Below are 56,144 nucleotides of genomic sequence, written 5' to 3'. Positions count from 1 at the left end.
CGCTCCCCGGCCCCCTACGGCAGCTCGATCCCCGTCTCGATCCCGTCCAGCGCATGCGCGCACAGACAGTCCCGGTCCGCCTCCGCGGGCAGCGCGGCCACCGCGTCGAAGAGGACCGAACGCAGCCGGTCGACATTGGCCGCGAACACCTTGAGCACCTCCTCGTGGGAGACGCCCTCGCCGGCCTCCGCGCCCGCGTCCAGGTCCGTCACCAGCGTCATGGTCGTGTAGCAGAGGCCCAGCTCACGGGCGAGCACGGCCTCGGGGTGCCCGGTCATCCCGACCACCGACCAGCCCATCGCCGCGTGCCAGCGCGATTCCGCCCGCGTGGAGAAGCGCGGCCCCTCGACGACCACGAGCGTCCCGCCGTCCACCGCTTCCCAGTCCCGTCCGCGGGCCGCCGTGAGGGCGACCTTGCGCCCCTCGGGGCAGTAGGGGTCCGCGAAACCCAGATGCACCACGTTCGGTGCCGCTCCGTCCGCCCGGGTCTCCCCGTCGTAGAACGTCTGGACACGCGTCTTCGTGCGGTCCACCATCTGGTCCGGTACGAGCAGCGTCCCCGGCCCGTACTCCGGCCGCAGCCCGCCCACCGCGCAGGGGCCGAGCACCTGACGTACGCCGACCGAGCGCAGCGCCCACAGGTTGGCGCGGTAGTTGATGCGGTGCGGCGGCACATGGTGGCCGCGTCCGTGACGGGGGAGGAAGGCGACCTTGCGGCCGCCGATCTCGCCGAGGAACACGGAGTCGCTCGGTGCTCCGTAAGGGGTCTCCACGCGCACCTCGGTGACGTCCTCCAGGAAGGAGTACAGCCCCGAACCGCCGATCACACCGATCTCTGCGTTCACCATGCGGTCACAGTAGGCGTTCACCTCACGGCCCGAGCCGCCGGGCGGGAAAAGCCCGGAGGCGCGGCCGGGCGGAGAACGCCGAGGACCCCGCCGAGCGGATCGGCGGGGTCCCGGTGAAGCCAGGTGAAACGGTCGGGCGGCTCAGGCGGCCGACGAACCGCTCGACGAGGACGACGAAGAAGAAGGTGACGACGAAGAAGACGCCGTGGAGGAGCTGGACGAACCGGAGGAGGACGTCGACGAAGAGGACGACGGCTTCGCGTCCGATCCCGTCGAGGACGAGGATCCGGAGGCCTTCGCAGCGGCCGGGGCCGGCGTGCTGCTCGACGAGGAACCGCGGCTGTCGTTCCGGTAGAAACCGGAGCCCTTGAAGACGATGCCGACCGCCGAGAACACCTTCTTCAGGCGTCCGTCGCAGCTCGGGCACACCGTGAGGGCGTCATCGGTGAACTTCTGCACCGCTTCGAGGCCCTCGCCACACTCGGTGCACTGGTACTGGTAAGTCGGCACTTGTTCCTCCTGGCACTCTGACTCGATGAGTGCTAACGACGCTCCATAGTGACTTATTCCGCTGGATCAGTCCACCGTGACCGGCTCGCGGTGACCGATCCCACGTGCCACGGTCCGTCCCGAGACCCTCGGGAGAAGCCGTGAACGCAGCGATACCAACGTCACCAGGGCCAGCACCGTGCCCACCAGAGGCACCAGGAATCCGGTGCTCGCGCCATGGGCGTCCGCGAGCCGCCCGGCCACTGTCACCGCGCCGGCCTGGCCGAGCGCGACCGCGCCCGTCAGCCAGGTGAAGGCCTCGGTCCGTGCCGATCCCGGGACCAGTGCCTCGACCAGGGTGTAGCCGCTGATCAGGGCAGGCGCGATGGAGAGTCCGACCAGCAGCCCGAGCCCGGCCAGCAGCGGCACGGAGTGCACTGCCCAGAGGCCCGACGCGGTGAGTGTCAGGGCCGCGTATCCGGCGATCAGCCGGCGCCGCGGCCCGGTCTTCCAGGCGATGGCGCCGCAGGCGATGCCGGCCAGCATGTTGCCGGCCGCGAAGATCCCGTACAGCAGGCCGTTCGCACCGGGGCTGCCGATCTCCTCGGCGAACGCGGTCAGCGAGACCTGCATCCCGCCGAAGACCGCGCCGATCCCGAGGAAGGCCACCGCGAGCACGCGTACGCCGGGTACGGACAGTGCGGAGGCGTGCCGCTGGGACCCCGCGGACCCGGTGCCGCGCACCGCCGGCTGGGTGGCGCTCCGGGCGGCGAAGAGCAGGCCGCCGAACAGGGTCAGGGCGGCTTCGGCGATCAGCCCCGCCGCCGGGTGCACACCGGTGCACAGCGCGGTGGCGAGGACCGGACCGATGACGAACGTGAACTCGTCCGTCACCGATTCGAAGGCCGCCGCCGTCGACATGAGCGGCGAGGCCTCCCGGCCCGGAGCCGCCCCGAGCACCGCCGCCCAGCGGGCGCGCACCATCGGGCCGATCTGCGGGATGGAGGCGCCCGTGGGAACGGCCGCGGCGAACAGCGCCCACATCGGGGCGTCCGCCAGCGCGAGCGCGGTCAGGGCCGAGACGGACGCGGCGTGCACGAGGACGCCCGGGAGCAGCACGGCACGCTGGCCGAAGCGGTCGGCGAGCTTGCCGGTCTGCGGTGCGAACAGGGCCATGGAGACGCCGGTCACGGCGGCGACGGCGCCCGCGCTGCCGTAGGAGCCGGTGGTGTGCTGGACCAGCAGGACGATGCCGATGGTCAGCATCGCGAAGGGTTGCCGTGCGGCGAAGCCCGGCAGGAGGAAGGTCCACGCACCGGGGGTGCGCAGCAACTGCCCGTATCCGGGGCGGTCGGAGACCGTGGACACCACGGTCCATGCCTTTCTGCCGCCTGGTGGCCGTGCTCCTGCGAGGCGGGCCGGCACGTGGGTGCGGACCCGGCCAGGAGCTGCCGAGAGCTGTCCTCTTCGCGCGGAACTGCGGTAGATGCCGGGCGCTCGCAGCAGGGCGGAGGACGCCACGACCGCCATACGGTCGCGCCAGCTCTGCATCAGGCAGAGTTGGTGGATCAAATAGGTCGATCTAGGTTTCCTTCATGCTACAGGCAAGGGTCCTGGTCCACCTCTGACTGTGCGCAAGGCAACCTCTCCGACCTGCGGACACGGGGTGCGTCCGCACGTCCTCAGCGGTGTGCCCTGGTGTCCCGGGCGGTCCGGTCCTCGTGTTTCCCGACGCCGACGTCTTCCGTTCTGCCCAGCTTCTTCACTGCCTTGAGCGCGTTGGCCACGTGCGGTCCGGTGAGGGGCTCGTCGCCGGCGTTCCCGCCGGTGCCCAGCCAGCCGGCCAGCTTGCCGCCCTCGCCGATCGCGCGCAGCCGGGCCTCGGTGGCGTCGCGCACCGGGTCGGTCGTCACGACCAGCAGTTCGTCGCCGCGGCGCAGCACGGTCGAGGGTGCGGGCACGAAGCTCTTGCCGTCCCGGACGACCAGCGTCACCGCCGCTCCCGCGGGCAGGCGCAGTTCGCCGACCTCGACGCCGTGCATCTTCGACTTGGCGGGGATGGCCACCGAGAGCAGATGTCCGCGCAGCCGCTCCAGCGGCGCCGACTCGATGCCCAGGTCGGCCGTCTCGGACGGGTCGTCGGCGATCTTGAGGGCCCTCGCGAGCCAGGGCAGGGTCGGCCCCTGGATGAGGGTGTAGACGACGACGAGCACGAACACGATGTTGAAGACCCGGGTGGAGCCCTCGATCCCGGACACCATGGGAATGGTCGCCAGGATGATGGGCACGGCGCCGCGCAGTCCGGCCCAGGACATGAGGGCCTTCTCCTGCCAGGGCAACCGGAAGGGTGCCAGCGAGATGAAGACCTCCAGCGGCCGGGCCACCACGGTCAGCACCAGTCCCACGACGACGGCGGGCCAGAAGTCGTCGATCAGGTCGTGCGGGGTGACCAGCAGTCCGAGCAGGACGAACATGCCGATCTGGGCCAGCCAGCCGAGTCCGTCGGCGAAGCCGCGGGTGGCGGGCCAGTGCGGCAGCTTGGCGTTGCCGAGGATCATCGCGGCGAGGTAGACGGCGAGGAATCCGCTTCCGTGCAGCATCGCGCCGGCCGCGTACGCGGACACCGCGATCGCCATCACCGCGATCGGGTAGAGGCCCGATGCGGGCAGGGCCACATGACGCAGACCGTACGAGCCGAGCCAGCCGACGGCGATGCCCACTGCGGCGCCGATGGCCAGTTCCAGGGCTATCTCGCCGACCAGTACGTACCAGCTGTCGACCGGACCCACGGTCGAGAAGGCCACCACCAGGATCACCACAGGGGCGTCGTTGAAGCCGGACTCGGCCTCCAGGACGCCGGTGATCCGGGCGGGCAGTGGCACCTTGCGCAGCACGGAGAAGACCGCGGCGGCGTCCGTGGAGGAGACGACCGCACCGATGATCAGCGCCTGCCGCCATTCCAGACCGACGAGGTAATGCGCTCCGGCCGCGGTCACGCCCACGCTCACGCCGACGCCGACGAGGGAGAGGACGACGGCTGCGGGCAGCGCGGGTTTGATCTCTTTCCACTTCGTGCCGAGGCCGCCCTCGGCGAGGATCACGACCAGGGCGGCGTAGCCGATCACCTGCGTCAGTTCCGCATTGTCGAACTTGACGTCGAAGAGCCCGTCCTGACCCATGGCGATCCCGATGCCGAGGTACAGGAGCAGGCTGGGGAGCCCGCTGCGGGACGAGATGCGTACCGCCGCCACCGCGACGAGCAGGACGAGTGAACAGACGAGCAGGAGTTCGTTGAGCGCGTGGACAGTCAGTGGCCGGTCCTTCCCTGCGTACGCCTGCCGGATCGTCTTCCGGTGGCCGGTTACTTCGTTACCTTACCTAATCTTTAACGTTTTCTTGATGCGTTCGAGCATTCGTGCGATCGCTACGCAATTCGAACCATCCCGATACCGCGTCGGACCTGCCGCGACGCTGCGCCTATGGTTGCTCCTGCACTCCCAGGACCACCCTGCCCCTCGAAGGACAGCGATGCCCGCCAACACAACCGCCTCTTCCGGCTCCACCGGTACCGCCGGCGGTGGGCCGCGCAAGAAGAAGAAGGGGCGACGCGCCCGCCTGATCTTGATCGTCCTGGTGCTGGCGCTTGTCGCGGGTGTCGGTTACGGAACGTACTGGTCCGTATCCACTGTGCGCGCCTCGTACCCCCAGACCACCGGGACGGCCCGGCTCGCCGGACTCGACAGCAACGTCGAGGTGAAACGCGACAGCTACGGGATCCCCCAGATCTACGCGGACTCCGACGCCGACCTGTTCCGCGCCCAGGGCTTCGTCCAGGCGCAGGACCGCTTCTGGGAGATGGACGTCCGCCGTCACATGACGGCCGGCCGGCTCTCCGAGATGTTCGGCTCCGGCCAGGTCGAGACCGACTCCTTCCTGCGCACGCTGGGCTGGCGCAAGGTCGCACAGGAGGAGTACGACACCGTCCTGTCGGACGAGACCAAGAAGAACCTCCAGTCGTACGCGGACGGCGTGAACGCCTACCTCAAGGACCGCGACGGCGCGGACATCTCCGTCGAGTACGCGGCCCTCGGCTTCACCAACGACTACAAGCCCACCGAGTGGACCCCGGTCGACTCGGTCGCCTGGCTGAAGGCCATGGCCTGGGACCTGCGCGGCAACATGCAGGACGAGATCGACCGTTCGCTGATGACCAGCCGGCTCGACGCGGACCAGATCGAGGACCTGTACCCGGCGTACCCGTACGACAAGCACAAGCCGATCGTCAGCGAGGGCGGCATCTCCCCGGCCACCGGGAAGTTCGACCCGCAGGCCACGCCGTCCGACGGCATCGGCTCGTCGACCGCCGAGGGTGCCACCCAGGGCCTCACCGCCCAGCTCGGCGCGCTCTCCGACACCCTCGACGAGATCCCCGCGCTGCTGGGCCCCAACGGCACCGGCATCGGGTCGAACTCCTGGGTCGTCGCGGGCAAGTACACGACCACCGGCAAGCCGCTGCTCGCCAACGACCCGCACCTGGCGCCGCAGCTGCCCTCGCTCTGGTACCAGATGGGGCTGCACTGCCGCGCCGTCTCGGCGACCTGCAAGTACGACACCGCCGGCTACACCTTCTCCGGCATGCCCGGTGTGATCATCGGCCACAACCAGGACGTCGCCTGGGGCTTCACCAACCTCGGCGCCGACGTCACCGACCTCTTCCTGGAGAAGGTCTCGGGCGACGGCTACCTGTACGACGGCAAGGTGAAGCCCTTCACCGTCCGCGAGGAGACCATCAAGGTCGCGGGCGGCAAGAGCCGGCACATCACCGTGCGCGAGACGAACAACGGCCCGCTGGTCTCCGACCGCAGCAGTGAGCTGGAGAAGGTCGGCCAGAAGGCCCCCGTCAGCAATGCCGCCCCCGACCGGGCGGACGGCTACGGGGTGGCGCTGAAGTGGACCGCGCTGGAACCCGGCAAGTCCATGGACGCCGTCTTCGAGCTCAACCGGGCCAAGGACTTCACCACCTTCCGTGCGGCGGCCGAGCACTTCGAGGTTCCCTCGCAGAACCTCATCTACGCCGACACCAAGGGCAACATCGGCTACCAGGCGCCGGGCAGGATCCCGGTCCGGACCTCCGGTGACGGCACGATGCCCAGCCCCGGCTGGTCCTCGGCGTACGGCTGGAAGAAGGACCCGATCCCCTTCGACGAGCTGCCCTACGAGTACAACCCGAAGCGCGGCTACATCGTCACCGCCAACCAGGCCGTGATCGACGAGGACAAGTACCCGTACCTGCTCACGAAGGACTGGGGCTACGGCAGCCGCAGTCAGCGGATCAACGACCTCGTCGAGTCGAAGATCAAGGGCGGCGGGAAGATCTCGACCGAAGACATGCAGAAGATGCAGATGGACAACACCAGCGAGATCGCCGCGCTCCTGGTGCCCGAGCTGATGAAGATCAACATTTCGGACAAGGACGTCCGCGAGGCGCAGAAGCTGCTGGAGGGCTGGGACTACACCCAGGAGGCCGACTCGGCTGCCGCCGCGTACTTCAACGCGGTCTGGCGCAACATCCTCACGCTGGCCTTCGGCGACAAGCTTCCCAAGGAGATGCGGGTCGAGGGCGAGTGCCTGAACGTGCCCCCGGCCAAGAGCTCGGGTCCGCTCGACGAGCAGGACAAGCTGGTACGGGAATGCGGTCAGCGCGACGCCGACTCCGCGCAGCCGGACGGCGGCGACCGCTGGTACCAGGTCGTCGCGAACCTCATGGACAAGCCGGACAGCGACTGGTGGAAGTCGCCGGCGAACCGCAAGGACAAGGCGACCGAGAACCGCGAGGAGCTCTTCGCCCGCGCCATGGAGGACGCCCGCTGGGAGCTGACGGCCAAGCTCGGCAAGGACATCACCACCTGGAACTGGGGCCGGCTGCACCAGCTGACCCTGAAGAACCAGACCCTCGGTACGGAGGGCCCCGGACTGCTCCAGCGGGTGCTCAACCGGGGCCCCTGGGACCTCGGCGGCGGCGAGGCCGCGGTGAACGCCACCGGCTGGAACGCGGCGGGCGGCTACGAGGTCGTCTGGGTCCCGTCGATGCGGATGGTCGTCAACGTGGGGGACTGGGACAAGTCCCGCTGGATCAACCTCACCGGCGCCTCCGGGCACGCGTTCAGCGCGCACTACACCGACCAGACCGACAAGTGGGTCAACGGTGAACTGCTCGACTGGGCCTTCGGGACGAACGCGGTGTCCTCGGCGACCACGGACACGCTGACGCTGAAGCCGTAGGGGCGGGCCCGCGGACCTCCAGGGGAAGCCCTTGAAGGTCCGCGGGCCTTCAGGCGTCGCCGAAGCGCCGCGGGCCGGCCGGTGTCACCACGGCGTTCACGGGGTGGTCGTGCGGTTCCTCCGGGACCCGCGCGGTCACCTCGGCGTCGTACAGCAGGACGATCAGCGCGGGATGCGCCCCGGCCGCCGAGAGGCGCGCCAGTACCCGGTCGTAGCTGCCGCCGCCGCGGCCGAGACGCATCCCGCGCCCGTCCACGGCGAGACCCGGAAGCAGCACCACGTCCGCGTCCAGGACGGCGTCGGGGCCGAGCCGCGTCCCGTCGGGCTCCAGGAGCCCGCGTCCGGCCTTCCGGAGGCTGTCCGCTCCCTCGTACGGCGCCCAGTCCAGGTCCTTGTCCGCCAGGAGCACCGGCAGCAGGACGCGTGCGCCCCGCGCGCGCAGCGCGTCCAGCAGGGCGCGGGTGCCCGGTTCGCTCCCCACCGAGACATACGCGGCGACCGTGCGGGCCCCGGCGACCTCCGGGAGTTCGAGTGCGCGACGGGCCAGAACCGCGGCGGCCCGTTCGACGTCCTCATGGGTCAGGAGGCGTCGCGCGGCGAGCAGTTCACGCCGCAGCAGGTTCTTTGCGGACATGTCGGTGTTCAACGGGGCACCCATAGATCTCTCGTACCGGCATATTTGAGTACAAAGTTAACCGGAGGCTCATCTTCCGCCCATGTGCGCCGGTTAGGGTTCTGCGCATGACCCAGTCGAACCTCAGGATCAGCAAGGCCGTCATCCCGGCGGCGGGCCTCGGTACCCGCTTCCTGCCGGCCACCAAAGCCACTCCGAAGGAGATGCTGCCTGTCGTCGACAAGCCTGCCATCCAGTACGTCGTCGAGGAGGCGGTCGCCGCCGGACTCTCCGACGTCCTGATGATCACCGGTCGCAACAAGCGTCCCCTGGAGGACCACTTCGACCGCAATTACGAGCTGGAGTCGGCGCTGACCCGCAAGGGTGACGCCGAACGGCTGCGCAGGGTCCAGGAGTCCAGTGACCTCGCCACCATGCACTACGTCCGCCAGGGCGATCCGAGAGGGCTCGGTCACGCGGTGCTGTGCGCGGCTCCGCACGTCGGCGACCAGCCGTTCGCGGTCCTCCTCGGCGACGACCTGATCGACCCGCGCGACCCGCTCCTCGCCCGCATGGTGGAGATCCAGGAGCGTGAGGGCGGCAGCGTCATCGCGCTCATGGAGGTCGCGCCCGAACTGATCCACCAGTACGGCTGCGCGGCCGCCCAGCCGACGGCCGAGGGCGACGTGGTGCGGATCACCGGTCTGGTGGAGAAGCCCGAACCGGCCGAGGCGCCCAGCAATCTCGCCATCATCGGCCGCTACGTCCTGGACCCCGCGGTCTTCGACATACTGCGCAGGACCGAGCCGGGCCGCGGCAACGAGATCCAGCTGACGGACGCCCTCCAGCTCCTGGCCGAGGACGAGAAGATCGGCGGCCCGGTGCACGGCGTGGTCTTCAAGGGCCGCCGCTACGACACCGGTGACCGGAGCGACTACCTCCGTGCCATTGTCAGACTCGCGTGCGAACGTGAAGACCTGGGCCCGGAGTTCCGGACCTGGCTCCGCAGTTACGTCACCGAGGAGATGTAGCACCTTGAGCAGCACGATCTGGTCGGTGGACGAGCACCTGGAAGACATCCTCGCCACGGTGAGGCCGCTCGAACCCATCGAGCTGCAACTGCCCGAGGCCCAGGGCTGCGTCCTGGTCGAGGACGTCGTGGTGGAGATCGCCCTGCCGCCCTTCGACAACAGCTCGATGGACGGCTACGCGGTCCGCGTCGCCGATGTGGCGGGCGCCACCGAGGAGTTCCCCGCCGTCCTCACCGTCATCGGTGACATCGCGGCGGGCGACGCCGGCCTGCTCGGCGACCAGCGGGTCGGGCCGGGCGAGGCAGCCCGCATCATGACGGGAGCCCCGCTCCCGGCCGGTGCCGAAGCGGTGATCCCGGTCGAGTGGACCGACGGCGGTACGGGCGGCGGGCCCGCCGCCACGATGCGCGCCCACAGCGACGCCCCCGAGGGCGCGCGCGGCGAGGTCCGCGTGCACCGCCCGGCCGAGGCCCGCGCCCACGTCCGGGCCCGTGGCAGCGACGTGCGGCCGGGGGACATGGCGCTGCGCGCCGGCTCGGTGGTGGGGCCGCCCCAGATCGGCCTGCTCGCCGCGATCGGCCGCTCGACGGTGAAGGTGCGGCCGCGCCCCCGCGTCGTCGTCATCTCCACCGGCAGCGAACTGGTCCAGCCCGGCGAGGAACTGACCGGCGGCCAGATCTACGACTCCAACAGCTTCGCGCTGACGGCGGCCGCGCGCGACGCCGGAGCGATCGCCTACCGGGTCGGCGCCGTCTCCGACGACGCACTGACGCTCCGGGCCACGATCGAGGACCAGCTGATCCGGGCCGACATCGTCGTCACCACCGGCGGTGTCAGCGTGGGCGCGTACGACGTCGTCAAGGAGGCCCTGTCCCCGGCCGGTGACGAGGACGAGCCGGGCAGCGGCGTCGACTTCCGCAAGCTCGCCATGCAGCCCGGCAAGCCTCAGGGCTTCGGCTCCATCGGCCCGGACCACACACCGCTGCTGGCGCTGCCGGGCAACCCGGTCTCCAGCTACGTCTCCTTCGAACTGTTCGTACGGCCCGCGATCCGCACCCTGATGGGCCTGCCGGACGTGAACCGCCCGACCGCCAGGGCGTCGCTGGTCACGGACAAGGCCCTGTCCTCCCCGGCCGGCCGACGGCAGTTCCTGCGCGGGACGTACGACGCGGAGGCGGGCACCGTCACCCCCGTCGGCGGTTCCGGATCGCATCTGATCGCCGCTCTCGCCCAGGCGGACGCGCTGATCGTGCTGCCCGAGGACGTCACGTCCGCCGAGCCCGGCACGGACACCGAGGTGATCCTGCTCCGCTGAACGGCGCCCGGTGGCGGTACGGTGTCTGCCGCTGTGCCTTCCGGGGACACCCCCCGGACCCCGGGCCTGCACCCCGGTGCAGCACCGGGGCAACCGGCGCCCTACCGCTAGGCGGAGTTAGTTGAGTACGCAGAACAGGCTGACGCACATCGACGAGGCGGGCGCCGCCCGCATGGTCGACGTCTCCGCGAAGGACGTCACCGCGCGCGTCGCCCGCGCCAGCGGCCGGGTCCTCGTCTCGCCGCGCGTCGTCGAGCTGCTCCGGGGCGAGGGGGTCCCCAAGGGCGACGCCCTCGCCACCGCGCGCATCGCCGGGATCATGGGTGCCAAGCGCACCCCGGACCTGATCCCCCTCTGCCACCCCCTGGCCGTCTCCGGCGTCACGGTCGACCTCGGCGTGGCCGACGACGCGGTGGAGATCACGGCCACCGTGAAGACGACGGACCGCACGGGCGTGGAGATGGAGGCACTGACCGCGGTGTCGGTCGCCGCGCTCACCGTCATCGACATGATCAAGGCCGTCGACAAGTCCGCGGTCATCACGGATGTCCGGGTCGAGGCGAAGTCGGGCGGCAAGTCCGGCGACTACCGGCGCTCCGCGCCCGGCGGGGCGGACGCATGAGCGTCCAGGAGACGGCTTCCGCCGGTTACCGTGCCCTCGTGGTGACCGCGTCGAACAGGGCCTCCGCCGGGGTCTACGCCGACAAGGGCGGCCCGCTGATCGCCGAGGCGCTGGCCGGGCTCGGCTTCACCGTCGACGGACCGCAGGTCGTCCCCGACGGCGACCCGGTCGAGCAGGCCCTGCGGGCCGGGGTGGCCGCCGCGTACGACGTCATCGTGACCACCGGCGGTACGGGCATCTCGCCCACCGACCGCACCCCCGAGGCCACCCGCCGCATCCTCGACCACGAGGTACCCGGCATCCCCGAGGCGATCCGTGCCGAGGGCCGGGACAAGGTCCCCACGGCCGCGCTCTCGCGCGGTCTGGCGGGCGTGGCCGGCCGTACGCTCGTCGTCAACCTGCCCGGCTCGACCGGCGGGGTGCGTGACGGACTCGCCGTCCTCGACCGACTCCTGGTGCACGCCGTCGAGCAGCTCCGCGGCGGCGATCACCCCCGACCGGGGAGCCCGAGCTGAACGTCCCGACCTGGCCTGTGATCCTGGTGGACGGCGATGTCACCCTCCGGCCGATAAAGGCGCGTGACCAGCGCATGTGGCGCGAGGTCAACCGGCGTAACCGGGACTGGCTGCGCCCCTGGGAGGCGACGGTGCCGCCGCCCGCCCCCGGAGGCCCGGTGGCCCAGCGCCCCACGTATCGCCAGATGGTCCGTCATCTGCGCGCCGAGGCCAACGCCGGCCGGATGCTGCCGTTCGCCATCGAGTACGAGGGCCGGCTGGTCGGTCAGCTGACCGTGGCCGGGATCACCTGGGGGTCGATGTGCTCGGGCCACGTCGGCTACTGGGTGGACCAGGAGGTCGCGGGCCGTGGCGTGATGCCGACCGCGGTCGCCCTCGCCGTCGACCATTGTTTCCGCGCGGTCGGACTGCACCGCATAGAGGTGTGCATTCGTCCGGAGAACGGGCCCAGCCGCCGGGTCGTGGAGAAACTCGGATTCCGCGAGGAAGGGCTCAGGCCCCGCTATCTGCACATCGACGGTGCCTGGCGGGACCATCTGATCTACGCGCTCACCGCGGAGGAGGTCCCCGACGGGCTGCTCCGGAGGTGGCACCGATCACGTGCGGAGCGGCCGGGACGTCCTGAGTCGCCGGAGCGTCCTGAGCGGCCGGAGCATCCTGAACACCACACAAAATGAAATGTATGTTCGAAATTGATCGGGCGGCGAATGTAAACGAACGTACAAACGTCGCCTGTTGATCCGAACAATCACAAAAAAAGTCCGTGATATCAGCCAGATCGTGCGACACACCGCGCCAATTGGCGGATGCCTCCGCGCAAACCCCTCTACGGTGTGAGATGTGAGCAGCAGCGGCCTGATCTACGCAGTCATTGTCGGGGCCTGGGCCGCCTACTTGGTACCGATGTGGCTCCGCAGGCAGGACGAGCTCAACGAGGCCCGTCCTACGGAACGCTTCAGCACCGCCATCCGGCTGCTGTCCGGACGGGCGGCGATGGAGCGCCGGTACGCCAAGGAGCTGCGGGAGCGCACCGACGAGGAGGCGGCGCCCGACGCCGACCCGGACTCAGTCGCGGACCGAATGGATTCCGCCGACGTCCGGGCCTTTTCCGCGCCTCCGGCGCACACCGAGGCCCGGGTGCACGACCCGGCTCGTGCGCCGGAGCACCCCGCCCAGGAGCGCGCGGCGCAGAAGCGCCCGGCCCGTGAACGGCCCGCGTCCTCCTCCGATTCCTCCGCCCCCGAGCCCGCCCGGCGTCCGCGCCCCGGTGGAATCGACGCGGAACGCGCCCGGCGTGCGCAGCGCCTGCAGGTCCTCGCGCGGCGTCGGCGTACCACCGTCGTCCTCTTCCTCGGATTCACGCTCGGCGCGGTCGTCGCCGCTGTCGGCGGCCTCCGCCTGCTCTGGGCCCCCGCGGTTCCCGCGGTGCTGCTGAGCACGTACATCGTGCATCTGCGTGCCCAGGAGCGGCGCAGGTTCGCCTTCACCATGGACCGGCGCCGGGCGGAGGTCGCGGCGCAGCGGCTCCGCGAGAGCCGCCCCCGCCGCCACCAGCCGGCCGCGACGGCCCCCGCCGAGTCAGACGAGGACCCCGAGGCGCGCCACCCCGCCCCCGAGCCCACCCCCACGGTCTCGCCTCAGGAGGCGGGCCGCCGCGCGCTGGTCGAGCAGACGGACCACGCGGAATGGGTCGACCAGCAACGCGAGCGGGGCCGGGTCCAGGGCGACAGCTGGGAGCCCGTGCCCGTGCCGCTGCCGACGTACGTCACCGCCCCGGTCGCCCCGCGCGCCACGGGCGGCATCGAGGTCGGCAACCCGGAGACCTGGAGCGCGGCCCGTTCCAGCACCGCCGAACCCACCCAGCCGGCCGCCCCGCAGCAGGCGGCGCCCCCGGTGGATCCGGCGCCCCGCCAGCGCTCCGCCCAGTCCCGTCGCGCCCGCGAGCGGGGCCGGACACCGCTCTTCGACCAGTACGACGAGGACGACCGCCCCCGCGCGGCCAACGAGTGAGACGTCCGCCCCGCCCGCTGCGGCAGCGACTCGGCTGACCAGCGCGGAACGGATTTCCGAGCACCCCTGTCGGGGTGCTAAAGTTTCACTCGTTGCAAGGGCCTGTGGCGCAGTCTGGTAGCGCACCTCGTTCGCATCGAGGGGGTCTGGGGTTCAAATCCCCACAGGTCCACCGCAGCTCAGAGCCCCTACCGGGGAAACCCGGTAGGGGCTCTTTGGCGTTCCGGGGCTCTGGTGTCACCGGTGCGTGCGTGTTTCGGGCGTCGGCCTCGGCAGGCCGGTGAGCCGGACCACGCCTCCGCAGGAGTTCCGAGCGGCGGTGTGCTCCGCACCGACGACGTCAGTGCGCCCCGTCCAGCCGCGCCCGCTGCTCGTCCGTCAGCTCCAGGTCCACCGCCGCCAGGTTCTCCTTCAGCTGGGCCACCGACGACGCCCCGGTCAGCGGGATCACGGGCAGACGGCTGCCGATCTGCCAGGCCAGGACGACCTGGTTGATGCCTGCTCCCGTCTCGGCGGCGACCTCGCGCAGGACCGCGAGGCGGGCGGGAGTGCCGGGGTGGTCGTAGTCCTCGGGGAGCGGCTTGTCCGGGCGGGTGTACGCGCCGGCGAGCAGCGGTGAGTAGGCGACCAGGGCCAGGTCCCGTTCGGCGCGCAGATAGCTGAGCAGTTCTGGTCCGGCGTGGCCCAGGCTGCCGTCCTCGAAGAGGGGGCTGGGGACGTCGAAGCGGGGGCGCAGGTGGCTGTGCTGGTACTGCAGCACCTCGTAGCCGGGCAGCCCGGCGGCGGCCGCGAGTGCCCGGGCCCGCTCCACCCGCCAGACGGCGTGGTTGCTGGCGCCCAGCAGCCCGAGCGTGCCGGCCGCGCTCAGCTCCCCGAGCGCCTCGACCGTCTCGGCGAGCGGGACGGACCGGTCCTCGATGTGCGCGTACAGCAGGTCGAGCCGCTCCACCCCGAGGCGTTCCCGGCTGCGCTCGACGGCCTCCGTCACCGCCTTCGCCGACAGGCCCTCCGGGTTGTCGACGAACCCGGTTCCGGGGGCGAGGGGTTCGGCGCCCAGTTTGGTGGCGATGACGATCTCGTCCCCGACGCCGCGGCTGCGCCGCCACTTGCCGAGCAGCCGTTCGCTCTGACCGCCGAGGCCGCCCTCGACCCAGTACGCGTAGTTGTCGGAGGTGTCGATGAAGGTCCCGCCTGCCTCGACGAAGTGGTCCAGGATCGCGAACGAGGTCCTCTCGTCGGTGACCGATCCGAAGAGCATCGCGCCGAGTGCGAGGACGCTCACCTCGCGGCGGGTGGCGGGATCGGTGCCGATGGTGCGGTACTTCATGACGTTCCCCTCCGGTTCCGGCCGCCGTCCTCCGGCGGCCGCGGAGGTGAGTCTGCGTGCTGAAGTGCACTTCAAGGCAAGGGAGTCGAAGGGGATCAGCCGTGGGGGCGGTCGCCATCGCCTAGGCTGAAAGCGTTTACCCGATCGTGAGACTCTCCGCGTCGAGGAGCGACCAGTGACGGCAGGCATACCCGAACCCCAGCCCCCGATCGACACCAGCAGGCCGCACCCCGCCCGCGTCTACGACTGGTTCCTCGGCGGCAAGGAGAACTACCCCGCCGACCAGCAGTTCGGGCAGACGCTGCCGAAGGAGACGCGTGGGAACGCCGCGCGGAACCGGGCGTTCATGCACAGAGCCTCCGCCTGGCTGGCGCGCGACGGGATCGACCAGTTCCTGGACATCGGGACCGGCATTCCCACCGAACCCAACCTCCACCAGATCGTCCAGGCGATCACGCCGACGGCCCGGATCGTGTACGCGGACAACGACCCGATCGTCCTGCGCCACGCGGAGGCGCTCCTCGTCAGCACGCCGGAAGGTGCCACCGACTACCTTCACGCCGATGTGCGGGATCCGGAGGCGATCCTCGAACGAGCAAGGGGGATGCTGGACTTCGAGCGGCCGGTCGCCCTGTCGCTGATCGCCCTGATGCACTTCCTGCCGGACGACCAGGACCCGTACGGCATCACCCGCACCCTGGTCGACGCGCTGCCCACCGGCAGTTGTCTGGTCCTCTCGCACGGCACCGCCGATCAGCACCCGGAGCTGAAGCAGGAGACCGAGTCGGCGTACAAGAAGGGCGCCATCGCGCTGCGGATGCGTACGCGTTCCGAGGTCGAGCCGTTCTTCGAGGGGCTGGAGCTCGTCGATCCGGGACTCGTCCCCGCGACCGAGTGGTACCGGGAGGAGCCGGCGCCGGTCGTCGAGCGCAGTGGCTTCTACGTGGGTGTCGGGCGCGTGGTCCGATGAGCGGCCGGTTCACGGCGGAGGACGGCACCCTGCTCGCGTACGACGACCAGGGGCCGGGCGGGGATCTGCCGCCCGTCGTCCTCGTCCACGGGCATCCGTTCAACCGGACCATGTGGCAGCCGCAGACCACCACGCTCGTCGCGGCCGGATACCGGGTGATCGTGCCCGACCTGCGCGGGTACGGGGAAAGCGGCGTCGTACCCGGCCGCACGCTGCTCGCGGACTTCGCCGACGACATCGCCGCGCTGCTGGACCACCTGGGCATCGCGCGGGCCGTCGTCGGCGGGGTGTCCATGGGCGGGCAGATCGCCATGGAGTTCCACCTCGCCCACCCGGACCGGGTGACGGCGCTGGTTCTGGCCGACACGTCCCCGGTCGCCGAGACCGAGGACGGCAAGGAGTTCCGCAATCGCGTCGCCGACCGGCTGCTCGCCGAGGGGATGGGCGGGTACGCGGATGAGGTGATCGACAAGATGCTGGCCCCGTACAACGTCACCGCCCTGCCCGAAGTCGCCGCTCAGGTGCGGGAGATGATGCGGGGCACCGCTCCTGAGGGGGCGGCGGCCGCGCTGCGGGGGCGGGCCGAGCGGCCCGACTACCGTGACTCGCTCGCCGGGGCCCGGGTGCCGGTGCTCGTCGTTGTCGGTGCGGACGACGTCTACACGCCGGTCGCCGAGGCCCGGGTCCTGCACGGGCTGATCCCGGACGCGGAACTGGTCGTGGTCGAGGGTGCCGGTCACCTGCCCGGTCTGGAGCGGCCGGAGGCGTTCGACCACGCGGTGGTGCGGTTTCTGGCAGGGGTGGAGAGCGCTTAGGGCCGGAGCGGCTTCGCGAAGCACCGGCTGCTGTCGTACGTCCGGTAGTGGCCGAACTTCTCGCAGGGCTCGTAGCCGCTGGAGAGGTACAGCGCGATGGCCTCGGGCTGCTGATCGCCGGTCTCCAGCACCATGCGGGTGCGGCCCGCGGCACGGGCGTCGGCTTCCAGGGCGGCCAGGATGCGGCGGGCCAGGCCCTGGCCGCGGCCCTCGGATATCACGAACATCCGCTTGAGCTCGGCGTCACCGTCCGAGTAGCCCTCGGCGTTGCGCTCCTGCGAGCGCCAGCCGCCGGTGGCGACGGGGCGGTCCGACGCGTCGTAGGCGAGCAGGTACAGCCCGTGCGGCGGGTCGAACATCGTGGCGTCCAGCGGTGTGATGTCGCCCTCGTCGCCGTAGCGCTCGGCGTACTCGAGCTGCACGAGATCGTTGAGTTTGACGGCATCGGGATGATCGTAAGGGCACGGCCGGATAATCATGCGACATATGGTACATGTATGCGGGCCCTGGGGTCGGTATCGTGCCGGAATGCTCACTGTGACCTCTGACAGCGTGCTGAGCAGTCCCCGAAATCCTCTGAATCTGAGGAGCATGTTTTGCTCACTGTGACCTCCGTGAATGTAAACGGTCTCCGCGCCGCCGCGAAAAAGGGCTTCGTCGAGTGGCTGGCGCAGACCGACGCCGACGTGATCTGCCTCCAGGAGGTGCGGGCCGAGCCGGAGCAGCTGCCCGACGAGGTGCGTGACCCCGAGGGCTGGCACACCGTCCACGCGCCGGCCGCCGCCAAGGGCCGGGCCGGGGTCTCGCTCTACTCCCGCCGGGCGCCGGAGCGCGTACAGATCGGCTTCGGCGGATTCGGCGACGAGGGCAGCGAGGAGTTCGACGCGAGCGGCAGGTACGTCGAGATCGACCTGCCGGGCGTCACGGTCGCGAGCCTGTACCTGCCCTCAGGCGAGGTCGGCACGGAGAAGCAGGACGAGAAGGAACGCTTCATGGCGGCCTTCCTGCCCTACCTCGCCGGCCTCAAGGCGCGGGCCGCCGGCGAGGGCCGCGAGGTCGTGGTGTGCGGCGACTGGAACATCGCCCACCAGGAGGCCGACCTGAAGAACTGGAAGGCCAACAAGAAGAACTCCGGCTTCCTCCCCGAGGAGCGGGAGTGGCTGACCCGGGTCTTCGGCGAGGCCGCGTACGTCGACGTCGTGCGCGCCCTGCACCCGGATGTGGAGGGGCCCTACTCGTGGTGGTCCTACCGCGGGCGCGCCTTCGACAACGACGCGGGATGGCGCATCGACTACCAGGTGGCGACCCCGGGACTGGCCGCGCGCGCCGTGAAGGCCTGGGTCGAGCGGGCCGCGACGCACGGGGAGCGGTGGTCCGATCACGCGCCGGTGACAGCTGTTTACGACGTCCGGTAGGCCGGACCCTCTAACTCGCTTGCCCTCCGGTGATCCTGAGGGCCAGGACCGGGCAGTCGGCAGCGGCCCTCCGGGCGCGTTTCAGGGTCCGCCTGGGGAGCGGGCCCTGGCGGAACAGGGGGTAGCCCCACTCGTCGGGCGTGATGTGTTCGGGGAGCAGTTCCGCGCACAGCCCGTGGGCCCGGCAGGTGGTCCAGTCGACGGCGAGTTTCAGGTCGGCTTCCATGTCAGCTCCGGTACTCGGGGACGGGCAGCAGGGGGCGGTGGTCGGATGCCGTGCAGCGACCCGCGGCGTGGGCGTCGAGTTCGGTGCCGAAGACGGTGAGTGCGCTGCGGACCAGGCGGACCGTGCCGTCGGGGTGCCGGCAGGCGCCGCGGCCCTCGACGAGTCCGGCCCAGCGGCTGACGTCCCTGCGGCCGGTGCCCTGCGGGCCGGGTGCGGCCAGCGTCCGGAACGCGGCGGCGATACGGGGCAGGCCGTTGAGGCAGGGGCCGCACTGCCCGGCCGATTCGAGGGCGAGGTAGCGCAGCACGCGGGCCGTCTCGGCGAGTCCGCAGCGGTCGGCGGGCAGTGCGACGAGGACGCCCGCTCCCAGCTCGGCAGCGGTCAGGGTGCGGGTCGCGGCCTCGGCTGCTGTGAGCCAGGTGCCGTGGTATCCGCCGACCAGCACCGCGCCGGCCGGCGGCAGCAGCCGGTGCAGCGGCGTTCCGAACGGTGCTTCCGAGACATGTACCTCCCGGCCGGGCGCGTACACCGTGCACAGGGCGCTGCCCGGCTCGGCCGGTGTGCCCTGCGAGCGGAACCAGGGGGCGCCGTAGCGGGCGATCAGGGCGAGGTGTGCGAGCGTCTCGACGTTCTGGACGAGGGTCGGGGCCCGTCGCACGCCCTGTTCACGGACCGGGGGGTGCTGGTCGCGGGGCAGGGCGGCATGCCCGGACAGGTACTCGGCGAGGGCCGATGACTGGCCGGAGAGGAAGCGCTTCGGGACCCGGACGATGCGCACGGGCAGTGGGTCGCGGCGCTCGGTGAGTGCGGCCTCCAGGGGGGCCGTGTCTGCCTCGACGGCGAGGTACACCTCGCCCGCGCCGACCATTTCGGCGGCCAGCTGGAGTCCGTCCAGGACGAGGTGCGGTGAGAGTCGCAGCAGCGTCCTGTCCTTGTGGCTGGCGGGCTCGCCCTCGGCGCCGTTCCCCACGACGACCGGGACGCGACCGGTGCGGCGGGCCGACGCGATGACGGCGGCCAGCTTCCGGTGCGTGGGGAAGGCGGCGCCGCCGCGGCCCGTGAGGCCTGCCTCGGCGAGTACGTGCAGCAGGTGCGCCGGGTTGCCGTACGGCACGGGGCCGTAGTGGCGCAGGTGGGAGGCGTGGCCGCTCGGGACGCCCCCGGGTGCCAGCAGACGGGGTGACGGGTGGAACCCCGTGGTGGGCGTGGTCATGGGCGAGTTCCCGCCGTCGTTCGAAGTTCGGCCGTAAGGAGAAGGGCGGCGGGGGTACGCCTGGAGGCGCGGACCGCGTGGGCCACGCGGAAGCCGAAGGCGGCGAGTACGGCGGCCACGCAGGAGATGGTCAGCCACAGCAGCCAGTCCGCGCCCGTGTCCGTGCCGATGCCGATGCCGTGGACGACGGCGACCGGCCAGGAGGCGTACGCCAGCCAGTGGACGGCACGCCACGTGCGCAGCCCGATCCTCGCCCGCAGCAGGCTGGTCACCAGCACCGCGAGCATCAGGTCCAGGGCTACCGTTCCCAGGCCCAGCCAGAGGGGCTGGTAGGCGGAGGTGAACGGGACGAGGACGTCGAGCACGGTGATGTCGACGTAGCCGTCCACGACCGCGGACGTGATGTGCAGGGCGAGGAAGGCTGTGGCGGAGAGGGACAGGACGCGGTGAAGAGAGACCGTCCCGAACCTCGGGAGTCCGGGGAGCCGGACTCTCAGCCGTACGGCGATGCCCAGCAGGACGACGACCGTGAACAGGAACAGGCCGGCTGCGCCGGAGGCTCTGTTGGCGTACCAGAGGACTGACGAGTCGGTCATGCCGCAGCCCCGGTCGGGGCCGGGGATGCCGGTCCCGGCTCGGAGGAGGGTGTGGGCCAGCCCGGGGTCGTGACCACCGTGCCGTCGTTCGCCACGAGTCTCGCCGGCAGGCCCAGCCGTGCCAGCCGGTGCTCGGCGCCCGCGCCGTTCACCAGTGCCGCGGTGCCGGCGGCGTTGGCGTCGGCGCAGGTCGCCGCGGCTACGGAGACCGTGCGCCACGGGCCCCGGGCGGGCAGGCCGGTGCGCGGGTCGACGATGTGGTGGAGCTCCTCGCCCCCTCGGCGCCAACGGCGGGCCGTGGTGCCGGACGTCGCGAGGCCGCCGCCCCTGATACGGATCGTGGTGGACGGACCCCGGGCGGGCATCTCGTCGACCGGGCCCGTGGCGTCCTGGACGCGGACGCGCCAGCCGCCGCCCGGAGGCGGGCCCGCGACAGCCGTGTCGCCGCCCAGGCTCACCAGGACTCCGCACCCAACCGCCTCGGCGAGCTTCGCCGCCGCCGTGTCCGCGGCCCAGGCCTTCGCAGTGGCTCCCAGGTCGAGACGGACGCCGGGCGGGACGGTGACCGTGCCGGCCGTGCGGTCCAGCGTCACGAGGCGCCAGCCCGGGACAGGGCGCGCGGCGGGCAGGGCGGTGCGGACGTCCGGCGGGAGCCTTGAGAAGTCCCGGTCGTAGCCGAGGGCGTTCATCGCCGAGCCGACCGTCGGGTCGACGGCGCCGTCCGTCGCCTCGGCGGCGCGCAGCGCGACGGCCAGGGCCTCCGCGAGCAGTGGGCCGACCTCGACCGGACGGCCCGCGCTGTTGTCGACCGCGACCAGTTCCGAGTCCTGCCGGAAACGGCTGCACGCCGCGTCGACCTCGGCGAGATGCCGGGCGAGCAGCCGGCGGCACGAGCCCAGTGCGGCCGGGTCGGTGGTGACCAGGCGGACGCTCGTCCCCAGGGCGCGCCAGTCGGCCGCGGCGGTCATGAGGCCCCCGATGTGGAGTCGGGAAAGCCGCCGCCGTCGTCGTAGGAGGTGGGGTTGTCGGACGGTGGCTGCAGGGCCGGGCCGGAGCCGTCCGAGGAGTACCCCGAGCCGGACGGGTCCGAGCCGTCCGACGGGTCCGAGTCCGACGCGGACGGAGGCGAGGGCGAAGCCGAGGGTGAGGACGAACTCGTCGAACCTGTCGATGAGTCCGTGCCGCCGCTCGCCGCCGTGTCCGCGTCCGCGGACATCGTGCCGACCAGGGTGAACATCCCGGCGGCCGCCGCCAGCGTCACCCCCGCCGCTGCGGCCGCCGTACGTCGCGTGCCTCTGCGGACCGCTGCGTCGGCCACCCGCTCGCTGTCTGTCATGGCTGCTTCCCTCCGGACGACGCTCTGTCGCGTCCTACGATCCGGGAGCAATGTGAGAGAAGTCTGTGAAGGACCCGACGCCCGGGCGGCAGCCTCTGAGAGACGCATTAATTTTAGACTTCAACATCATCTGCGAGAACTTCCGGCCGCTACTCCGGCCGCTACCCCGGCCGTCACTCCGGCCGTCACGCGGGCGGCTGCGCCTCCGCGTCGCGGCGCAGGCGCCGGTCCAGGGCCATGGAGAGCTCGGCGTCCACCACCGCGCGGGCCAGCGGGCGCAGTTGGGGCGGTTCGGCCTCCGTGCTGTGGGCGCGCAGGGTCGCCACGAAGAGGTCGGCCAGGGCGTCCGCGTGCTCGCGGACCCGGCGGCCGGAGGCGAGGACCTCGGCGAGCGGGACCCCTTCGCGGACGAGTTCGGCCGACACCTCCAGCAGGCGGCGGCTGATGTGCACGATCTCGTCGCCGTCCGTGCCGAGGTAGCCCAGTTCCATGGCCGTCGCCAGGTTCTCCGGCGTGGACTCGTCCTTGAAGTAGTCCGCCAGTTGCTCCGGTGTGAGCCGGACCGGGGTCTCCTCGGTCGGTTCGCCCAGGCCCAGCACCTCGGCGACGTCGCGGCCGCTCTCGAAGGTGCGGGCCAGGTCGGCGATTCCGGTGAGGGTGTGGCCGCGCTCCAGGAGGCCGGCGATGGTGCGCAGCCGGGCCAGGTGGTGGTCGTCGTACCAGGCGATGCGGCCCTCGCGCCGGGGCGGTGAGATCAGGCCGCGTTCCCGGTAGAAGCGCACGGTCCGGACGGGGATGCCTGCCTCCTTGGCCAGCTCCTCCATGCGGTATTCACGGTGCGCGCTTCCTTCTTCCACACCCGCACCCTACCGGCCTCCCCCGCGAGGGGAGGGTGCATGTTGTACCGCCGGTAACTTTCCCTCGCCGCACCCCTACCCATCGGTATGAAGCTGCTCTAGTCTCCCAACAATGCCAGTGATTGCTGGCAGAGTCGTGTGACGTACCGCGGGAGGCGGCAGCATGGCCCAGCACGAGCATGTACGAGTGGCGGTGATCGGATCCGGGTTCGGGGGGCTTGGCGCCGCTGTCCGGCTGCGCCGCGAAGGCATCACCGATTTCGTGATCCTGGAACGGGCCGACTCGGTCGGTGGCACCTGGCGTGACAACAGCTATCCCGGATGCGCCTGCGACGTACCGTCCCACCTCTACTCGTTCTCGTTCGCACCCAACCCCGAGTGGCCGCGCACCTTTTCCGGGCAGGAGCACATCCGCGCCTATCTGGAGCACGTCGCGGACACCTTCGGGCTGCGCCCGCACCTCAGGCTGAACCACGAGGTGACGCGGATGCGCTGGGACAACGACGAGCTGAACTGGGTCATCGAGAGCGCGAACGGTGCGACGGTCGTCGCCGACGTCGTCGTCTCCGCGACCGGTCCGCTCTCCGACCCGAAGACGCCCGACATTCCGGGGCTCGCCGACTTCCCCGGCAAGGTCTTCCACTCCGCCCGCTGGGACCACGAAGCCGACCTGACCGGCAAGCGCGTCGCGATGATCGGCACCGGGGCCTCCGCGATCCAGATCGTGCCGTCCATCCAGCCGAAGGCCGGCAAGCTGACGCTCTTCCAGCGCACCCCGCCCTGGGTCATGCCGCGCATGGACCGCGCGATCAGCGGCGCCGAACGCTGGCTGCACCGCACGCTCCCCTTCACCGGCACCGCACGCCGCGGACTGCTGTGGGGCATAAGGGAGTTGCAGGTCAGTGCCTTCACCAAGCACCCGGATCAGCTGGGCCTGGTCGAGCGGATAGCCAAGTCCAACATGGCCCGGTCGATCAAGGACCCGGCGCTGCGGGCCAAGCTGACTCCCTCGTACCGCATCGGCTGCAAGCGCATCCTGCTCTCCAGCGCCTACTACCCGGCGCTCGCCCAGCCCAATGTGGATGTGGTCGCCTCCGGGCTGAGCGAGGTGCGCGGCTCGACGGTCGTCGCCTCCGACGGTACGGAGACCGAGGTCGACGCGATCATCTTCGGTACCGGCTTCCACGTCACCGACATGCCGATCGCCGAACGGGTGGTGGGCGCGGACGGCATCACGCTCGCCGAGTCCTGGAAGGGCGGCATGCAGGCGTTGCGCGGTGCGAGCGCGGCCGGCTTCCCGAACTGGATGACGATCATCGGCCCCAATACGGGGCTCGGCAACTCCTCGATGATCCTCATGATCGAGGCCCAGCTGAACTACATGGCGGACTACATGCGCCAGTTGAACGTGCTGGGCGGCCGCGTCGCACTCGACGCGCGCCCCTCGTCCGTCGGGGCCTGGAACCGCCGCGTCCAGGAGCGCATGAAGCGCACGGTCTGGAACACCGGTGGCTGCGACAGCTGGTACCTGGACGCCAACGGCCGCAACACCACGGTCTGGCCCGGCACCACCGCCGAGTTCCGCAAGGTGACGCGGAACGTCGACCTCACGGAGTACCAGGTCATACGGGTGCCCGCCCAGCGGGACGCGGAGAAGGCCGTCGCCGAGGAGGTGGCGGGATGAGCCGGCCGCTGCGCAGCGCGCACCCCCGGCCGGTGCCGGTGCGTGAACTGATGGCCGTCTCCGCCGACGGCTCCCGTATCCATGTCGAGGTACACGGACAGGACGGCGCCCCCGCGGTGGTCCTGTCCCACGGCTGGACCTGCAACACCCACTTCTGGGACGCCCAGATACGCGACCTCGCCGTGGACCACCGGGTCATCGCCTACGACCAGCGAGGCCACGGCACCTCGCCGTCGGTGGGGCGCGACGGGTACAGCACCGACGCGCTGGCCGACGACCTCGAAGCGGTGCTCGCCGCCACCCTCGCACCGGGGGAGAAGGCGGTCCTGGCCGGGCACTCCATGGGCGGCATGACGATCATGTCCGCCTCGCGCCGGGCCGGGCTGCGCGAGCACGCGGCCGCGGCCCTGCTCTGCAGCACCGGCAGCTCCCGGCTGATCGCGGAGTCGCTCGTCGTGCCGATACGGGCCGGCGCCGCACGGACCCGGATGACGCGTGCGATCCTCGGGGCGCGGGCGCCGCTCGGACCGGTCACACCTCTCTCCCGGCGGATCCTCAAGTACGGGACGATGGGCGCGGGTTCGGCCCCGGACCGGGTCGACGCCTGTGCGCGGATCGTGCACGACTGCCCGCGGGCCGCCCGGGTCGCCTGGGGCCATGTGCTCGCGGACCTGGACCTCGACGAGGGCGTACGGGAGCTGCGGGTGCCCACCGCGGTGATCGCGGGTACGGACGACCGGCTGACCCCGCCCGTGCACGCCCGGGCGATCGCGGCGGCGCTGCCCGACTGTCTCGGCCTGACCGAGCTGGCGGGTATGGGACACATGACGCCGGTCGAGGCACCGGAGACCGTCACGGCGAAGATTCGCGAGTTGGTGGCCACGTACCTCCCGGTACGGGGTACGACCGATGGTGAAGGCATGGCCGAGAGCAAGGAGGAGGTCGCATGAGCGGCAGGCGCAGTCTCGAAGGACAGGTCGTCGTCGTCACGGGCGCGGCACGCGGTGTGGGTGAGCTGCTGGCGCGCAAGCTCTCGGCGCGCGGAGCGAAGCTGGCGCTGGTCGGCCTGGAACCGGACGAGCTGAAGAAGGTCTCCGAGCGGCTGCACGGGGACAGCGACCACTGGCACGCCGACGTCACCGACCACGAGGCGATGGCTCGGGTGGCGCAGGAGGTCAAGGAGCGCTTCGGGAAGATCGACATCGTCGTCGCCAACGCGGGCGTCGCCTCCGGCGGGCCGTTCGTCGACTCCGACCCGGTGGCCTGGCGCCGGGTCATCGAGGTCAACCTGATCGGCGGCGCGGTCACCGGCCGGGCGTTCCTGCCGGTCCTGATGGAGAGCCGCGGCTACTTCCTCCAGATAGCGTCGCTCGCCGCGATCACCCCGGCGCCGATGATGACCGCGTACTGCGCGTCCAAGTCGGGCGTCGAGGCGTTCGCGCACAGCCTGCGGGCGGAGGTCGGCTACCGGGGCGTGAGGGTCGGCGTCGGCTACCTCTCCTGGACCGACACGGACATGGTGCGCGGCGCCGACGAGGACGACGTCATGCGGGAGCTGCGCCAGCGGCTGCCGTGGCCGTCCAACCGTACGTATCCGCTCGGCCCGGCCGTCGACCGCATCGTGGCCGGGATCGAGCGGCGCTCCTCGCATGTGTACGCCCAGTGGTGGCTGCGCGGGATGCAGTCCGTGCGGGGATATCTGCCGTCACTGATCGGTGTGGTCGGCCAGCGGGAGATGAAGCGGTTCGGGCCCCGGCTGGAGGGTGTCGGGAAGGGGCTCGTGGGCGCCGGCGGTGCCGCTGACCAGGACGAACGGGCGTCGCGGACGGCTTCGGATACACAGCGTAAGTGATCGAAATGCGTTGAATGTCGCGCCGTGTAAGTCTGGTCGAGGCCCCAACGGGCCATCCCCACGCACCCCCACATAGGAGTGAACAGCATGGGCATCGCCGACCAGTTCAAGGACAAGGCGCAGGAGCTTGCCGACCAGGGTCAGAAGAAGATGAAGGGCGGCAAGGGCGAAGACCAGCGCCAGGGCCAGGGTCAGCGCCAGGGCCAGGGCCAGGGGCAGGACCGTCGTCAGGACGCGTCCGACCGGGCCCGCCAGGCGTCCGAGCAGGGTCGCGACAGGGCCCAGGGTGCGGCGGACGACCTTCGCGAGAAGTTCGACCGCTGACGCTAGTACGGCTGACGCGTTCTTCGCGTCGCATGGTGAGGGGCGCGCCCGGTTCTTTCGGGGCGCGCCCCTTTCCGTGTGCGGATGCAGCGTGCTGCGGGGCGGCATGGGGTGGCATGCGAGATGGCGCGCGGGGCGTCACACATCACGTCCTGCATCACGTCCTGCATCACGTCATGCAGGACGTCATGCAGGACGTCATGCAGGACGGTCAGGCGGCGCTCCAGCGCTGGTTGTCACGGCCGTTGCATTCCCAGAGCACGATCTGGGTACCGCTCGCGCCCCCGAAGAGATCCAGGCATTTGCCGGTGGACGCGGACGTCAGCGCCGTACCGGAAAGGCGGATGCGTTGGACGGAAGACCCGTCGCAGGTGGCCAGGACGACAGGGGTCCGGTCCTCGGTTCCGGTGACGGCCGCGCAGAGGCCGCCCTGCCGCAGAGTGCCGTCCGGCTCGGGACTCCAGGACTGGCTGACCGAACCCGCGCAGGCGGACGCCACGAGTTGCGACCCCGGGCCTGCGCCCGTCAGGCACTTGCCCGAGGCTTCGACCGCCAGAGCGCCGCCGCTGACCGTGGTTGAGCCGCTGGAGTTGCCGCTGCCCGGTTTCGCGACGCTGTCCGTTCCGGGGTCGTCTGCGGCCGACGAGGAGCCGGACCCCAGGGAGGCGGTGCTTTTGCCCCGGCCGGGCGTGCCCGGGGCACTCTTGCTCGATGACGAAGAGGGGGTGGCGGACGGGGTGACGGAGGGGGGTGCCGTCGGATCCGCTGTCGGAACTCCTGGCAGTAGCGACTGGCCCCCGACTCCCATGTCCTCGCCGTCGGACCGTACGGGCCCTTCGGTGAGCGCATCGGCCTGGCGGCTGGAGTTGCCGGCGCCTCCGCCGGCCATAAGGGCCGCGCCCGTGACGACAGCAGCGACTGCCACGCCGGCGGCCGTAGCCAGGACCCACCTCCGTCGCAGGAACGCCCAGCGACGGGGGGAAGCGGTCGGTGATATCTCATGAGTCGGCTCCGACGCTGCGGAGGACTGCGGGAGACCGGGCTCCGCGACGCCCTGCGCCTGTGCGCTCCGGCCCGGCTCGCTCTCGGCGTTCTCGGCGCGCTGCGCCGCGATGGCGCGAGCGAGTGCGGCACGGGCCGAATCCAGACTCGACGCATCGTTGCTACGAACGGGCCTGGCCGGCCGTGAGCTGTCGGGTCTGGTGACGTTTCGTTTCGGCAGCTCTGGCATTCGGTTGTGCTCCTTGAATATGAGGTCGAGCCCTGAGGAGTGCTCGGGAACGAAAGGGCGACCAACGGTGCATGCCTCCCCCTGATGCGGCAGGCGGTTCGAATGGCGCTGTCCCGGCGGACGGAGGCCCTCGGGACGCGTGAGGAGGTGCGCAGTGGATCAGTCCCCATCCAATCGCTGCACGACCTGCCGAAGAAAGGCGAACACGCCGCTTGGAAGACGGTGAGTTGGCGGGAGGGGTTCGCGATGAGTCGTACGGAATTCGACCGGGCCCGATGTCGTTGGGAGGATCGGGGCCGTCATGCCGATACGTCGGCCGTTCGGGTGGCGGGCGCCGAAGCCCGGTTAGTTGTGCCGGGGCTCGACCAAAGGCCCTTGTCTGCCGCGCTGTTCAGCAGGGGCAGTAAGGGGGCCTCGCCCGCGCGGCCTCATCGCCCGGCCGGTCCTGGGGCCGTGGATATCCAGGCCGGTGGAGGGCCGGGCTGTCCGCCGGCCGTCCGCAGGGCACTCGTGAACATCCACCGGCGAAACCGCGTCGGCATGTCGCTCTCATGCCGGGATGACGCTGAAGGGCGATCGAAGTGGGAGTTGCCGCAGGCGGGAGTCAGGGCCTGATGGACGGTACTGAGCCCGAGACCCGATGGGCAGTACTGAGCCGAGCCCGGGACCCGACGGGCAGCGCTCCGGTCACCCGTAACGGTCCGTCCCCGCCACGTGGTGCATGTACTGCGGGTACTACCGGGTTCCCTGCCTGGATTCCCGCCGGGTTTCCCTGTTTCGGGGGCCGCCGGTATGCCCCTTCGCGACGGACTGATCGGCGTCCGTCTCAGCGCTCGGCCGCCTCTCCCGCCGGCTTCCCCCGCCGCGGCCGACTCCTTCGCCGCCGGCAGACCCGGCGCCGAACGGCATCAGCGACCCCATCGATCAGGAAGCGCGGCGCCCCGACGCTTCCACGCCTACGCGGAGCCCGCCCCTGACCAGCAGAAACTCAACAGGCATGACCGGAAGGGCAGCGGCGGGCGACGCCGGAGACCGCTGCTGCCCCCGACCTCTGAGTCAGAGGTCGCCCTGAAGGTAGGCGCGCGCCGCGGTCATGACTTCCTTGAAGTGTTCTCCGGCGATCGCCTCAAGCGGCGAATCGTCGTCGAGTTGGGGATTCATCCCGATCATCCAGGCCCGAGCGGTGTGGAGGTTCTCGGCACTCTCGATGAACTTGAAGATCTGGTAGGCGGTGCGCAGGCGCATCTCGGAGTCGAAGCGAGGGGCGTTCTGCTCCCTGCACCACTTTCCGACCTGCTTGGGGTCCTCGATGCCTGCGATGAAGGCGACGACGCGCTGGCTGAAGGCGTCCTGCAGGAAGCGGGCGATGCCTGCGATGGACTGCTCCGTCATGTCGCGGAGTGCGCGGGCTTCGGCCGTGGTCTCTCGCTGAGTTTGCATGGTCTCCTCGTTTCCTCGTCGCTCGCCGGTGAGGCGTCAGCGGAGGATGGGTGCGCTGAATGCGCGAAGGCCGAGCGCGGGCGCGATTCGCTGCCGCTCGTCAGCCATGTCTGTGGGGTGCTTGCGGCGGGTGGGCAAGTGGTATTGCCGCGGCCGTGCTGTGCACCACTACAGGCGGGAGGAGGTGATCGGGGTGCAGGGGCGAGCGGATCGCTCTGCCTCTGCGGATGCGCGCAGCACTCGCCAAAGGTAAGTGACTGGTGATCAACATCGATTCCCCCCTGTGGTGTTGAGTCAATGGTACCCGTTTACACGCAACTTACTCCATAGATTTCCCCCCTTGGAGGGGCGGTAAATCCCCCCTCTTGTTGCCGGTCGTGCCTGTGAGCTGCATGTTTTCCGATGTGTTCGCTAGTGTGCGCTCACAGGTCCTGTGCCGTGCGAATCACCCAGGCATCAGATCGGGGGACATTTCGCACGGCCAGTCGGTCGATCGTGCCGTGTTCACCAGACGGTGAGTCCGTACTCGCGTGCCACTTCCTGTAGTTCGACGGACTCGGCGAGGATCGGACGGCGTTCGGCCTCGGTGTAGTCGGTACCGCTCAGGACCGCCCAGCAGCGGCGTCCGCCGAACCCGGACCGGTAGACGATGCCCTGGGCCAGTTGGTGGCCCTCGGCGTTGCGCTGGGCGACGGTCCAGGCTGCGATCTGCCGGGCGACGCGACGGTCCTTGCCGTGGATGTGGTCGTCGGTCAGTTCCCCTTCGACGCCCCATTCGCTGAACTCGTGCCGGAGCTCGCGTGCGAGTACCTCGCGGGTGATGTCCGCGTCCACGTCGAGGAACCGGGCCTCCGCCGCGAGCTTCAGCCGGACCAGTATGTGGGCGTCGCGCCAGCCGGACGCCAGGTGGCCGATCCTCATGTGACCGGGCTTGTGGGGCTCGTCGGCGAGGAGGCTCCGCATCTCCGGGCGGACGCGGAAGTAGGCGAGAGCTTCGGCGTAGCAGCCGGTCGGTTCGGAGGCGCAGTACAGCATGCCGTAGGTGAAGAGACTGAAGCGGCCGGCCGAGGAGCCCCCGAGGGTTTCGGGCTCGACGCGGTTGAACTTCAGCGGTGCGGCCGACTTGCCCAGGCGCCATACGCCCCGGTCGGGGGCGCGGGCGAGTACGACCGGGGGGACGGAGACGGTCATGCCTGCTGCCCCCGACCGGCGGGGTCGGTCCCTCGTCTCCCCGTTCGTTCGTCGATCGCGTGGGGGCGGGGGAGGGGGTGCGGCCGGGGCAGGTGCAGGGGGTCGGCGGTGCGAACTAAGACAGCGGTCATGGGTCCTCGACAAGGCTCTTCGGCGGTCATGGGGCGTGGGCCGGTGGCGGGTTCGAGCGGGCCCGTCCGGCCGCCGACGCGGCTGATCATTGTTGCGCAGGTGAGTATCACGCGGCTGCCCGCTCGCCGACACCGAACGGGCGCAAAGGCGTCGCGCCGGAGCGCGCAGAGGGCGCATCCGGCCTCACAGGCGGTCGTGATGAATACGGAAGATCATGGTGCCGGCTTCTCCCGTCGCCAGGAGGACCGTGGAGGGCTCGCCGGGTTGTTGGGGGGCCGTGCGCAACGCATGGACGCGATAGCCGGTGACGATCTGCAGGAGATGCCGGCCGGCCGCCGGATCCCACAGATGAATGCTGGTGCTGCCGGCCGTGGCGAAGGCGACACGCTGCCCCTGGACCGGGAAGGCCGTCACCGCGTTCAACTCGCCGTCACCCGGGTCGAACTCGCGCAGGGCTTCGGCAGCGCCATCCGGCTCCCAGAACTTGAGTGTGCCGTTCTGCCCGGCGGTGACGAGTCGCAGGCCTGCCGCAACACGCCCGGGAGCGAAGGCCACATCGTTGACGATGTTCTGGCCGCACCGGATCGTGCGGCCGTACTGGGTGAGATCCGCCGTTTCCCAGATCCGGAGGTTGCCGTCGCTGCCGCCGGACGCGAGAAGGGAACCGGCTCCCGTGCTCCCGGTGGCCAAACACCGCACGCTGAACTTGTGGTCCCTGCGAATCGCGACGGGCTGAGAGGTGTCGAGGTCCCACAGGCGTACGGATCCGTCGGCGCTCGCGCTCGCCAGCCGGGAGGACGGCCCAGGGCCCTCGACGGCCACGAGCGCGAGGGCGGGGGAGTAGTGGCCGTGCAGCGTTGCCACCGGTGCCGAGTCCCCGGCGGCGGAGGCATCGAACAGGGCGATGCTGTTGTCGCTGCGAGCGGCTGCCAGCAGCACGTGGTCACGCCGCCTCACCCAGGCGAGCGCAGTGACCTGCTCGTCGTCGATGACGGGGTGTTTCTCGCCGGTGCCGATGTCCCACGCCAGGGTGCTGCTCCCCTCGGTGACCGCGAGGCGATGGGGTGGCCCGGGGGACAGCGCACTGGCGGTGACCGGGGTCCAGGCAGCTCGGCCGTGCTGGAACGTGGCATCGTCCAGGGGCCAGTTCCGGACGGTGCGATCGGCTCCGGCCGTGATGAGGCGGGCGCCCGGCCGTTCGGTGAACGCCGAGAGCGCGGTGACCGGGGCGGAGTGCGCCTGAATCGACTCGCCGAGGGGCGCCAGCGGCTCCAGGGGCTCCAGCGGTTCGGTCCGCCACAGACACACGGTGCCGTCCGCCCCGGCACTGGCAAGCACCTGCCGGTCCTCGGCCTCGACCAGCGCCAGCGCTGTCACGGCGCCCTCGGACGTCGCGACGGTGCTGCTGACGCTGGCCCGTCCCGGAACGGTCACGTCGTGGACGGACAGGGTGCCGTGGCCGTCGCCCACGGCGTAGTGCCCGGCCGGGGTCAGGGCGACCAGGGCGCGTACGGCCGCCGGATGACGGGATCGCATGACGGCTGTGCGCCCGTCGAAGCTGCTGACGGTGTCGTGCTGGGCGTAGAGCAGAAGTCCGGACCCGTCGGGCCGGGTCGTACCGCGCACCATGGCCGCTGCTCGTTCGAGCCGGGGCAGCGGTATGTCGATCTGTTGGAAGGCCGCGGTGTTGAACGCGGCGAGGTAGCCGTCGCTCCACGCGGCGAGCAGCACCTGGGCCCGGTCCCGCGGCCGGTAGAGCGTGAGCGAGCTGACCCAGGTGCCGGGCCGCCGGAGCACCGGCCCGATGGTGCGGCCGCGCAGCGCGTCCAGGACCGAGACGGTGCCGTCGGTGGCGCCGGTGGCGAGGAGGCCCTCGTGCAGCGTGACCAGGTGCTCGATGGCGCCGTCGTGTACGGCGATCGGTGGCGCGGCGGCGGAACCGTCGGGCCGCAGGATGCGGACGACACCGTGGTCGTCCCCCGTGACCAGCAGGGGCTGGGCCCGCGCGCGCCGCCCCGCCTGCACCGTGGCCAGGGAGGTGACGGCGGCCTCGGTCACGGCCCACACGTTGTCCGGACTCGCGCAGTCACTCCAGAGCGGGGTCACCGGGGACCCGGCGAGCACCGCGTCCCCGGGGGCCGGAGCGGACAGCGGCTGGTGGCGTGCCGTGGCCGCGTGGTGGGCCAGGTGCAGGCTGGTCAGCCGCGACAGCGGAGTGAGCCCCCGGGAGAAGGGCTCCAGCTTCGCCCAGGCCTGCAGCCATTGCTGACGGTCCGACGAGTTGTTCCCGCCCGCCAGCAGCCGGCCGAGACCCGAGCTGGATTCCCACGGCAGCAGGGAGGGGGGCACGTGCGCGTCGTCCAGCACACGTCCCTGAGCGGCATGTTGCGCCAGATGACGTCGGAGATAAGGGTGCGGCGGGATGCCGGGATCGTCGGGCACCAGCTCGGCGAGGGCCTCGGCCAGCCGGCGGTGGATCTCGGCATGCCGGTCGCCGCCCGGCCGCCGGTTCATTCGGCCGCGCCCGGGGCGAGGGGGTCTTCGGCGGCGTCGAGCGGGTCCGCACCGGGGGCGCCCGGGGTACCCGGTTCTTCGGCGGCGCCCAGCGGGTCCGCACCTGGGGTACCCGGGGCGAGGTGGGCCGGGGGGTCTCCGGCGGTGTCGGGCCCGTCCTCGGCGGCGTCGAGCAGGTCCGCGTCGAGGTCGCAGAGCACCTCGGCCACCGCTTCATGTGCCGGCCGGTAGACCCGCCGGTCATCCTCGTGATCGTGCGCGAGATAGCCGTTCAGGCGGCTCTTCAGCAGCTTTCCGATCATGTCGTCCCAGTCCGGTAACTGGCGGCCAAGGAACACCCGCCCCATCCGCGGCCAGATGTTCGACCAGGGGATTCCCGCCCCCGCGGCGAAGGCGGATGCCCGCAGAAGGGCCAGCGCCACGTCGGACGGCAGGCCGTCCCCCGCCACGAGCACGAGGTCGCGTCTGAGGAGCCCCGTCATTCCCCCCTGAAGCATCGCCAGCCACTCCGCCTGCCGCGCAACCGCCGCGGGGTCCTCGGTGGAACGCAGCTGCTCCCCGGCGAGACGGGCCGAGATGAAGGACGGCCACACCTCGGGTGCCACCATGGCTGCCGCCTCTTCGGCCGTATCGCGATGCCCGCCCTCGCAGATGAGTGCGTGCAGATACTGCTCGATGTCCTTCACGCTCCCCTTGCCGTCGGTCCGTTGCTCCTCGGCGGTGGGAAACGCGGCCTGCAGGGCCTCGCTGAGTCCCTGCTCCGCGTCGGGCAGCTCCACAGGGGAGTGGCTGAGCGGCAGGCTGGAGCGCACGCCGATGAGCAGGCGCAGGCCGGCAGGCATGAAGGGGGGAGGAGGGTCGCCGTCCTGCCGGGGGGCGGGTACCTGTCCGAGCTGCGGGGAACAGAACTCGCTGAGCGGGGCGAGGACGTCGTCGATGACGCGGGGGAGCTCGGCCGCCTCGTCGAGACCGTCGATGACCAGGGTGACCGGCTCGCTGCGGCCACGGAGGGTCTCGATGATCTGCTGCGTGCAGGTGACCACGGCATCCTCGGTCGATGCCGGCCGTCCGGGTTCGACCCCCAGAGCCCGCAGGATGTCCCGGGCCAGGTCTGCCGGGCCCCGGTGCCGCGCCAGAATCGCCCCGGTGATGGAACCGGGAGCGGGCACGGTGCCTTCCGCGGCCAGATCCACCGCGGTCTTGAAGACGGGTTCGTCCTGGAACGACGGATTGCTCAGCACCACCGCTCGGGCCAGTACGGCGGACTTGCCGCTGCCGGCGGTCCCGGTGATCAGCAGGACCCCCCGTGCACGCGCGGGGCTCAGGAACTCGGTGACACTGCGGTTGATGTCGTCACGCCCGCGGAAGTACCAGCCCGGATCGCTGTCCTGGGTACGTCCGGTGGCCCGGTCGAGCCAGTAGTCGGCGGCCGGAGTGCCGGCCTGCCGCAGCCCCCCTCCGACCGGATCGTGGCCGTAGCGGTAGCCCGGGTTGGGGATGCAGGGCGTCGGGGTGAGGATGCCGCTGCCGTCGACCACCCGGTGCAGACGGTGCTTCCTGATCGCCTCCTCGGTGCCCAGCCCGCGTTCGAACTCGGCCATGAGTTCGGCGACCGTGAGGTACGGGGTGGTGATGCCCGCGGTGGTGCGCAGCCGCTGAAGTGCGCCGCGCAGCAGCGTGGGGAACCGCCGCACCTGAACAGGCCTGTCGTGCCCGCATGTCACCAGGACATCGAGACTGCACTGGGTGCGACGCTCCGCGCGGATGTCCTCCAGTACGTCGTCGAGCTCGCTGCGGATCTTGCCCGCGTAACAGGTGTTGACGATCACAAGGACGTTGCGGACGTGCGAGTCGAGAGCGGCGGTGATGAGTTCCGTGGTGCGTACCGAGGTGTTGAGATGCCGTCCTTTGACGGAGCCGGGCAGCTTGAGGAAGTGGGTCCGCGCGCTGGAGACACCATGTCCGGTGATGAACATGACGAGCGCCTGACCCTCCATCTCCCGCACCTCGTGGTCACGCAGGAAGTCCTCGACGTCCTCACGCTTCTCCAGATCGGGGGGAGGGATCTGGCGGAAGGAGGAATCGGCCCCGGCCCCCTGGCCGGACCACCACTCCGCGACGACCTCCAGCTGCTCGTCGATCCCCTCCGTGAAGCTGTCGTTCCCGTCGCCGTAGTCACGCACCGCCAGGGTCAGCAGAGTCCGCTGTGATCCGGAATCCGCCTCGGTGTCCTGCGTTTGCGTGAACTCCCCCGTCCTGTTCTGCATCTCTTTAGTGTTTCAGGCATGACTGAGCAGCCGCAGACGAATCCGCCGGGCCGCGTCCCCGGCGGCCGTCCCCGTACGACTCCCGGACTGACCCCCGCCGTCACGCACGACGCCGTCGTTCTCGTACCGGGAATCATGGGCAGCGAGCTGTACGACACGAGCACCGGCAAGGTGCTCTGGGGCCTGGCACATCCCACGTGGCTGGCGAAGGCCTGGCTGACGAAGGGCGGGCTCGCGCCCCTGCATCTCACCGCCGAGGAACAGGCCGGGGACTACGGCCGGATCCAGGCGCGCAGGCTCCTGCAGATTCCGGCGTGGAGCCCGGTCCTGCGAGGCATCGAGCCGTACCACAGGATGACCGCGGCCATCGAGAACACGGTCGCCCATCCGGCCGCCGTCATGCCGTTCCCGTACGACTGGCGGCTGCCGGTCGAGGTCAACGCGCGACGGCTCGCGAGCGAGGCCCGTGATCACCTGGAGCAGTGGCGACAGCACCCGGCCCACGCGGAGGCACGCCTCCAGGCAGTGGACGAGCGCGAGGCCCGTCTCGTCTTCGTCGCCCACTCGATGGGCGGCCTCGTCACCTACGCGGCCCTCACCCTCGGCTTCGACAGCGATCTCGAAGCGGACACCCGAGGCGTCATGACGCTCGGTACGCCCTTTCGCGGTTCGGTCGTCGCGGCGAACATCCTGAACACGGCCCAGGGTGCCCCTTTGCCGCTGCCGCACAGCCGGCTCGCCGCCCTCGCCTCCGCGATGCCGGGCGTCCACGATCTCCTGCCCGGCTTCCTCTGCGTCGAGGACGGCCTCGACGTCCGTCGCCTGACCCCCTCCGACGTCGCTGCGCTGGGCGGCGACAAGGACTTGGCCAGAACATCCCAGGAGTTCTTCGACCTGCTCCGGGCGAAGCCGTTCCCGCACCACCGCCAGGTCGTCGGAATCCGTCAGGAGACCGTGCAGTCGATGCGGCTGGAGAACGGCACGGTCATCGCCTCCGAGTACTGCTTCCGGACCCACTCGGACGGCGAGCTGATGCGCGACCCGGACGGGGCCCCGCGCCGCTTCCAGGTCGGGGGCGACGGAACGGTCCACCGCGAATCGGCGGCCCTGACGCGTGCTGCGGTGCCCCTCGCTCTTCAGCACGGCGCCCTCGCCGCCGACAAGGCCGCGACGCGGGCCGTGGTCGACTTCCTCCTGGAGGACGAGCACTTGGGCCCCGACCAGGCAGACGACGGCCTCGGCCTGACGGTCCCCGACTATGTGGTGCCGAACACCGAATGGCTGGTGCGCATCACCGGTACGGACGATCCGTCGGGGATCGACTGCACCGTGACGGCGGTCGACGGGGGCTTCCAGCGGGAGGCCGGCCTCTACGCAGGTGACGACGATGCGCTCGAAGCGGAACTGGAGGTCCCCGACACCGGCCTGTACCGGGTCACGGTGGAGGCCGACTACCTCACTTCCCCGCTCACACAGCTGGTGTTCGCCGGTCCGGACGGTGTGACGCCGCTGGACGACTGACCCGACGGCGCCGGACAGGGACGTCGGCGGAGTCGGGGCGCCTTGACGGATGCGACGAACGGCGCCCACGCGGCGGCGCTCACGACGCGGCCATTGGCTGAGGTTGCAGGATCGGCGTCCACAGCAGGGGCACGGGCAGGATGACCCAATATTGCGGGACTCGACGGCGTTCGAGCGACTGGGCCCGCTCCAATCGTGCATTGACCTTTGCGTCTATTTCCTCGGGGAGATCCGGCGCACGTTCGACACGGAACAGCGCACGTGCGTAGCCATCCGTCTGAAGCAGGCCAGGGACAAAAACCGTGTGGTGCGAGTTGCGCTCGCCGACCCGATGGCGCCCGCCGGTGTTCGGAGCAGGTGTGGGAGGCAGGGGTTCTGCCGGGCCCTTTGATCAATGGGTGCGGTCGGGGGGCTACGAAGACGGTAGTGGGGGCGACGATTCCACGGATGGCGCAGGCGGCCGACAGGAAGGGTGAACGTCGCCAACGTGACCCAGGTCACCCCGTGGCCGTGCAGCAGTTCCATGGCCTTCCCCGTCAAGGAGGGGTGACAGGAAGGGGGGAGGGTGTGAATCTGGCAGCCAAGTGGGCAGCGGGCGCCGAGCGCGGCGGAGCCGAGTCGGTGGAGGAGGACTTCCATGGATTCGTCACCGTCCGGTCGGCCGCGCTGTTCCGGGGAGCACTCGTCCTGACGGGCAGCCGAGACGCGGCGGAGGATCTGGTGCAGGAGACCCTGGAGCGGGCCTGCCGCAAGTGGCGCACCATCAGTGCCAAGGATGCCCCGGAGGCGTACGTGCGACGGATCATGATCAATCTCGCCAACGACCGTTGGCGAAGGTTCCGGCGTACGGCTCAGCATCCGGTCGACGGCGACACGGCCGCGCCGGGAGACGAGTACGGACGGATCGACAGCCGGGACCAGTTGGTCCGTGCTCTTCAGCAACTGCCGATACGGATGCGGACAGTGGTGGTGCTGCGGTACTTCCACGATCTGTCCGACGCCGAGATAGCGGCCGACCTGAAGATCTTGCCGAGCACCGTCCGTTCCCAACTCGCCCGCGGCATCGACCGGCTCAGAGGCCAGTTCCCCGCACACTCCGCCCCTTCACCGCAGCAGCTCATGGAAGGAACGCGATGAGTCCGTACGAACCGCGGCCTTCCGGCTGCACACCATTTGAAGAGGAACTGATCGACGCCATGAAAAACTTCGCGCACTCCACCAACGCACCGGCCTTCGACACGGCCGGCATGGTCCACCGCACCCGCCGCAGGCGGACCACACTCATCGCCGGTTGCGCCGCCGCCCTGATGGTGGCAGGGGGCGGCACGGCGCTGGCCTCCATGACCGCCGGCTCCGAGACGTCGGCGAAGCCCGCCGCCACCACCGTCGACCACAACAGGGCCACCTTCCTGTTGGGCGGCCTCACGAAGGAGCCCATCGCGGTCGACCTCACGGGCATGGACCTGGCCACGGCCAAGGGACAGTTCATCAAGGCTCAGCTCAAGCTCGGCACCATCGTCAAGGTGACCAGCCCCGGCTGCAAGCCGACCTCAGTCGTCGAGGTCACTCCCCACAGCCCGAAGATCGTGAGCAGGGGCGACACGGTGAACGTGAAGCTCTGCGAGGGCTGATCGGGCACGTAGTCGGGTGAGGGCCCGTCCTGAGCGTGCGCGCGCGAGCCACTCAGGACGGTCCGAACCGCCGTATCGACGGCAGAAGCGCTCAAGTAGATCCAGTATCGGCCCGACGTCTTCAACGGCTGTCTCGCCGGCACCAACTTGGCCCTTGGACTGTGACCCTCATCGATACTGATCTGACCGGGGAAGAGGCAACCGCCGCAGGGATGCCCGACATGGGCTTCGGCCAGTCACATATCAACGAGCACGCTCAGCCCGCCCGGAGTTCGCGCGGGAACTCCGCATCTCACTCACCACCTTCGAACAATGGGCCGGAGGTCATCTGCGTGCCACAGCCGCACGTTGAGGGGGGTGGCCGGCAGTGCCTTTCTGCATCTCACCGTGTGGTGAGGTCCGCGTGGGGTTCCCGCGGGCCGCGCAGTGGCAGCGTCCGGCTGAAGACGAGGTTGGTGGTCGTGCTCCCGAACTCGGCCAGTGCGTCGACGACTTCCTCCAGATGGGCCATCGAGGTGGCCGCCACCTTCAGCACGTAACAGTCGTCGCCGGTGGTACGCAGGCACTCCAGAATTTCCGGACGCTCTTCGAGCAGCCGCCGCAACGGCTCGTGCCGGCTCCCCGGGTACTTCAGCCGGACGACCGCCAGGGCCACATATCCGGCCCGCTCCAGATCCACTTCCGCCCGGTATCCCGTGACGACTCCGGCCGCCTCCAGCCGCCGCACCCGTTCCGTCGTCGCAGACGCGCTCAGGTTCACCCGCCGGGCCAGCTCCGTGAAAGCGATCCTGCCGTCGCGCTGGAGCTCGTCGAGGATCGCCCAGTCGGTCGCATCAAGATTCTCGGCCATTCGAGCAGATTACCGGGGAATCCACGGGTGAACTGCGCCCGGACAGGCAGGAATCCCTTCTGCCGGGCGGTACGGCCTGGCTAGGCTCGTCCCTGTGAAGATCGGAGTGAACGTCCTCAATTTCGGACCCGGCACCGACCCCGGAGTCCTGCACGACTGGGCCCGGACCGTGGAGGGCCTGGGCTTCGACCTGCTGATGGTCTCCGACCACATCGCGATCACGCCCGATGTCGCCGAGCAGTATCCGGCCCCCTTCTACGAGCCCTTCACCACCCTTTCCTGGCTTGCCGGCCTCACCACCCGGATCCGCCTCGGTACGACGGTCCTCATCGCCCCCTACCGGCACCCGCTGCTCACCGCCCGGATGGCGGCCAACCTGAACGCCCTCAGCGGCGGCCGGCTGGTCCTCGGCGTGGGAGTGGGCTGGGCGCGGCAGGAGTTCGCCGCCCTCGGCATCCCCTTCGAGCAGCGGGGGCGGCTGACCGACACCGCCCTGCGGGACATGCGGGCGGCCTGGGCCGACAAGGCCGCGTACGGGGACTCGGAGATCCCGGTATGGGTCGGCGGCAACAGCGACGCGGGCATACGCCGGGCCGTGCGGCTCGGTGACGCCTGGCACCCGCTGCGCTGCACGATGCCCTGGCTGCGGGAAGCCGCGGACCGGCTGAAGTCGACCGCGCACGAAGAGAGCCTGCCGGTGCCCGCCTTCGCTCCCCGGATCGTGCTCCGGCCCACACCTGCCCCGGTCGACGGCCCGCAACGCCTCGCCGGCGAAGGGACGATCGACCAGATCATGGACGACCTCGACCAACTGCGGCTGCTGGGCGCCGACACGGTCGTCCTCGACACGTACAACGGCGACCCCCGCGAGACCATGCGTCCGCAGCCGGCCCAGCAGGCCCTCGCCACGGTGGCCGCGCACCTGAACCTGAAGGAGCAGTAATGACCACGCCCGAAGACCACACCCTCCTCAGGCGCGCCATCGCCCTCGCGGCCGAGGCACGCGAAAGCGGCAACCCGCCGTTCGGCTCGCTGCTGGCAGCCCCGGACGGGACGGTTCTGGCGGAGGACCGCAACACGACGCTCACCGACCGGGACATCACCGCGCACCCGGAACTGAAGCTCGCACGATGGGCGGCGAGAGAGCTGGACGCGGCCACGGCGGCGGCCACCACGATGTACACCAGCTGCCAGGCCTGCTCGATGTGTGAGGCGGCCATCCAGCAGGCGGGGCTGCGCCGCGTGGTGTTCGCCCTGTCGAGCGAACAGCTTCTGGACATCAGGCCGGGCAACGGCCGCCCGCCCGTGCCGCAGGAGGGACCGGCGCTGCTGGAGGAGGTGCGGGCGGTGATGCAGCCGTACTACGCCTGACCTCTGCGTTTCCGGCAGGTCAGGGCGCCTTGACGGCCTCGACGAACGGCGCCCAGGCGGCCGCGTTCACGATGAGTACGGGGCCGTGGGGGCGCTTGGAGTCGCGTACGGGGACGAGGCCGGGGTGGCCTTCGGCGACTTCGAGGCAGTCGCCGCCATTGGCGTTGCTGTAACTACTCCTCCGCCAGTTTGCGCCGTACAAGATGCTTGGGGAGCGCACCATTTCGATAGTCCTCTGTCGCTGCTTCGAGCACTGCCAGGGATGAGTCCGGCGACTCGGCGGCGGCCCTGAGCAGATCGTAGGACCTCCGATACTGCTTGACGATCCCCGGATCGTCGATCGTGTTCCCGTGGTACTGCCCTTCGGTGTAGAAGAGCGGAGGCGCGTCCGCGTAGTCCAGCAGCATGGCGTTGTTGTACATGAGGGCGTGAGCCCCAGTGTTCCACGGGACGATCTGTAGAATGATCCGTCCGCTTCTGGTGAGAGCGGCCACATGTTCAAGCTGTTCAGCCATCTGCGGCGGCTGCAGGACCGGCTGCCAGAGCAGGGTCTCGGGGATGACGATCCAGTACTCCGGATTGCCCTGGTCCAGGAGATGTTGGGCCCGTTGCAGCCTGGATTGGACCATTACCTCCGTCTCTTCGGTAAGACCCGGCACGCGTTCGGCCCGGAACAGCTCGCGAATGTACGCCTCCGTTTGCACCAGGCCGGGGATGACGGTGGGCGACCACTGCCCGATCGTCACCGCCTGGTTCTCCGTCTCCAGCACGCGCTCGAAGTACTGGGCATGGCCCTTGCGGCGCGCTTCTCGTACGTCTTCACAACGCCGCTGGAAGAACCCGTCCGTCCCCAGCACCCGGTCCACATGCTGCGCCAGTTCCACCGGCATCCGGCGATGGCCGTGCTCGATCTCGCTGAGGTACGTGATGCCGTAGAAGCTGCCCTCGACCAGCTTCTCCAGGGTCAGGCCCGCTTCTTCCCTCTTGAAGCGCAGCTCCTTCCCGTAGAACTGCGGGACTCCCGCCGATCCGTCGATCTCCTTGCGTGTGGCCACCCTGCCGACCGCCTTTCGCGCTGTGCTCTGTGGAGCGGGAACCCCTTTCACGGTAGAGGCCCGTGCGGCAGCGTGTGAGGTGTTCGTCACAGTCAGCAACGAAAGGTGTACGGGTCCTCATGGACGACTCGCAGCACGTCACGTACGACATCGGCGCGGAGATCGACGCCCTCCGTGCCGCGCTCACCGCGCACGGCATCACGCTCCCCTCGCTCGGCGTCGACCCCCTGACCCTCGCCGCACGCACGACGCGGCCACCGCTGATCGCGCTCGGCAACTGCAACACGGCCACCGCGCGGCGGCTGGCCGAGGCGTTGCGGCCGGCGGCCGACGGATGACCGTGTTGCCGCTCGCGGTCGACCTGCCGGCCGTGCCGAAGGCCGTACCGGAGGTGCGGCGGATACTGCGTGCATGGTTCGCAGGCGCGGATACGACCGATCTGACGCTCTGTGTCGGTGAGTTGCTGACGAACGTGATTGTGCATCTTGGTGAGGGGACCCCCGTCACGCTCCGGGTGAGTGGCACGCACACCGGCCGCGTCCGCGCCGAACTGAGCGACCCCACTCCCGGCGTCTGGCCGGCGCTCCGGTCGGCCGGCACCGGTGACGAATCCGGGCGCGGGCTGCTCCTCGTGGACGCGCTGGCGCTGCGGTGGGGCGTGGAGCAGGGGCCGTACCGCAAGAAGGTGTGGTGCGAGTTGCGAGCACCCGTCCTTCTTACGGACGCCCATGCATGCTCACTTCACATGGAGTTCAGCGAAAGGCTGCCCGATCGCACCGACAACTGTGCCCGGGCAGACCTTGCTGTCCGATCCCCCGCGGAGTTAGGCAGAGGGGCACACCGCAGCAGGTAGAGAGGTACGCACGTGACTCGCACGCACGACCATGCACGGAAACCCGTCCCTGTGGAGAGCGGCAGCAAGCCGGTGCGCCGTGTCGACGCGGTCACTCCGGTGCTCGGGGGAGGTCGCGGGAGCCGGTCCGCGGAAGAGGTCCGGGCTCTGCAACGTACCCTCGGCAACACCACCACCTTCCGCCTGCTCCAGCAGGACGCGCATCAACAGGGCGCGTACCGGCATCACGGCCACTGCGATCCGCAGCCTGCCCGGGAGACCACGGTCCAGCGCATCCAGGACGTGTCGGCGGAGGGCTTCACCACCGCTCACACGGGCGACGACCGGGGGCCTCACTTCCTGTCCCAGAGCCTGGAGCCCAGGGCGGTCATCGGCGGCGGGTGGACCGACGAGCCGGTCGACATCAGGCAGCGCGTCCGCTACGCCTCCGAGCGGGTGGACCCGGCAATGGCCGGGCTGCGTGTCGCCGACGACGGCACCCTGGCCGTCCACGATGTGCCCGAGCCGAAGGAGTTCTACGCGACTCAGGAGGTGGTGGCCCGCGCCAACGATGCGCTGGCGCAGGTCAACAGCCCGCTGCGGCTGGGAAGTCAGGGGCGGTCCTTGACTATCGGTCAGGGGGCGGCGTTGCAAAGGGTGCAGCCCGTCCTCGCGCAGGAGCCCATGCAGGAGCCCACCGACGCGTTCGTGAACCTGGTCAGGAGTACCTGCATCACGCTGGCCTGCAAGTTGATCGGTTCCCAGCACGACAAGCGGTCCGGGGTCCGCCTCGCCGATGGAACCGGGTTCGACATCAACCCCAACGCCACCTCCGACCCCCGGGTGCAGAACCTGGCCGGGCGGATCGCGCAGACCCACGACGGCGGGCTGACCCCGGAAGCGGCGCTGACAGCGGCTGGTGACCTGGCGAGCAGGGCTGGGCTGGACGACCTCGGCCTCTCCTACGGCGAGGCGATCCGCGACGGTGGGCGACGAGGGACGGCCGAGACCCTCGGAATCAACGAGTTCGCCACGCCCGACGTCGGCGAGGGCTACGGCATCTTCAGCATGAACGCGCTGACGGAGCTGGACCATGCAGTGGCGCCGCCGCAGGACCGCGGCGAGGACGTCTGGGGCTACCACTTCGCAGCGGTGGTGGCGTCGTCCCTCGACGGCAGTTGCCGGGTGACGCTGGAGAACTACGCGCGGAACGAGTTCGATACCGTCCTGCGGGAGCAGGTGTTCCAGACCCTCTACCAGGAGGCCATGGGCAAGAAGAGCTGGATGACCAACCTGGTGGACCTGGAAGACGGGGACGACCTGATGAAGCTCAAGGACAAGTTCGACAAGGTCGCGAGAGTGCTGTGCAACTCCGCTGCCATGAAAGAGACGTTGGGCAGGCCTCGCAGCAGGCTGCAGAACGACTTCAACCAGCACACCGGCACCACCTGGTTCTTCCGCGTCTACGGCGGCGGCCCTGGCGAGAGCTTCCATGAGCAGCAGCACGGCTCAGGCTTCTTCAACAACCCGATGACCCTCCGCGTGCGCGCCCCTGCGCCCCCTCAATGATCCGTCGTGCGGTCCCTCCGTGACCCGTCGTGGGTCCGGAGGCCGCAGTCCTGTGGGCGGCCGACTACCGGCGCCACCGCGAAACCCTCGTTCGCGACGCGGCCGACCTCGGCAAGCGGACGGGACCGACCAGATCATCGGGCTCTACCGGCGCACGTGGGAACACTCGGCCGCGACGATCGGTGAGGAATCCCGGGCGGCCTACTGCGCGAGGATCGAGCAAGCCGGCCAGGTCGGCCGTGCCGCTCAGGGATAGAAGCTGTGCGCTGTCCCACGAGACTTGACGCGCGTGCGGCGTGCGGCCGGTAGTGGGTGCTGATGAGCCCTGAGCCCGCGAGAGAGACCGTCAGCGCAGCTTCAGCTGTTCGCGAAGCCGCTTCATGTGGGCCTGGAGGTCGCGCTCGATGCCGGGTGCCCCGGCGGACGCCGAATCGGTTTCGGGGCGCTGAGCGGGCTGGCGGCAGGGGCCGCACAGTCCGTCGCGGAACGCTTCGGGCTTGCCGGGGGCGCCGCAGTCGGTGCATTCGGCCATCAGGCGGGGTGTTGAAGTGCCGGGCGGTGCGGGGGCCGGGGCGGCGGGCTGCTGGGGCGGGAGCTTGGTGACGAGGCGCTTGCGGACGAAGCCGAGGGGCGAGTCGACGACCGCGGGCAGCCCGGCAGTGACGGTGTGGACGAGGTAGTCGGCGTCCACACCGCGTGCGAACCATTCGGCGGCCAGCTCCTCCAGCTCGCGGCAGTCGTCCTCGGAGAGCCCCAGGCGCTTGTCGGCGGGGCCCAGCCGGGTCAGGGCGAGGTAGGCAGGTGACGAGCCTCCCGGCGTAGTGGGCTGTGGCTGCCCGGTGCGCTGGGGAGGTACGACGGGAGCGGGCGTGGCGGGCTCGGCGGGCTTTTCGGGTGCGGCAGGGGGTGTGGGCTCGGCCGGGACCCACGGCGGCGGGGGCTTGGCGGACGTGATCACTGGTTGCGGCAGGCGGTGGGTTGCCTCGGTGGTGAGGAAGGTGTTCCACCACTCGTTGTCGCGGGCGGTCCGCGACCAGAAGGTGCGGGTGACCCAGCGGAGGTTGTCGCCGTCACCGACCGCGCACCGCGCCTGGCGCAGGTGACCGGCCACGCCCAGGGCCCGCAGGGCGCTGCCGACGGCCATCTGCCCGTATAGGGGCTGGCACTTGGCGAGCGACTTGATGTTCATCGCCGCGCCCTCGGGGAGCGTGTCGACGTACCGGGCGATGTACCGCTCCCGCTCCGGCAGGAACGCGAAGTCGTCGGCGCGGGGCGGGATCTGGTCCGGGACGGAACGCTTGCCGTAGCCGGGGCTGGCCTTCGGGCACGGAGCCGGGACTGCGGGCGTCGGCAGGGCAGGACTAAAGTTCTGGATAGCCACGAGATCGCCTTTCTGGGTTGCGATCTTGGGGTGAGACCCCGGCCGGTGCATCAACACCGCGTCGGGGTCGTTACGTTGGGGGCACCGTAGGCAGCCGCGACGCTGCGCCGCAAGTCGGTCAGAAACGGTCATACTTGCTCGCCGTTACGGGTCAGGGAGGTGGGGGAGGTTTCCCCAACCACCTTCTTTTACCTACCGGTTGTCAGGCATCGCTCGAATCTCGAAACCCGGACCTCGACGCTCGGAACCCGAGACCCGAGACCCGGCCCGAACCCCTGTCACGTACCCACCAAAGAGTGAACAGGGCCTCCCGAAGCTCGAATCCCGAAGCTCGAACCCCAGGATTGCGGTCTCCCAGCAGCTTGCGACCAGGCCGACAGGATGAGGCCGACAACAACGGGGGTGGCACCGACTGCTGGGTGGCAGTCGGTCGTCAGACGCCCCCATCGCCTCGTCGTTGCCTGGAAGTATCCAACTTGCCGTCACCACAGCGAGGTTGGCACGGGCCAACGAGTTCAACCTCAGTAGTTCAGCACTATGGACTCACATTGCCGGTCTCAGCGTCTACGTAAACCTCATAGGGGTCCGACTCATCAACAGTTATGGATACTGCCCATTGAGCCCGCCACTCACCATTTTTCTGAACCGCGGCGAGCCTGCCTGCCTCGATTTTTGCCCCAGAACCTTTCGGGAGTGTTTCCTTCACGATGGATTCCGCCTGGTCACGGTTCACTCGACGAGGAGGGAGAGGTACGGACAACGGACCACGTTGAACGTTCAGCTGTGAAACTCTACCAGCGCGGTTGATCTGGACATCAAGGCGCATGGGCATGAGTACACCGCCTTCGACCTTTCGCCAACTGACAAGCCAACCGAACTCTGCCCCATCCCCGACGGGGTATGACTCGTAATCGCTTCCCTTTAGGGCCCATTCGTAGTGTTCATTTGCGTAGCGTTGTGCAATCACGTACGCGTCATCGGAATCCTTTGGATCTCCGGCTGTATCGACTACAGGGAAGCTCCCTGGGCCCGGGACACTGGAGCTTTCCAGGCTGACGTTGAAGTTGGCTTTATCCGGCCAGCTCAAGGTGGCCGAACCGTCGGGCAGAGCGATAAGCAGAGTTTCAGAGCCGCCCTCGTATCCGGGCTGCACCTGCACATTCACCGGAGAATACCGGTCGTTGAACGCCTCGTTGAGTGCCGCTCGCGCAGCATCCTTCTCACCGCCTCCTGCAATCTGAAGGCTGGTGGAATCGACAGCGATTGGGGTGATGGCAAGATTCCATACGAATGTGCAGACAGTCAGTGCACATATACTGGTAACAATAAGCGGTTTTGCGCCATGATTCCATGGTGCAATTTCCGAACCTTGCATTTTGAGCACAGCGTAGCCCATGCCTGCACCCAGGAACACCCCAATAGTATTCATCTGCGCGTCACTGCTGTCGCAGTTGCGGCTGATCCAGGGGATGGTTGCCTGCGACAACTCCACCACTGCTGGAGCCATTACTCCGCACGCAATAATGGGGGGAATGCGCCGAAATGCCAGAACTGAAAAGAGTCCGAGGGGTACACACATGGCTGCATTGAGCAGTCCCTGTTCCGTTCTGAATGGCTCCCCAATGTCCTTGTTGACGGTGCAAACGTGGCTTGCCCCGCCGCCGCCCGGAATGAAGACAGTCACCCCTATGGCTATCGCCAGGCAGAAAATGAATGCGGCGATCGCATAGGACGGAAGCTCGTGCTTGCGGGTGACCCAATAGGTCAATATTCCGCAGGCGAGCGAGATGGCAAGGAGAGCGAAGAGGAAGATTTCCCGATCTTGGAAAACGGCATTCAGCATGGAACCGGATATCTTTCGAGCGTAACGAACTCCTCACGCCCTGCAGGCAGGGCGTGAGGAGCGGGTCGGATATTTCGTGTCAGCAGTATTGTGAGACCGGAGTCTGGAAGTTCCCCTGACCGCTTACGTTCATTATCCCGACGGTTGCCCTGCACTTGAATACGTCACCGGTGCGTGTCCAAGTCTTTGTCTTTTCAGTGCCAGATGACTGAGTGAAAGTGGAACCCCAGTACGTGGTGCCGGCGTACGTGTATCCCAGTTTTGCAGTGATGGACGATCCGCTGGTCTTCTTGTACCGGGTAGTTATTACCGTATTTCCGGAACCGTTCACCGTCTTGCTGTGGAAAACGGCACCGCTTGAAAGGGACGTGCACACGGAGCCGTATCCGAAGTTACCGTCCCCGGGGCATCCTGCAGTCTGGACCGACACGCCGCCCTCCTCAGCGGCGGTTGCACTGCCTGCTGCACCGAGAACCATGAGCAGAGCAGGGATCATTGCGAGAGAACGTGCAGATCTATGCATTTAAATTCCTTCCGTGATTCTTTCCGGGGTTTCGCGATGGGGCATCTTTCGAGCATGACGAATTGACCGCATGCGGGAATTTCGCCTGTCGATAGAGGTCATTAGCGACTATTCGAATTTTCGTAATGATCATAATTTACACATCTTCTTCACGCAAGGATCAATTTTCGATGACTGTAAATGTGTTGCGAGATTTAACGTGAATGGGGCATAAAGGGCCGGGTTGGGTTCGTTTTCAGACAAAAATCCTTGATGGTTCCGGTGGACCGAGTCCTTCCGGCCTCACGTTGATACGTGAGGAAGGGCGAGGGTGGCCTTCACGATGTCGGTGATCCGGTTGGTGCTGCAGCGGATCTCCCGCAGGAGGTTCCAGCCCTTGAGGGCCGCCATGGCCTGCTCGCCGAGGCAGCGGATCTTGGCGTGGCTGCTGTTGTGACGGCGCTTCCATCTCTTCGGGCGGCGGCCCCGGAATGTGACCCGGACGGGTCCGCCGACGCCTTGTTCCGCCTTGTTCGCCCCAGGCCGCGCGCACCACGGCATCATCGAAGCGCTCACCCAAGCCGGCATCCGGATGTGGGCCGACAAGGGCTATCAGGGAGCTCAGGCGGCGATTCGGGTGTCTTGCCGGGGCCGCTGGAGCATGCTCCCAGCCGGATAGCAGGCGGTGAACTCCTCCCACGCCAGGATCCGAGCAGTCGGAGAACAGGCCAACGCCACCCTGAAGAGCTGGCGGCTCCTGCGCGAACTCCGTTGCAGCACCACCCACATCACCGACATCGGCAAGGCTCTCCTGGCCTTGAACCTCGCCACGGCAGTCTGAGATTGCTGCGGCCGGATGCATGGACAAGGGCAGCGCCACCGTCAACGACAGCAAGAGAGACCGCTCATCGTGACAGTCGTCAGAGTCACCTACGACAAGACCGTCAACGCAGCGTACCTATACCTCACCGAACCGCAGGCCCGCGTGAAGTCCGCGCGCATGTATCCCTGCGATCCAGTGGACGTCGACGGCATGATCAACCTCGACTTCGACGAGCAGGGCCGCCTCATCGGCATCGAGGTATTGGCGGCCAGTTCGAAACTGCCCGAGTACCTGCTCCAGTCCGCGGAGCGACTTGACACCGAAGGTGCATGACCAGCCGAGGACCATGCTCGCGGCGAACAGGTTGGAACGGGCTCAATGAGATCTTGGTGTGAGCTCTGAACGGCCGATGAGCCGACGCCTTATGTGCCCCCGGTCGTTGCGCAGACCCGCCCCCTATCGCGGCGGCAACGGCGGCCGCCGCCTGTCCGGAGCCGTGTCATAAGTAGGCGGCGTAGCCGGCGGGTGCGCGTCCAACAAATCCAACGCAACCCGCACCGCGTCGTCCAGCACCGCATGCCGCCCCTCCGCCCAGTCCAGCGGCGTACGCAGCGCCTCCAGGTCCGGTTCGACGCCGTGGTTCTCGACCGACCAGCCGTACGTGTCGAACCAGGCGGCGTTCATCGGGACCGTGATCACTGTGCCGTCGCCCAGGCGGTGGCGGCCCGTCATGCCGACGACCCCGCCCCAGGTGCGCTGGCCCACCACCGGGCCGAGCTTCAGCAGGCGGAACGCGGCGGTGATCATGTCGCCGTCGGAGGATGTCGCCTCGTCGGCCAGCGCGACCACCGGGCCTCGGGGGGCGTTGGAGGCGTACGAGACGGGTTGGGCGTCTCGGGTGAGGTCCCAGCCGAGGATCGTGCGGGTGAGTTTTTCGACGACGAGTTCGCTGATGTGGCCGCCCGCGTTGCCGCGTACGTCGACGATCAGGGCCGGGCGGGAGACCTCCAGGCGGAGGTCGCGGTTGAACTGGGCCCAGCCGGAGCCGCCCATGTCGGGGATGTGGAGGTAGCCGCAGCGGCCGCCGCTCAGGTCGCGTACGACTTCGCGGCGTTTGGCGACCCAGTCCTGGTAGCGCAGGGGGCGTTCGTCGACCAGGGGGACGATCGCGACGCGGCGGGAGCGGCCGCCGCCCTCGGCGGGGCGGAACGTCAGCTCGACCGTGGTGCCGCCCGCCGCTGAGAGCAGGGGGTAGGGGCCGGTGACCGGGTCGACCGGGCGGCCGTCGATGTGGGTGAGGACCGCGCCCTCGCGGATGCCCGTACCGGCCAGCGGGGAGCGGGCCTTGGAGTCCGAGGAGTCGCCGGGCAGGATGCGCAGGAGGGTCCAGTCGCCGTCCCGGCACGTGAAGTTGGCGCCGAGCAGACCGATCGCCCGCTGGTAGTGCGGGGGGCCCTCGTTGCGGCGGGCGGGGGAGACGTAGGCGTGGGACGTGCCCAGTTCGCCCAGGACTTCGCGGAGGAGGTCGGCGAACTCGTCCGGGGTGGAGACGCGTTCTACCAGGGGGCGGTACTGGTCGAGGATCGCCGGCCAGTCGATGCCGCACATGTCCGGCTCCCAGAAGTAGGAGCGGATGAGGCGGCCGGCCTCGGCGTACGCCCCTCGCCACTCCGCCGGCGGGTCGGCCTCGTGAAGGATGCGGCGCAGGTCGATGTAGACCGTGGAGTCGTTGTCGCCGGGCTCGGTCGCGGGGACGGCGCGGAGCTCGCCGTCGTCCATGACGACGAGGCGGGAGGCGTCGCCGCTGACGGCGAACCAGTCGAGGTGGTCGACGAGTTCGGTCTTCTTCGCCTTGGCGATGTTGAAGTACTCCAGCGTCGGGCGGCCCGACATGTCCGCCGGGTTGGCGAACGTCTCGCCGAGCGCACCGGAGATCGGCCAGCGCAGCCAGACCAGGCCGCCGCCGCTGACCGGGTACAGCGCCGAGTACTTGGAGGCGGAGACCGGGAACGGCGTGACCCGGCTCTCCAGGCCCTCGAACTCGACGGAGACCGTGGAGCCCTCGGCCGTCTCCGCCTCGTCGGAGTCCAGTGGGTCGAGGCCGCCCGCGGCGGGACGCCCGTCGGGGGAGAGGGCGAATGGGGAGGGGGTCGCCGAGGAGAGCGGAACCAGGTACGGGCGGCAGCCGAGCGGGAAGGAGAGGTCGCCGGTGTGGACGTCGTACACCGGGTCGAAGCCGCGCCAGGAGAGGAAGGCGAGATAGCGGCCGTCGCCCGTGAAGACGGGGTTCTCGTCCTCGAAGCGGCCGTTGGTGACATCGACGATCGTGGGGGCGCCGGGGCCCTGGATACGGGCCAGCTTGATCTTGCGCAGCGAGCGGCCGATGCCCGGGTGCGACCAGGTCAGCCAGGCGCCGTCCGGGGAGAACGCCAGATCGCGGACCGGGCCGTTGACGGAGCGGATCAGTTCGGTGGGCTCGCCGGTGGACGTCTCCTCGTCGGTGTCCAGGAGGAGCAGCCGGCCGTCGTGCGTGGCGATCGCGAGGCGTTCGCCGTCGGCGTCGGCGATCAGCTCCTGGACCCGGCCGAGCAGGCCGGAGGCGAGCCGCAGCTGTGGGCGGTCGCCGCTGGCGCGCGGCAGGTAGGCGATCTCGATCGCGTCCTCGCCGTCCGCGTCGGTGACGTACGCGACCTTGCCGCCGCTGCCCAGCATCTCCGGCAGCCGGACGCGGACGCCCGGGGTGTCCGAGATGGTGCGGGCGGGGCCGTCGCGGTGGGTGAGCCAGTACAGGCTGCCGCGTACCGCGACGGCGCTGGCGCGGCCGGTCTCGTCCACGGAGAGGGAGTCGATGTTGCTGGCGGCCGGTACCTGGTACGTACGACGCCCCGCGCGTGGGCCGCCGAGGCGGACCTCCAGCTTCCGGGGCACGGCATCGGGGGACTCCAGGTCGTCGACCAGCCACACCTCGCCCGCGCACTGGTAGACGACCCGCCGCCCGTCGCTGGAGGCGTGCCGGGCGTAGAACGCGTCGTGGTCCGTGTGCCGGCGCAGATCGGTGCCGTCGGGCAGGCAGGAGTAGAGGTTGCCGACGCCCTCGTGGTCGGAGAGGAAGGCGATGCGGCCGCCGACGAACATCGGGGAGTCGAGGTGCCCGCCGATGTCCGGGAGCAGCCGCTCGCCGTGCAGCCACAGCCGGCCGGTCGCGCCGCCCCGGTACCGCTTCCAGGCGGCCGGCTCGTGCGGCGGCTTTCCGGTGAGCAGCAGGGTGCGGCGCTCGCCGTCGATGTCGGCGACGGCGATGTCCGAGACCGGGCCCCAGGGGAGTCGGCCGCCGGGGCTGCCGTCCGTGGGCACGCTGTAGGCCCAGGAGAAGTACGAGAACGGCTGCCGGTGCGAGGACACGGCGAGGATCTGCGCGGTGTCCCCGGGGTCGGAGGTCCAGCCGCAGACGCGGGCGTCGGTCGATCCCCAGTAGGTGAGCCGGCGGGCCGGGCCACCGGCGACGGGCGCCAGATGGATCTCCGGGTCGAGGCTGCGCCAGGTCGTGTAGGCGATCCGGGTCCCGTCGGGGGAGAAGCGTGGATGGCTGACCCTGGTGCGGTCGACGGTCACACGCCAGGCGCGTCCCGGCACCTCGCCCTCGGGGACGAGGGGGGCCACCCAGAGATCGTCCTCGGCGGCGAAGCAGAGCAGATCGTCGTGGAGGTGCGGGAACCGGAGATACGAGACGTCGTCACTCACCCCCCAATGCTTTCCGTGCGAGGGGGGTGCGGCAACTTGTGGTGCGGAACACAAGCGAAACGATTTCGTTTCGCTGGGTGTGCGGGGTACCGTCGATGTGTACGAAACAGTTTCGTTCGATTGGCTGACGTACGGACCACCCGAGCTCAGGGAACAGGAGGTCGACCCATGGCACGCACACGGCTCACGCCCGAGCGTGAGAGCGAGCTGTACGCCGCCGTGCTCGACCTGCTCCGCGAGGTCGGCTACGACGCGCTCACGATGGACGCCGTCGCCGCTCGTACCCGTTCCAGCAAGGCCACCCTCTACCGCCAGTGGGGGAGCAAGCCCGAGCTCGTCGTCACGGCCATGCGGCACAACAAGCCCGTATCCCTCAGCGATGTCGACACCGGCTCGCTGCGCGGTGACTTCCACGCCGTCCTGGGCCGCAGTGACGACTGTCAGATGGAGAAGGACTCCGCGCTGATGCGGGGCCTGAGCCATGCCGTCCATGAGAACCCCGATCTCCTGCAGGCCCTGCGCGAGCTGCTGATCGAACCGGAGATGACCGGTCTCGACCTGCTGCTCCGACGAGCCGTGGACCGAGGGGAAGTGCGTCCGGACAATCCGGCGCTGAAGTACCTGCCTCACATGCTGATCGGCGCGTTCGCCGCTCGGCAGCTGGTCGAGGACCGCCCGGTGGATCAGGCGTTCCTCTCCGACTACGTCGACTCCGTGATTCTCCCCGCTCTCGGAGTCTGACAGCCGTCCCCGCCGTCCCCACGGCATACGTACGGCCCCCTCCCCAAGCCCCACCTGACACGCCGCTCTCGTCGTCGGGGTGGTTCCTCACGCCCATTTCCACTCAACGACCCGACCGGGAGTACGCCTCCGTGGCCACATTCCTCTACAAACTCGGACGGCTCGCCTTCCGGCGCCGCCGCTATGTCGCCCTGATCTGGGTGGCACTGCTGGCACTCGCCGGATTCGGCGCGGCCACCGCGTCCACCGCCACCTCCAGCTCCTTCTCGATCCCGGGTACGGAGGCGCAGAAGGCCTTCGACCTGCTGGAACAGAGGTTCCCCGCCGCCAGCGCCGACGGCGCGACCGCGCGCATCGTCTTCAAGGCCCCCGAGGGCGAGAAGATGACGGACCCGGCCAACAAGGCCGAGGTCAAAAAGATCACCGGTGAGCTGAAGTCCGGCTCGGACCAGATCGCCTCGGTCGTCGACCCGTATGCGGGAAAGGCCGTCTCCAAGGACGGTTCGACCGCGTACATCTCGGTGACGTACGAGGTCAACTCGATGGAGCTGACCGACGCGACCCGGGAGGCCCTGGAGGACTCGGGCGAGGCGGCGCAGAAGAGCGGGATGACCGTGGAGATCGGCGGTGACGCGCTCCAGGTGATGCCGGAGACCGGTGCCACCGAGGTCGTCGGCATCGCGCTGGCCGCGGTGGTCCTGGTCATCACCTTCGGCTCGCTCATCGCGGCGGGGCTGCCGCTGCTCACCGCCCTGATCGGTGTCGGCATCGGCGTCTCGTCGATCACCGCGCTGGCCAATGTGCTGGACCTGGGCTCCACCACCTCGACCCTCGCCATGATGATCGGCCTCGCGGTCGGCATCGACTACGCGCTCTTCATCGTCTCCCGCTACCGTGCCGAACTGGCCGAGGGCCGGGAGCGCGAGGAAGCGGCCGGACGTGCGGTCGGCACCGCGGGTTCCGCGGTCGTCTTCGCCGGGCTCACCGTCGTCATCGCCCTGGTCGGTCTCGCGGTCGTCAACATCCCGATGCTGTCGAAGATGGGCTTCGCCGCGGCCGGCACGGTCGCGATCGCCGTCCTCATCGCCCTCACCCTCGTCCCGGCCATGCTGGGCTTCGTGGGCAAGCGGATCATGGGACGCAAGGCGCGCCAGGCCGCCGAGGCGGAGAACAAGCCCGACGCCAAGCCGAACATGGGCACCCGCTGGGCGCGGTTCGTGCTGCGCAAGCCGGTGTGGGTGCTGCTGGTCGGTGTGATCGGCCTGGGCACGATCGCCGTACCGGCCGCGTCGCTGGAGATGGGCCTGCCGGACGACGGCTCCCAGCCCACCAGCACCACCCAGCGCCGCGCCTACGACCTGCTCTCCGAGGGCTTCGGCCCCGGTTTCAACGGCTCGCTGCTGGTCGTCGTCGACACGGCGGGCAGCTCCGACGGCAAGACCGCCGCCAAGCAGGTCGGTGACGAGATCTCCGGCATGAAGGGTGTCGTCGCCGTCACCCCGGCCACCTTCAACAAGGCCGGCGACGCGGCGATGATCACCGTCGTCCCGAAGGACCGGCCGAGCTCCGTCGAGACGGAGAACGTGGTCCACGCGATCCGTGACGCGGGCAAGGACATCAAGTCCGACACCGGCGCCGAGGTGCTGGTCACCGGCGCCACCGCGATGAACATCGACTTCTCGCAGAAGATGAACGACGCGCTGCTGCCGTACCTGGCGCTCGTCGTCGGCCTCGCCTTCCTGCTGCTGATGGTCGTCTTCCGGTCGATCCTGGTGCCGCTGAAGGCTGCGCTCGGCTTCCTGCTCTCGGTCGTCGCGGCCCTGGGCGCGGTCGTCGCGGTCTTCCAGTGGGGCTGGCTCGGCGGACTGTTCGGGGTCGAGCAGACCGGTCCGATCATGTCGATGATGCCGATCTTCATGGTGGGTGTCGTCTTCGGTCTCGCGATGGACTACGAGGTCTTCCTCGTGACCCGGATGCGTGAGGCGTACGTGCACGGCGAGAAGCCCGGCCAGGCCGTCGTCACCGGCTTCAAGCACGGGGCCAGGGTCGTCACGGCCGCGGCCGTGATCATGATGGCGGTCTTCTCCGGATTCATCGGCTCCAGCGAGTCGATGATCAAGATGATCGGCTTCTCGCTCGCCATCGCCGTCTTCTTCGACGCGTTCGTCGTCCGCATGGCCATCGTGCCCGCGGTCCTCGCCCTGCTCGGGAAGCGTGCCTGGTGGCTGCCGCGCTGGCTGGACCGGGTGCTGCCCAACGTCGACGTCGAGGGCGAGGGCCTGCGCAAGGAGCTCGCCACCACCTCCGGCGACGGCGATGCGGGCGACGCCGGTCCGGACGCGGGCGGCGAGCGTGAGCTGACCCGCGTCTGAACCGGTACGTGAGCCGCTGACCTCCGGGGCCGCGTCTGAGCGGAACGCGGCCCCGGAAGCGCCGGTTACCTGTGGGGACGGGGGACCGGGGCGACGAGAGCCCCCGTGCACATGTGCACGGGGGCTCTCGGCATGAGGTGGGCCGACGGCCACGGGGTGGGCAGGCGGCCACGGGGTGTGGCGGCGGTCATCTGCGGCGGCGGCCACGTGGTGGGCAGGCGGCCACGAGGTGGATCAGGCGGGCGCGGTCTCGGCCCTGGGGGCCTCGCGGTGCGTGCGCCGGAGGAAGCGGATCAGCGGCGCGCTGTCGAACTGCACCACCTCGACGCCGCCCGCCGCGTGGCGTTCGACCACCAGCTGGGCGCGGCCGCACGGCCAGATCCGGAAACTGTCGCTTTCGACGGGGGAGCGCAGCCCGCGCTCCAGCAGATCGCGGGCGACGGCCCACTCCGAGCCGCCGGGGAAGGCGACAAGGATGGTGCCGGGGGCGTCGGCGGAGTCGTGACGCAGCTCGACCGGGACCGCGGGCAGGTCGCGGGCGTCGGTGACGAGCCGGGCGCGGGCATGTTCTTTGATCACGGGGGACATGGGCCGGCTCCTCCTGTTTACATATTCATCTTCGTCATCCAATGTCCCATATTTTCGTAAAAAGGCACTATGAGAACACTGGGTAGTTGTGACAGACGTGCTCTTGCGAAGTGTTCGCAACAAGGCCCTATCATTGAGAGGTTCATGACCCCGCGCAGCAATGCAGGAACGCAGGAAGCGGAGCCGCCACCATGCATGTACCCGACGGA

53 protein-coding genes, 1 tRNA gene and 2 pseudogenes (1 of these 56 running past the window's edge) are annotated in these 56,144 nt (G+C 69.7%); 28 read left to right on the top strand and 28 right to left on the bottom strand.

The features are described from left to right. Nucleotides 1-14: 14 nt before the first annotated feature. From ABT025_RS10925 to ABT025_RS10910, 4 genes are all read right to left on the bottom strand, one after another. Nucleotides 15-848, bottom strand: coding sequence for an S-methyl-5'-thioadenosine phosphorylase (locus ABT025_RS10925; protein WP_350992264.1), 834 nt, complete (start codon nt 846-848; stop codon nt 15-17). A 141-nt stretch (nt 849-989) separates the two neighbouring features. Then, on the bottom strand, nt 990-1,358 hold the full coding sequence (locus ABT025_RS10920) for an FmdB family zinc ribbon protein (RefSeq protein ID WP_350992262.1): 369 nt from the start codon (nt 1,356-1,358) through the stop codon (nt 990-992). Between the two features lie 66 nt (nt 1,359-1,424). Next, complete coding sequence (locus ABT025_RS10915) at nt 1,425-2,708, bottom strand: MFS transporter (protein WP_350992260.1); 1,284 nt, start codon at nt 2,706-2,708, stop codon at nt 1,425-1,427. A gap of 311 nt (nt 2,709-3,019) precedes the next feature. Then, nucleotides 3,020-4,588 carry a potassium/proton antiporter gene (locus ABT025_RS10910; RefSeq protein WP_350992257.1) on the bottom strand — a complete coding sequence of 523 codons (1,569 nt, stop codon included), beginning with the start codon at nt 4,586-4,588 and terminating at the stop codon, nt 3,020-3,022. A 277-nt stretch (nt 4,589-4,865) separates the two neighbouring features. Between ABT025_RS10910 and ABT025_RS10905 the strand changes: the two genes are divergently transcribed. Further along, nucleotides 4,866-7,619 carry a penicillin acylase family protein gene (locus tag ABT025_RS10905; RefSeq protein ID WP_350992255.1) on the top strand — a complete coding sequence of 918 codons (2,754 nt, stop codon included), beginning with the start codon at nt 4,866-4,868 and terminating at the stop codon, nt 7,617-7,619. 49 nt (nt 7,620-7,668) lie between these two features. On the opposite strand, the gene ABT025_RS10900 is transcribed toward ABT025_RS10905, so the two are convergent. Continuing rightward, nucleotides 7,669-8,253, bottom strand: coding sequence for a 5-formyltetrahydrofolate cyclo-ligase (locus tag ABT025_RS10900; protein ID WP_350992251.1), 585 nt, complete (start codon nt 8,251-8,253; stop codon nt 7,669-7,671). Nucleotides 8,254-8,360: 107 nt separating this feature from the next. Between ABT025_RS10900 and galU the strand changes: the two genes are divergently transcribed. The 7 genes from galU (at nt 8,361) to ABT025_RS10865 (ending at nt 13,897) form a co-directional block, all read left to right on the top strand. After that, complete coding sequence (galU, locus tag ABT025_RS10895; protein ID WP_350992249.1) at nt 8,361-9,263, top strand: UTP--glucose-1-phosphate uridylyltransferase GalU; 903 nt, start codon at nt 8,361-8,363, stop codon at nt 9,261-9,263. A 4-nt stretch (nt 9,264-9,267) separates the two neighbouring features. Beyond that, entirely contained in the window at nt 9,268-10,578 is a 1,311-nt protein-coding gene (glp, locus tag ABT025_RS10890; RefSeq protein WP_350992247.1) for a molybdotransferase-like divisome protein Glp, read from the top strand. A 121-nt stretch (nt 10,579-10,699) separates the two neighbouring features. Next, the gene (moaC, locus tag ABT025_RS10885) at nt 10,700-11,200 is read left to right on the top strand and encodes a cyclic pyranopterin monophosphate synthase MoaC (RefSeq protein WP_350992245.1); all 501 of its coding nucleotides are present in this window, start codon (nt 10,700-10,702) and stop codon (nt 11,198-11,200) included. Further along, entirely contained in the window at nt 11,197-11,715 is a 519-nt protein-coding gene (locus tag ABT025_RS10880; protein WP_350992243.1) for a MogA/MoaB family molybdenum cofactor biosynthesis protein, read from the top strand. The genes moaC and ABT025_RS10880 overlap by 4 nt, the downstream gene beginning before the upstream one ends. A 17-nt stretch (nt 11,716-11,732) precedes the next feature. After that, complete coding sequence (locus tag ABT025_RS10875) at nt 11,733-12,392, top strand: GNAT family N-acetyltransferase (RefSeq protein WP_350992241.1); 660 nt, start codon at nt 11,733-11,735, stop codon at nt 12,390-12,392. Between the two features lie 163 nt (nt 12,393-12,555). Beyond that, complete coding sequence (sepX, locus tag ABT025_RS10870) at nt 12,556-13,725, top strand: divisome protein SepX/GlpR (protein ID WP_350992239.1); 1,170 nt, start codon at nt 12,556-12,558, stop codon at nt 13,723-13,725. 98 nt (nt 13,726-13,823) lie between these two features. After that, nucleotides 13,824-13,897 (top strand) — tRNA-Ala (locus tag ABT025_RS10865). Nucleotides 13,898-14,065: 168 nt separating this feature from the next. On the opposite strand, the gene ABT025_RS10860 is transcribed toward ABT025_RS10865, so the two are convergent. After that, entirely contained in the window at nt 14,066-15,052 is a 987-nt protein-coding gene (locus ABT025_RS10860; protein ID WP_350992237.1) for an aldo/keto reductase, read from the bottom strand. 175 nt (nt 15,053-15,227) lie between these two features. Between ABT025_RS10860 and ABT025_RS10855 the strand changes: the two genes are divergently transcribed. Together ABT025_RS10855 and ABT025_RS10850 are read left to right on the top strand one after the other, a co-directional pair. Beyond that, a complete protein-coding gene (locus ABT025_RS10855) occupies nt 15,228-16,022 on the top strand; it encodes an SAM-dependent methyltransferase (RefSeq protein ID WP_350992235.1) in 795 nt (264 codons plus the stop codon). Then, entirely contained in the window at nt 16,019-16,837 is an 819-nt protein-coding gene (locus tag ABT025_RS10850; protein WP_350992233.1) for an alpha/beta fold hydrolase, read from the top strand. Before ABT025_RS10855 ends, ABT025_RS10850 begins: the two co-directional genes overlap by 4 nt. On the opposite strand, the gene ABT025_RS10845 is transcribed toward ABT025_RS10850, so the two are convergent. Next, complete coding sequence (locus tag ABT025_RS10845) at nt 16,834-17,316, bottom strand: GNAT family N-acetyltransferase (protein ID WP_350992231.1); 483 nt, start codon at nt 17,314-17,316, stop codon at nt 16,834-16,836. The two genes, ABT025_RS10850 and ABT025_RS10845, sit on opposite strands and share 4 nt — an antisense overlap. Before the next feature lie 117 nt (nt 17,317-17,433). Here ABT025_RS10845 and ABT025_RS10840 point away from each other — a divergent pair, with 117 nt between their 5' ends. Continuing rightward, complete coding sequence (locus tag ABT025_RS10840) at nt 17,434-18,252, top strand: exodeoxyribonuclease III (RefSeq protein ID WP_350992229.1); 819 nt, start codon at nt 17,434-17,436, stop codon at nt 18,250-18,252. A gap of 10 nt (nt 18,253-18,262) precedes the next feature. On the opposite strand, the gene ABT025_RS10835 is transcribed toward ABT025_RS10840, so the two are convergent. The 6 genes from ABT025_RS10835 to ABT025_RS10810 all read right to left on the bottom strand — a co-directional run bounded on the left by ABT025_RS10835 (nt 18,263) and on the right by ABT025_RS10810 (nt 22,447). Continuing rightward, entirely contained in the window at nt 18,263-18,478 is a 216-nt protein-coding gene (locus ABT025_RS10835; RefSeq protein WP_350992227.1) for a ferredoxin, read from the bottom strand. Between the two features lies 1 nt (nt 18,479). Next, entirely contained in the window at nt 18,480-19,691 is a 1,212-nt protein-coding gene (locus ABT025_RS10830; RefSeq protein ID WP_350992225.1) for an NADH-ubiquinone oxidoreductase-F iron-sulfur binding region domain-containing protein, read from the bottom strand. Beyond that, nucleotides 19,688-20,287, bottom strand: a complete 600-nt coding sequence (locus tag ABT025_RS10825) for a ferric reductase-like transmembrane domain-containing protein (RefSeq protein WP_350992223.1) — start codon at nt 20,285-20,287, stop codon at nt 19,688-19,690. The genes ABT025_RS10830 and ABT025_RS10825 overlap by 4 nt, the downstream gene beginning before the upstream one ends. After that, the gene (locus tag ABT025_RS10820; RefSeq protein ID WP_350992220.1) at nt 20,284-21,255 is read right to left on the bottom strand and encodes an FAD:protein FMN transferase; all 972 of its coding nucleotides are present in this window, start codon (nt 21,253-21,255) and stop codon (nt 20,284-20,286) included. Before ABT025_RS10820 ends, ABT025_RS10825 begins: the two co-directional genes overlap by 4 nt. Continuing rightward, the gene (locus ABT025_RS10815; RefSeq protein ID WP_350992218.1) at nt 21,252-21,623 is read right to left on the bottom strand and encodes a hypothetical protein; all 372 of its coding nucleotides are present in this window, start codon (nt 21,621-21,623) and stop codon (nt 21,252-21,254) included. Before ABT025_RS10815 ends, ABT025_RS10820 begins: the two co-directional genes overlap by 4 nt. Before the next feature lie 185 nt (nt 21,624-21,808). Continuing rightward, nucleotides 21,809-22,447, bottom strand: coding sequence for a MerR family transcriptional regulator (locus ABT025_RS10810; RefSeq protein ID WP_350992349.1), 639 nt, complete (start codon nt 22,445-22,447; stop codon nt 21,809-21,811). A gap of 196 nt (nt 22,448-22,643) precedes the next feature. On the opposite strand from ABT025_RS10810, the gene ABT025_RS10805 reads away from it, so the two are divergent. From ABT025_RS10805 to ABT025_RS10790, 4 genes are all read left to right on the top strand, one after another. Next, nucleotides 22,644-24,164, top strand: a complete 1,521-nt coding sequence (locus ABT025_RS10805) for a flavin-containing monooxygenase (protein ID WP_350992216.1) — start codon at nt 22,644-22,646, stop codon at nt 24,162-24,164. Next, nucleotides 24,161-25,114, top strand: coding sequence for an alpha/beta fold hydrolase (locus ABT025_RS10800; protein ID WP_350992214.1), 954 nt, complete (start codon nt 24,161-24,163; stop codon nt 25,112-25,114). Before ABT025_RS10805 ends, ABT025_RS10800 begins: the two co-directional genes overlap by 4 nt. Beyond that, nucleotides 25,111-26,016, top strand: a complete 906-nt coding sequence (locus tag ABT025_RS10795) for an SDR family oxidoreductase (protein WP_350992212.1) — start codon at nt 25,111-25,113, stop codon at nt 26,014-26,016. The genes ABT025_RS10800 and ABT025_RS10795 overlap by 4 nt, the downstream gene beginning before the upstream one ends. A gap of 87 nt (nt 26,017-26,103) precedes the next feature. Next, nucleotides 26,104-26,340, top strand: coding sequence for a hypothetical protein (locus ABT025_RS10790; RefSeq protein ID WP_350992210.1), 237 nt, complete (start codon nt 26,104-26,106; stop codon nt 26,338-26,340). Between the two features lie 211 nt (nt 26,341-26,551). On the opposite strand, the gene ABT025_RS10785 is transcribed toward ABT025_RS10790, so the two are convergent. The 5 genes from ABT025_RS10785 to ABT025_RS10765 form a co-directional block, all read right to left on the bottom strand. Further along, nucleotides 26,552-27,265: an RICIN domain-containing protein gene (locus ABT025_RS10785; protein ID WP_350992208.1), complete on the bottom strand. Its 714-nt coding sequence runs from the start codon at nt 27,263-27,265 to the stop codon at nt 26,552-26,554. Between the two features lie 1,362 nt (nt 27,266-28,627). Then, nucleotides 28,628-29,011: an XRE family transcriptional regulator gene (locus tag ABT025_RS10780; protein WP_350992206.1), complete on the bottom strand. Its 384-nt coding sequence runs from the start codon at nt 29,009-29,011 to the stop codon at nt 28,628-28,630. A gap of 504 nt (nt 29,012-29,515) precedes the next feature. Next, nucleotides 29,516-30,202 (bottom strand): RES domain-containing protein, encoded by a 687-nt coding sequence (locus ABT025_RS10775; RefSeq protein WP_350992204.1) that lies wholly within the window; start codon nt 30,200-30,202, stop codon nt 29,516-29,518. Between the two features lie 315 nt (nt 30,203-30,517). Next, nucleotides 30,518-32,848, bottom strand: coding sequence for a WD40 repeat domain-containing protein (locus ABT025_RS10770; RefSeq protein WP_350992202.1), 2,331 nt, complete (start codon nt 32,846-32,848; stop codon nt 30,518-30,520). Then, nucleotides 32,845-35,115 (bottom strand): AAA family ATPase, encoded by a 2,271-nt coding sequence (locus ABT025_RS10765; RefSeq protein ID WP_350992200.1) that lies wholly within the window; start codon nt 35,113-35,115, stop codon nt 32,845-32,847. The genes ABT025_RS10770 and ABT025_RS10765 overlap by 4 nt, the downstream gene beginning before the upstream one ends. A gap of 18 nt (nt 35,116-35,133) precedes the next feature. Between ABT025_RS10765 and ABT025_RS10760 the strand changes: the two genes are divergently transcribed. Continuing rightward, nucleotides 35,134-36,636 (top strand): lipase/acyltransferase domain-containing protein, encoded by a 1,503-nt coding sequence (locus tag ABT025_RS10760; RefSeq protein ID WP_350992198.1) that lies wholly within the window; start codon nt 35,134-35,136, stop codon nt 36,634-36,636. Between the two features lie 79 nt (nt 36,637-36,715). On the opposite strand, the gene ABT025_RS10755 is transcribed toward ABT025_RS10760, so the two are convergent. Then, nucleotides 36,716-37,006: a Scr1 family TA system antitoxin-like transcriptional regulator gene (locus ABT025_RS10755; RefSeq protein ID WP_350992347.1), complete on the bottom strand. Its 291-nt coding sequence runs from the start codon at nt 37,004-37,006 to the stop codon at nt 36,716-36,718. A 197-nt stretch (nt 37,007-37,203) separates the two neighbouring features. On the opposite strand from ABT025_RS10755, the gene ABT025_RS10750 reads away from it, so the two are divergent. After that, the gene (locus ABT025_RS10750; RefSeq protein ID WP_350992196.1) at nt 37,204-37,773 is read left to right on the top strand and encodes a SigE family RNA polymerase sigma factor; all 570 of its coding nucleotides are present in this window, start codon (nt 37,204-37,206) and stop codon (nt 37,771-37,773) included. Continuing rightward, complete coding sequence (locus ABT025_RS10745; RefSeq protein WP_350992194.1) at nt 37,770-38,267, top strand: PASTA domain-containing protein; 498 nt, start codon at nt 37,770-37,772, stop codon at nt 38,265-38,267. Before ABT025_RS10750 ends, ABT025_RS10745 begins: the two co-directional genes overlap by 4 nt. A 382-nt stretch (nt 38,268-38,649) precedes the next feature. Here the strand turns inward: ABT025_RS10745 and ABT025_RS10740 are convergent, their stop codons facing one another. Beyond that, nucleotides 38,650-39,117, bottom strand: a complete 468-nt coding sequence (locus ABT025_RS10740) for an Lrp/AsnC family transcriptional regulator (protein WP_350992192.1) — start codon at nt 39,115-39,117, stop codon at nt 38,650-38,652. 94 nt (nt 39,118-39,211) lie between these two features. Between ABT025_RS10740 and ABT025_RS10735 the strand changes: the two genes are divergently transcribed. Both ABT025_RS10735 and ABT025_RS10730 read left to right on the top strand, forming a co-directional pair. Continuing rightward, nucleotides 39,212-40,060, top strand: a complete 849-nt coding sequence (locus tag ABT025_RS10735) for an LLM class flavin-dependent oxidoreductase (RefSeq protein ID WP_350992190.1) — start codon at nt 39,212-39,214, stop codon at nt 40,058-40,060. Further along, nucleotides 40,060-40,488: a nucleoside deaminase gene (locus ABT025_RS10730; RefSeq protein WP_350992188.1), complete on the top strand. Its 429-nt coding sequence runs from the start codon at nt 40,060-40,062 to the stop codon at nt 40,486-40,488. Before ABT025_RS10735 ends, ABT025_RS10730 begins: the two co-directional genes overlap by 1 nt. A 19-nt stretch (nt 40,489-40,507) precedes the next feature. On the opposite strand, the gene ABT025_RS10725 is transcribed toward ABT025_RS10730, so the two are convergent. Further along, nucleotides 40,508-40,711, bottom strand: a complete 204-nt coding sequence (locus ABT025_RS10725; RefSeq protein WP_350992186.1) for a DUF397 domain-containing protein — start codon at nt 40,709-40,711, stop codon at nt 40,508-40,510. Continuing rightward, complete coding sequence (locus tag ABT025_RS10720) at nt 40,662-41,543, bottom strand: helix-turn-helix domain-containing protein (protein WP_350992184.1); 882 nt, start codon at nt 41,541-41,543, stop codon at nt 40,662-40,664. Before ABT025_RS10720 ends, ABT025_RS10725 begins: the two co-directional genes overlap by 50 nt. Nucleotides 41,544-41,662: 119 nt before the next feature. Here ABT025_RS10720 and ABT025_RS10715 point away from each other — a divergent pair, with 119 nt between their 5' ends. Genes ABT025_RS10715 through ABT025_RS10705 form a run of 3 tightly spaced genes read left to right on the top strand, consistent with a single transcriptional unit; the run spans nt 41,663 to nt 43,944 of the window. After that, nucleotides 41,663-41,881 carry a hypothetical protein gene (locus tag ABT025_RS10715; protein ID WP_350992182.1) on the top strand — a complete coding sequence of 73 codons (219 nt, stop codon included), beginning with the start codon at nt 41,663-41,665 and terminating at the stop codon, nt 41,879-41,881. Continuing rightward, nucleotides 41,878-42,396, top strand: a complete 519-nt coding sequence (locus ABT025_RS10710) for an ATP-binding protein (RefSeq protein WP_350992180.1) — start codon at nt 41,878-41,880, stop codon at nt 42,394-42,396. Before ABT025_RS10715 ends, ABT025_RS10710 begins: the two co-directional genes overlap by 4 nt. Before the next feature lie 51 nt (nt 42,397-42,447). Next, entirely contained in the window at nt 42,448-43,944 is a 1,497-nt protein-coding gene (locus ABT025_RS10705; RefSeq protein ID WP_350992178.1) for a hypothetical protein, read from the top strand. 346 nt (nt 43,945-44,290) lie between these two features. On the opposite strand, the gene ABT025_RS10700 is transcribed toward ABT025_RS10705, so the two are convergent. From ABT025_RS10700 to ABT025_RS10685, 4 genes and pseudogenes are all read right to left on the bottom strand, one after another. Continuing rightward, nucleotides 44,291-45,325 (bottom strand): MarR family transcriptional regulator, encoded by a 1,035-nt coding sequence (locus ABT025_RS10700; RefSeq protein WP_350992176.1) that lies wholly within the window; start codon nt 45,323-45,325, stop codon nt 44,291-44,293. Between the two features lie 535 nt (nt 45,326-45,860). Continuing rightward, nucleotides 45,861-47,168 (bottom strand): VanZ family protein, encoded by a 1,308-nt coding sequence (locus ABT025_RS10695; protein ID WP_350992174.1) that lies wholly within the window; start codon nt 47,166-47,168, stop codon nt 45,861-45,863. Between the two features lie 79 nt (nt 47,169-47,247). Beyond that, a complete protein-coding gene (locus ABT025_RS10690) occupies nt 47,248-47,691 on the bottom strand; it encodes a hypothetical protein (RefSeq protein WP_350992172.1) in 444 nt (147 codons plus the stop codon). A gap of 282 nt (nt 47,692-47,973) precedes the next feature. Next, nucleotides 47,974-48,216: pseudogene (locus ABT025_RS10685) on the bottom strand (IS5/IS1182 family transposase); the annotation flags it as partial. A 7-nt stretch (nt 48,217-48,223) separates the two neighbouring features. On the opposite strand from ABT025_RS10685, the pseudogene ABT025_RS10680 reads away from it, so the two are divergent. Both ABT025_RS10680 and ABT025_RS10675 read left to right on the top strand, forming a co-directional pair. Next, nucleotides 48,224-48,511, top strand: a pseudogene (locus ABT025_RS10680) (transposase family protein); the annotation flags it as partial. Between the two features lie 69 nt (nt 48,512-48,580). Then, the gene (locus tag ABT025_RS10675; RefSeq protein ID WP_350992170.1) at nt 48,581-48,826 is read left to right on the top strand and encodes a DUF2283 domain-containing protein; all 246 of its coding nucleotides are present in this window, start codon (nt 48,581-48,583) and stop codon (nt 48,824-48,826) included. A gap of 123 nt (nt 48,827-48,949) precedes the next feature. On the opposite strand, the gene ABT025_RS10670 is transcribed toward ABT025_RS10675, so the two are convergent. Beyond that, the gene (locus ABT025_RS10670; protein ID WP_350992168.1) at nt 48,950-52,234 is read right to left on the bottom strand and encodes a S41 family peptidase; all 3,285 of its coding nucleotides are present in this window, start codon (nt 52,232-52,234) and stop codon (nt 48,950-48,952) included. Between the two features lie 168 nt (nt 52,235-52,402). Here ABT025_RS10670 and ABT025_RS10665 point away from each other — a divergent pair, with 168 nt between their 5' ends. Continuing rightward, nucleotides 52,403-52,975 (top strand): TetR/AcrR family transcriptional regulator, encoded by a 573-nt coding sequence (locus ABT025_RS10665; RefSeq protein WP_350992166.1) that lies wholly within the window; start codon nt 52,403-52,405, stop codon nt 52,973-52,975. Nucleotides 52,976-53,106: 131 nt separating this feature from the next. After that, nucleotides 53,107-55,347, top strand: a complete 2,241-nt coding sequence (locus ABT025_RS10660) for an MMPL family transporter (protein ID WP_350992164.1) — start codon at nt 53,107-53,109, stop codon at nt 55,345-55,347. 234 nt (nt 55,348-55,581) lie between these two features. Here the strand turns inward: ABT025_RS10660 and ABT025_RS10655 are convergent, their stop codons facing one another. Beyond that, nucleotides 55,582-55,935 (bottom strand): SsgA family sporulation/cell division regulator, encoded by a 354-nt coding sequence (locus ABT025_RS10655; protein ID WP_350992162.1) that lies wholly within the window; start codon nt 55,933-55,935, stop codon nt 55,582-55,584. A 191-nt stretch (nt 55,936-56,126) separates the two neighbouring features. Between ABT025_RS10655 and ABT025_RS10650 the strand changes: the two genes are divergently transcribed. Further along, on the top strand, nt 56,127-56,144 hold the 5' end (the start) of the coding sequence (locus ABT025_RS10650; protein WP_350992160.1) for an energy-coupling factor ABC transporter permease. Its footprint extends 1,047 nt past the window's final position; only the first 18 of its 1,065 coding nucleotides appear in the window; its start codon is at nt 56,127-56,129; its stop codon lies beyond the right edge, outside the window.

The organism is Streptomyces sp. NPDC002809 (assembly GCF_040295435.1).
Lineage (GTDB): Bacteria > Actinomycetota > Actinomycetes > Streptomycetales > Streptomycetaceae > Streptomyces.
Note: the sequence above shows the minus strand (reverse complement) of the source record. Positions and strands in the feature narration are given on the sequence as shown.

Excerpts from the sequence above, each read along its gene's own strand:
- ABT025_RS10925 (WP_350992264.1), bottom strand. The coding sequence starts at position 848 with ATGGTGAACGCAGAGATCGGTGTGATCGGCGGTTCGGGGCTGTACTCC.
- ABT025_RS10905 (WP_350992255.1), top strand. The coding sequence starts at position 4,866 with ATGCCCGCCAACACAACCGCCTCTTCCGGCTCCACCGGTACCGCCGGC.
- ABT025_RS10900 (WP_350992251.1), bottom strand. The coding sequence starts at position 8,253 with ATGTCCGCAAAGAACCTGCTGCGGCGTGAACTGCTCGCCGCGCGACGC.
- galU (WP_350992249.1), top strand. The coding sequence starts at position 8,361 with ATGACCCAGTCGAACCTCAGGATCAGCAAGGCCGTCATCCCGGCGGCG.
- ABT025_RS10880 (WP_350992243.1), top strand. The coding sequence starts at position 11,197 with ATGAGCGTCCAGGAGACGGCTTCCGCCGGTTACCGTGCCCTCGTGGTG.
- ABT025_RS10860 (WP_350992237.1), bottom strand. The coding sequence starts at position 15,052 with ATGAAGTACCGCACCATCGGCACCGATCCCGCCACCCGCCGCGAGGTG.
- ABT025_RS10850 (WP_350992233.1), top strand. The coding sequence starts at position 16,019 with ATGAGCGGCCGGTTCACGGCGGAGGACGGCACCCTGCTCGCGTACGAC.
- ABT025_RS10845 (WP_350992231.1), bottom strand. The coding sequence starts at position 17,316 with ATGATTATCCGGCCGTGCCCTTACGATCATCCCGATGCCGTCAAACTC.
- ABT025_RS10835 (WP_350992227.1), bottom strand. The coding sequence starts at position 18,478 with ATGGAAGCCGACCTGAAACTCGCCGTCGACTGGACCACCTGCCGGGCC.
- ABT025_RS10830 (WP_350992225.1), bottom strand. The coding sequence starts at position 19,691 with ATGACCACGCCCACCACGGGGTTCCACCCGTCACCCCGTCTGCTGGCA.
- ABT025_RS10825 (WP_350992223.1), bottom strand. The coding sequence starts at position 20,287 with ATGACCGACTCGTCAGTCCTCTGGTACGCCAACAGAGCCTCCGGCGCA.
- ABT025_RS10820 (WP_350992220.1), bottom strand. The coding sequence starts at position 21,255 with ATGACCGCCGCGGCCGACTGGCGCGCCCTGGGGACGAGCGTCCGCCTG.
- ABT025_RS10815 (WP_350992218.1), bottom strand. The coding sequence starts at position 21,623 with ATGACAGACAGCGAGCGGGTGGCCGACGCAGCGGTCCGCAGAGGCACG.
- ABT025_RS10810 (WP_350992349.1), bottom strand. The coding sequence starts at position 22,447 with ATGGAGGAGCTGGCCAAGGAGGCAGGCATCCCCGTCCGGACCGTGCGC.
- ABT025_RS10805 (WP_350992216.1), top strand. The coding sequence starts at position 22,644 with ATGGCCCAGCACGAGCATGTACGAGTGGCGGTGATCGGATCCGGGTTC.
- ABT025_RS10800 (WP_350992214.1), top strand. The coding sequence starts at position 24,161 with ATGAGCCGGCCGCTGCGCAGCGCGCACCCCCGGCCGGTGCCGGTGCGT.
- ABT025_RS10795 (WP_350992212.1), top strand. The coding sequence starts at position 25,111 with ATGAGCGGCAGGCGCAGTCTCGAAGGACAGGTCGTCGTCGTCACGGGC.
- ABT025_RS10790 (WP_350992210.1), top strand. The coding sequence starts at position 26,104 with ATGGGCATCGCCGACCAGTTCAAGGACAAGGCGCAGGAGCTTGCCGAC.
- ABT025_RS10780 (WP_350992206.1), bottom strand. The coding sequence starts at position 29,011 with ATGCAAACTCAGCGAGAGACCACGGCCGAAGCCCGCGCACTCCGCGAC.
- ABT025_RS10775 (WP_350992204.1), bottom strand. The coding sequence starts at position 30,202 with ATGACCGTCTCCGTCCCCCCGGTCGTACTCGCCCGCGCCCCCGACCGG.
- ABT025_RS10770 (WP_350992202.1), bottom strand. The coding sequence starts at position 32,848 with ATGAACCGGCGGCCGGGCGGCGACCGGCATGCCGAGATCCACCGCCGG.
- ABT025_RS10765 (WP_350992200.1), bottom strand. The coding sequence starts at position 35,115 with ATGCAGAACAGGACGGGGGAGTTCACGCAAACGCAGGACACCGAGGCG.
- ABT025_RS10760 (WP_350992198.1), top strand. The coding sequence starts at position 35,134 with ATGACTGAGCAGCCGCAGACGAATCCGCCGGGCCGCGTCCCCGGCGGC.
- ABT025_RS10745 (WP_350992194.1), top strand. The coding sequence starts at position 37,770 with ATGAGTCCGTACGAACCGCGGCCTTCCGGCTGCACACCATTTGAAGAG.
- ABT025_RS10740 (WP_350992192.1), bottom strand. The coding sequence starts at position 39,117 with ATGGCCGAGAATCTTGATGCGACCGACTGGGCGATCCTCGACGAGCTC.
- ABT025_RS10730 (WP_350992188.1), top strand. The coding sequence starts at position 40,060 with ATGACCACGCCCGAAGACCACACCCTCCTCAGGCGCGCCATCGCCCTC.
- ABT025_RS10725 (WP_350992186.1), bottom strand. The coding sequence starts at position 40,711 with ATGGTGCGCTCCCCAAGCATCTTGTACGGCGCAAACTGGCGGAGGAGT.
- ABT025_RS10715 (WP_350992182.1), top strand. The coding sequence starts at position 41,663 with ATGGACGACTCGCAGCACGTCACGTACGACATCGGCGCGGAGATCGAC.
- ABT025_RS10710 (WP_350992180.1), top strand. The coding sequence starts at position 41,878 with ATGACCGTGTTGCCGCTCGCGGTCGACCTGCCGGCCGTGCCGAAGGCC.
- ABT025_RS10695 (WP_350992174.1), bottom strand. The coding sequence starts at position 47,168 with ATGCTGAATGCCGTTTTCCAAGATCGGGAAATCTTCCTCTTCGCTCTC.
- ABT025_RS10690 (WP_350992172.1), bottom strand. The coding sequence starts at position 47,691 with ATGCATAGATCTGCACGTTCTCTCGCAATGATCCCTGCTCTGCTCATG.
- ABT025_RS10665 (WP_350992166.1), top strand. The coding sequence starts at position 52,403 with ATGGCACGCACACGGCTCACGCCCGAGCGTGAGAGCGAGCTGTACGCC.
- ABT025_RS10655 (WP_350992162.1), bottom strand. The coding sequence starts at position 55,935 with ATGTCCCCCGTGATCAAAGAACATGCCCGCGCCCGGCTCGTCACCGAC.